The organism is Bradyrhizobium sp. USDA 336 (assembly GCF_044908355.1).
Taxonomy (GTDB): Bacteria; Pseudomonadota; Alphaproteobacteria; order Rhizobiales; family Xanthobacteraceae; genus Bradyrhizobium; species Bradyrhizobium yuanmingense.
This window is the reverse complement of sequence record NZ_JBIYDC010000002.1, coordinates 4,793,060-4,848,459: the sequence shown is the minus strand read 5'-3', so window position 1 is coordinate 4,848,459 and position 55,400 is coordinate 4,793,060. Positions and strand designations below refer to the sequence as shown.

The 55,400-nt window shown below is 65.6% G+C and carries 56 protein-coding genes and 1 pseudogene (1 of these 57 cut by a window edge); 32 read left to right on the top strand and 25 right to left on the bottom strand.

Annotation, left to right across the window (positions count from 1 at the left end):
- The first annotated feature begins 48 nt into the window (after positions 1-48).
- The 4 genes from ABIA45_RS23705 to ABIA45_RS23690 all read left to right on the top strand — a co-directional run bounded on the left by ABIA45_RS23705 (position 49) and on the right by ABIA45_RS23690 (position 3,160).
- Complete coding sequence (locus ABIA45_RS23705) at positions 49-297, top strand: hypothetical protein (protein WP_271539197.1); 249 nt, start codon at positions 49-51, stop codon at positions 295-297.
- A gap of 189 nt (positions 298-486) precedes the next feature.
- Positions 487-1,149, top strand: a complete 663-nt coding sequence (locus ABIA45_RS23700; RefSeq protein ID WP_271539195.1) for an FABP family protein — start codon at positions 487-489, stop codon at positions 1,147-1,149.
- Between the two features lie 19 nt (positions 1,150-1,168).
- Positions 1,169-1,876 carry a RibD family protein gene (locus tag ABIA45_RS23695; RefSeq protein WP_271539193.1) on the top strand — a complete coding sequence of 236 codons (708 nt, stop codon included), beginning with the start codon at positions 1,169-1,171 and terminating at the stop codon, positions 1,874-1,876.
- A gap of 9 nt (positions 1,877-1,885) precedes the next feature.
- On the top strand, positions 1,886-3,160 hold the full coding sequence (locus ABIA45_RS23690; RefSeq protein WP_404653871.1) for a flavin monoamine oxidase family protein: 1,275 nt from the start codon (positions 1,886-1,888) through the stop codon (positions 3,158-3,160).
- A gap of 51 nt (positions 3,161-3,211) precedes the next feature.
- Here the strand turns inward: ABIA45_RS23690 and ABIA45_RS23685 are convergent, their stop codons facing one another.
- From ABIA45_RS23685 to ABIA45_RS23665, 5 genes are all read right to left on the bottom strand, one after another.
- On the bottom strand, positions 3,212-3,514 hold the full coding sequence (locus tag ABIA45_RS23685) for a hypothetical protein (protein WP_193760572.1): 303 nt from the start codon (positions 3,512-3,514) through the stop codon (positions 3,212-3,214).
- Positions 3,515-3,930: 416 nt separating this feature from the next.
- Positions 3,931-4,509 (bottom strand): hypothetical protein, encoded by a 579-nt coding sequence (locus tag ABIA45_RS23680; protein WP_275507967.1) that lies wholly within the window; start codon positions 4,507-4,509, stop codon positions 3,931-3,933.
- Between the two features lie 255 nt (positions 4,510-4,764).
- Entirely contained in the window at positions 4,765-6,078 is a 1,314-nt protein-coding gene (locus tag ABIA45_RS23675; RefSeq protein WP_404653869.1) for a tetratricopeptide repeat protein, read from the bottom strand.
- 15 nt (positions 6,079-6,093) lie between these two features.
- Complete coding sequence (locus ABIA45_RS23670) at positions 6,094-7,104, bottom strand: aldo/keto reductase (protein WP_404653868.1); 1,011 nt, start codon at positions 7,102-7,104, stop codon at positions 6,094-6,096.
- A gap of 307 nt (positions 7,105-7,411) precedes the next feature.
- Positions 7,412-7,837: a PaaI family thioesterase gene (locus ABIA45_RS23665; protein WP_036014328.1), complete on the bottom strand. Its 426-nt coding sequence runs from the start codon at positions 7,835-7,837 to the stop codon at positions 7,412-7,414.
- Positions 7,838-7,907: 70 nt separating this feature from the next.
- On the opposite strand from ABIA45_RS23665, the gene ABIA45_RS23660 reads away from it, so the two are divergent.
- On the top strand, positions 7,908-8,534 hold the full coding sequence (locus tag ABIA45_RS23660) for an NUDIX hydrolase (protein WP_404653866.1): 627 nt from the start codon (positions 7,908-7,910) through the stop codon (positions 8,532-8,534).
- A gap of 56 nt (positions 8,535-8,590) precedes the next feature.
- Complete coding sequence (locus tag ABIA45_RS23655) at positions 8,591-9,808, top strand: hypothetical protein (protein WP_271539178.1); 1,218 nt, start codon at positions 8,591-8,593, stop codon at positions 9,806-9,808.
- A 202-nt stretch (positions 9,809-10,010) separates the two neighbouring features.
- Here ABIA45_RS23655 and ABIA45_RS23650 read toward each other — a convergent pair whose 3' ends face one another.
- A complete protein-coding gene (locus ABIA45_RS23650; protein ID WP_157283233.1) occupies positions 10,011-10,316 on the bottom strand; it encodes a hypothetical protein in 306 nt (101 codons plus the stop codon).
- Positions 10,317-10,509: 193 nt separating this feature from the next.
- Here ABIA45_RS23650 and ABIA45_RS23645 point away from each other — a divergent pair, with 193 nt between their 5' ends.
- The 5 genes from ABIA45_RS23645 (at position 10,510) to ABIA45_RS23625 (ending at position 15,731) form a co-directional block, all read left to right on the top strand.
- Positions 10,510-10,989, top strand: a complete 480-nt coding sequence (locus tag ABIA45_RS23645; protein ID WP_225147329.1) for a hypothetical protein — start codon at positions 10,510-10,512, stop codon at positions 10,987-10,989.
- A gap of 313 nt (positions 10,990-11,302) precedes the next feature.
- The gene (locus ABIA45_RS23640; RefSeq protein ID WP_404653865.1) at positions 11,303-12,250 is read left to right on the top strand and encodes a TAXI family TRAP transporter solute-binding subunit; all 948 of its coding nucleotides are present in this window, start codon (positions 11,303-11,305) and stop codon (positions 12,248-12,250) included.
- A gap of 162 nt (positions 12,251-12,412) precedes the next feature.
- Positions 12,413-14,533, top strand: a complete 2,121-nt coding sequence (locus ABIA45_RS23635; protein WP_404653864.1) for a TRAP transporter permease — start codon at positions 12,413-12,415, stop codon at positions 14,531-14,533.
- Entirely contained in the window at positions 14,494-14,913 is a 420-nt protein-coding gene (locus tag ABIA45_RS23630) for a DUF1850 domain-containing protein (protein WP_404544106.1), read from the top strand. The genes ABIA45_RS23635 and ABIA45_RS23630 overlap by 40 nt, the downstream gene beginning before the upstream one ends.
- Positions 14,914-14,924: 11 nt before the next feature.
- Positions 14,925-15,731: an SDR family NAD(P)-dependent oxidoreductase gene (locus tag ABIA45_RS23625; protein WP_271539168.1), complete on the top strand. Its 807-nt coding sequence runs from the start codon at positions 14,925-14,927 to the stop codon at positions 15,729-15,731.
- A 78-nt stretch (positions 15,732-15,809) separates the two neighbouring features.
- Here the strand turns inward: ABIA45_RS23625 and ABIA45_RS23620 are convergent, their stop codons facing one another.
- Complete coding sequence (locus ABIA45_RS23620; protein WP_157283228.1) at positions 15,810-16,145, bottom strand: putative quinol monooxygenase; 336 nt, start codon at positions 16,143-16,145, stop codon at positions 15,810-15,812.
- A gap of 151 nt (positions 16,146-16,296) precedes the next feature.
- On the opposite strand from ABIA45_RS23620, the gene ABIA45_RS23615 reads away from it, so the two are divergent.
- The 4 genes from ABIA45_RS23615 (at position 16,297) to ABIA45_RS23600 (ending at position 20,739) form a co-directional block, all read left to right on the top strand.
- The gene (locus ABIA45_RS23615) at positions 16,297-17,544 is read left to right on the top strand and encodes an FAD-binding protein (protein WP_404653862.1); all 1,248 of its coding nucleotides are present in this window, start codon (positions 16,297-16,299) and stop codon (positions 17,542-17,544) included.
- Positions 17,544-18,866, top strand: coding sequence for a glycolate oxidase subunit GlcF (gene glcF / locus ABIA45_RS23610; RefSeq protein WP_271539162.1), 1,323 nt, complete (start codon positions 17,544-17,546; stop codon positions 18,864-18,866). Before ABIA45_RS23615 ends, glcF begins: the two co-directional genes overlap by 1 nt.
- An 86-nt stretch (positions 18,867-18,952) precedes the next feature.
- Positions 18,953-19,300, top strand: a complete 348-nt coding sequence (locus ABIA45_RS23605; RefSeq protein ID WP_128264865.1) for a histone — start codon at positions 18,953-18,955, stop codon at positions 19,298-19,300.
- Positions 19,301-19,725: 425 nt separating this feature from the next.
- Positions 19,726-20,739: a TorF family putative porin gene (locus tag ABIA45_RS23600; protein WP_128264864.1), complete on the top strand. Its 1,014-nt coding sequence runs from the start codon at positions 19,726-19,728 to the stop codon at positions 20,737-20,739.
- 127 nt (positions 20,740-20,866) lie between these two features.
- Here ABIA45_RS23600 and ABIA45_RS23595 read toward each other — a convergent pair whose 3' ends face one another.
- Positions 20,867-22,618 carry an ABC transporter ATP-binding protein/permease gene (locus tag ABIA45_RS23595; protein WP_404653859.1) on the bottom strand — a complete coding sequence of 584 codons (1,752 nt, stop codon included), beginning with the start codon at positions 22,616-22,618 and terminating at the stop codon, positions 20,867-20,869.
- A gap of 363 nt (positions 22,619-22,981) precedes the next feature.
- Here ABIA45_RS23595 and ABIA45_RS23590 point away from each other — a divergent pair, with 363 nt between their 5' ends.
- The gene (locus tag ABIA45_RS23590) at positions 22,982-23,380 is read left to right on the top strand and encodes an META domain-containing protein (RefSeq protein WP_157283225.1); all 399 of its coding nucleotides are present in this window, start codon (positions 22,982-22,984) and stop codon (positions 23,378-23,380) included.
- 125 nt (positions 23,381-23,505) lie between these two features.
- Here the strand turns inward: ABIA45_RS23590 and ABIA45_RS23585 are convergent, their stop codons facing one another.
- The 3 genes from ABIA45_RS23585 to groES all read right to left on the bottom strand — a co-directional run bounded on the left by ABIA45_RS23585 (position 23,506) and on the right by groES (position 26,954).
- Positions 23,506-24,711, bottom strand: coding sequence for a hypothetical protein (locus tag ABIA45_RS23585; RefSeq protein ID WP_271539156.1), 1,206 nt, complete (start codon positions 24,709-24,711; stop codon positions 23,506-23,508).
- Between the two features lie 196 nt (positions 24,712-24,907).
- The gene (groL, locus tag ABIA45_RS23580) at positions 24,908-26,539 is read right to left on the bottom strand and encodes a chaperonin GroEL (protein WP_404653857.1); all 1,632 of its coding nucleotides are present in this window, start codon (positions 26,537-26,539) and stop codon (positions 24,908-24,910) included.
- Positions 26,540-26,657: 118 nt separating this feature from the next.
- The gene (gene groES / locus ABIA45_RS23575) at positions 26,658-26,954 is read right to left on the bottom strand and encodes a co-chaperone GroES (RefSeq protein WP_025033779.1); all 297 of its coding nucleotides are present in this window, start codon (positions 26,952-26,954) and stop codon (positions 26,658-26,660) included.
- A gap of 314 nt (positions 26,955-27,268) precedes the next feature.
- On the opposite strand from groES, the gene ABIA45_RS23570 reads away from it, so the two are divergent.
- The gene (locus ABIA45_RS23570; RefSeq protein WP_404653856.1) at positions 27,269-27,790 is read left to right on the top strand and encodes a hypothetical protein; all 522 of its coding nucleotides are present in this window, start codon (positions 27,269-27,271) and stop codon (positions 27,788-27,790) included.
- Between the two features lie 183 nt (positions 27,791-27,973).
- Here ABIA45_RS23570 and ABIA45_RS23565 read toward each other — a convergent pair whose 3' ends face one another.
- Positions 27,974-28,759, bottom strand: a complete 786-nt coding sequence (locus ABIA45_RS23565) for a protein phosphatase CheZ (protein WP_109145353.1) — start codon at positions 28,757-28,759, stop codon at positions 27,974-27,976.
- A gap of 316 nt (positions 28,760-29,075) precedes the next feature.
- On the opposite strand from ABIA45_RS23565, the gene ABIA45_RS23560 reads away from it, so the two are divergent.
- Complete coding sequence (locus tag ABIA45_RS23560; protein WP_404653855.1) at positions 29,076-29,906, top strand: L,D-transpeptidase; 831 nt, start codon at positions 29,076-29,078, stop codon at positions 29,904-29,906.
- A 649-nt stretch (positions 29,907-30,555) separates the two neighbouring features.
- On the opposite strand, the gene ABIA45_RS23555 is transcribed toward ABIA45_RS23560, so the two are convergent.
- The 6 genes from ABIA45_RS23555 to ABIA45_RS23530 form a co-directional block, all read right to left on the bottom strand.
- Positions 30,556-31,371 (bottom strand): DUF2076 domain-containing protein, encoded by an 816-nt coding sequence (locus ABIA45_RS23555; protein WP_036014279.1) that lies wholly within the window; start codon positions 31,369-31,371, stop codon positions 30,556-30,558.
- 124 nt (positions 31,372-31,495) lie between these two features.
- Positions 31,496-32,341, bottom strand: a complete 846-nt coding sequence (locus tag ABIA45_RS23550; RefSeq protein ID WP_404653853.1) for a ChbG/HpnK family deacetylase — start codon at positions 32,339-32,341, stop codon at positions 31,496-31,498.
- Positions 32,338-33,384, bottom strand: a complete 1,047-nt coding sequence (locus ABIA45_RS23545) for a glycosyltransferase family 2 protein (RefSeq protein ID WP_404653852.1) — start codon at positions 33,382-33,384, stop codon at positions 32,338-32,340. The genes ABIA45_RS23550 and ABIA45_RS23545 overlap by 4 nt, the downstream gene beginning before the upstream one ends.
- A gap of 86 nt (positions 33,385-33,470) precedes the next feature.
- Positions 33,471-34,448 (bottom strand): ATP phosphoribosyltransferase, encoded by a 978-nt coding sequence (hisG, locus tag ABIA45_RS23540; protein ID WP_404653850.1) that lies wholly within the window; start codon positions 34,446-34,448, stop codon positions 33,471-33,473.
- A gap of 4 nt (positions 34,449-34,452) precedes the next feature.
- Complete coding sequence (locus ABIA45_RS23535; protein ID WP_275498499.1) at positions 34,453-35,604, bottom strand: ATP phosphoribosyltransferase regulatory subunit; 1,152 nt, start codon at positions 35,602-35,604, stop codon at positions 34,453-34,455.
- Between the two features lie 236 nt (positions 35,605-35,840).
- A complete protein-coding gene (locus tag ABIA45_RS23530; protein WP_404653849.1) occupies positions 35,841-36,596 on the bottom strand; it encodes a 16S rRNA (uracil(1498)-N(3))-methyltransferase in 756 nt (251 codons plus the stop codon).
- A gap of 210 nt (positions 36,597-36,806) precedes the next feature.
- Between ABIA45_RS23530 and ABIA45_RS23525 the strand changes: the two are divergent.
- Both ABIA45_RS23525 and ubiA read left to right on the top strand, forming a co-directional pair.
- Positions 36,807-37,470: pseudogene (locus ABIA45_RS23525) on the top strand (hypothetical protein).
- A gap of 142 nt (positions 37,471-37,612) precedes the next feature.
- Complete coding sequence (gene ubiA / locus ABIA45_RS23520; RefSeq protein WP_404653848.1) at positions 37,613-38,569, top strand: 4-hydroxybenzoate octaprenyltransferase; 957 nt, start codon at positions 37,613-37,615, stop codon at positions 38,567-38,569.
- Positions 38,570-38,677: 108 nt separating this feature from the next.
- On the opposite strand, the gene ABIA45_RS23515 is transcribed toward ubiA, so the two are convergent.
- Positions 38,678-39,196, bottom strand: coding sequence for a DUF6101 family protein (locus ABIA45_RS23515; protein ID WP_271539135.1), 519 nt, complete (start codon positions 39,194-39,196; stop codon positions 38,678-38,680).
- A 264-nt stretch (positions 39,197-39,460) separates the two neighbouring features.
- Here ABIA45_RS23515 and ABIA45_RS23510 point away from each other — a divergent pair, with 264 nt between their 5' ends.
- The 6 genes from ABIA45_RS23510 to lpxK all read left to right on the top strand — a co-directional run bounded on the left by ABIA45_RS23510 (position 39,461) and on the right by lpxK (position 45,204).
- Positions 39,461-40,852, top strand: coding sequence for a TldD/PmbA family protein (locus ABIA45_RS23510; protein WP_404653847.1), 1,392 nt, complete (start codon positions 39,461-39,463; stop codon positions 40,850-40,852).
- Between the two features lie 207 nt (positions 40,853-41,059).
- Positions 41,060-41,866 (top strand): inositol monophosphatase family protein, encoded by an 807-nt coding sequence (locus ABIA45_RS23505; RefSeq protein WP_404544079.1) that lies wholly within the window; start codon positions 41,060-41,062, stop codon positions 41,864-41,866.
- Positions 41,867-41,927: 61 nt separating this feature from the next.
- Positions 41,928-42,170 (top strand): DUF4170 domain-containing protein, encoded by a 243-nt coding sequence (locus tag ABIA45_RS23500; RefSeq protein ID WP_036039955.1) that lies wholly within the window; start codon positions 41,928-41,930, stop codon positions 42,168-42,170.
- Positions 42,167-42,886: a lysophospholipid acyltransferase family protein gene (locus ABIA45_RS23495; protein WP_036039958.1), complete on the top strand. Its 720-nt coding sequence runs from the start codon at positions 42,167-42,169 to the stop codon at positions 42,884-42,886. The genes ABIA45_RS23500 and ABIA45_RS23495 overlap by 4 nt, the downstream gene beginning before the upstream one ends.
- The gene (locus tag ABIA45_RS23490) at positions 42,849-44,195 is read left to right on the top strand and encodes a 3-deoxy-D-manno-octulosonic acid transferase (RefSeq protein ID WP_404544076.1); all 1,347 of its coding nucleotides are present in this window, start codon (positions 42,849-42,851) and stop codon (positions 44,193-44,195) included. The genes ABIA45_RS23495 and ABIA45_RS23490 overlap by 38 nt, the downstream gene beginning before the upstream one ends.
- Positions 44,188-45,204, top strand: a complete 1,017-nt coding sequence (gene lpxK / locus ABIA45_RS23485) for a tetraacyldisaccharide 4'-kinase (protein ID WP_404653844.1) — start codon at positions 44,188-44,190, stop codon at positions 45,202-45,204. Before ABIA45_RS23490 ends, lpxK begins: the two co-directional genes overlap by 8 nt.
- 474 nt (positions 45,205-45,678) lie before the next feature.
- Here lpxK and ABIA45_RS23480 read toward each other — a convergent pair whose 3' ends face one another.
- The 5 genes from ABIA45_RS23480 to ABIA45_RS23460 all read right to left on the bottom strand — a co-directional run bounded on the left by ABIA45_RS23480 (position 45,679) and on the right by ABIA45_RS23460 (position 48,925).
- Positions 45,679-45,864 (bottom strand): hypothetical protein, encoded by a 186-nt coding sequence (locus ABIA45_RS23480; protein WP_271539123.1) that lies wholly within the window; start codon positions 45,862-45,864, stop codon positions 45,679-45,681.
- Between the two features lie 407 nt (positions 45,865-46,271).
- The gene (locus tag ABIA45_RS23475) at positions 46,272-46,649 is read right to left on the bottom strand and encodes a TadE/TadG family type IV pilus assembly protein (protein WP_271539121.1); all 378 of its coding nucleotides are present in this window, start codon (positions 46,647-46,649) and stop codon (positions 46,272-46,274) included.
- Positions 46,646-47,086: a TadE/TadG family type IV pilus assembly protein gene (locus ABIA45_RS23470; RefSeq protein ID WP_271539119.1), complete on the bottom strand. Its 441-nt coding sequence runs from the start codon at positions 47,084-47,086 to the stop codon at positions 46,646-46,648. Before ABIA45_RS23470 ends, ABIA45_RS23475 begins: the two co-directional genes overlap by 4 nt.
- Positions 47,087-47,160: 74 nt before the next feature.
- Entirely contained in the window at positions 47,161-48,456 is a 1,296-nt protein-coding gene (locus ABIA45_RS23465) for a TadE/TadG family type IV pilus assembly protein (protein ID WP_271539117.1), read from the bottom strand.
- A gap of 244 nt (positions 48,457-48,700) precedes the next feature.
- On the bottom strand, positions 48,701-48,925 hold the full coding sequence (locus ABIA45_RS23460; protein ID WP_271539116.1) for a DUF2093 domain-containing protein: 225 nt from the start codon (positions 48,923-48,925) through the stop codon (positions 48,701-48,703).
- Between the two features lie 194 nt (positions 48,926-49,119).
- On the opposite strand from ABIA45_RS23460, the gene ABIA45_RS23455 reads away from it, so the two are divergent.
- Complete coding sequence (locus ABIA45_RS23455; RefSeq protein WP_271539114.1) at positions 49,120-49,902, top strand: dienelactone hydrolase family protein; 783 nt, start codon at positions 49,120-49,122, stop codon at positions 49,900-49,902.
- A gap of 64 nt (positions 49,903-49,966) precedes the next feature.
- Positions 49,967-50,113, top strand: a complete 147-nt coding sequence (locus ABIA45_RS23450) for a hypothetical protein (protein ID WP_271539112.1) — start codon at positions 49,967-49,969, stop codon at positions 50,111-50,113.
- A gap of 175 nt (positions 50,114-50,288) precedes the next feature.
- On the opposite strand, the gene xseA is transcribed toward ABIA45_RS23450, so the two are convergent.
- Entirely contained in the window at positions 50,289-51,908 is a 1,620-nt protein-coding gene (xseA, locus tag ABIA45_RS23445) for an exodeoxyribonuclease VII large subunit (RefSeq protein WP_271539111.1), read from the bottom strand.
- A 171-nt stretch (positions 51,909-52,079) separates the two neighbouring features.
- Here xseA and ABIA45_RS23440 point away from each other — a divergent pair, with 171 nt between their 5' ends.
- From ABIA45_RS23440 to ABIA45_RS23425, 4 genes are all read left to right on the top strand, one after another.
- Positions 52,080-52,883 carry an acetoacetate decarboxylase family protein gene (locus ABIA45_RS23440; RefSeq protein ID WP_404653840.1) on the top strand — a complete coding sequence of 268 codons (804 nt, stop codon included), beginning with the start codon at positions 52,080-52,082 and terminating at the stop codon, positions 52,881-52,883.
- Between the two features lie 146 nt (positions 52,884-53,029).
- Positions 53,030-54,205, top strand: coding sequence for an ABC transporter substrate-binding protein (locus ABIA45_RS23435; RefSeq protein ID WP_271539817.1), 1,176 nt, complete (start codon positions 53,030-53,032; stop codon positions 54,203-54,205).
- Positions 54,202-54,960: an SDR family NAD(P)-dependent oxidoreductase gene (locus tag ABIA45_RS23430; RefSeq protein ID WP_404653838.1), complete on the top strand. Its 759-nt coding sequence runs from the start codon at positions 54,202-54,204 to the stop codon at positions 54,958-54,960. Before ABIA45_RS23435 ends, ABIA45_RS23430 begins: the two co-directional genes overlap by 4 nt.
- 188 nt (positions 54,961-55,148) lie before the next feature.
- Positions 55,149-55,400, top strand: the 5' portion of a protein-coding gene (locus ABIA45_RS23425) for a DUF1488 family protein (RefSeq protein WP_271539108.1). The gene runs 18 nt beyond the window's last position; 252 of the gene's 270 nt are visible here — the first part of the coding sequence; its start codon is at positions 55,149-55,151; its stop codon lies off the right edge, out of view.

Sequence of the window (55,400 nt, the reverse complement as noted above, 5' to 3'; positions counted from 1 at the left end):
CCCAAGCCCGGGCCTCGGCGGAGAGGCCGTTTCAGGTTGAGGCAAGTGATGCAGGAAGTGTCCCGTTCTGGTGCTGCTGACGAACTCCGGCTCGACGCGTTGATCGCCGATTTATGGTGGCGCGTTCGGCTGATTAATACCGACATTCTCGAGGAAGAGGCGCGCGCCGGGGTGTTCGACCCGGCTCAGCCGACCTATCCGCTTCTCGCCGCCAACCTTCGCGCCCGACGCGACAATCTGGTCGCGACGATCGGCGTGCTCGAGCAGCGTGCGAGATCGGTGTCGGAAGCGGCTTGAAGCGGTCGCGGGGGCGCGCCAGCCTCCACGTCTTCGCCAACCGGCCGGCTGCAGCGCCAGAGGCGGGCGCGGGATGCAACGCGCATCATCGCATGGCTCGAATGCCTCCGGCGCTGTGCCGCTAACAGTTGAATTCAGGCCGCCGCCTGCCCGTGTTATGGCTGGTCTCCGCACCCTCGCGAGGCCCCCATGCTCCCCATTCCCGCCGATATCTTCACCGAACCCGAGGACGTCTCGCCCGACGGCCTGGCCAATCTCGGCCCGCTTCGGCGTCTTGCCGGCACCTGGCAGGCGGACAAGGGCATCGACATCAATCCGAAGGCGGAAGGGCCGGAGCGGCGGACCTTCATCGAGCACATTCGCATGGATCCGATCGATCCGCAGGCCAACGGGCCGCAGCTGCTGTACGGGCTGCGCTACCACATCCACATCAACACGCCCGAGGAAGACATCACCTTCCACGACCAGGTCGGCTACTGGCTGTGGGAGCCGGCGACCGGGCTGATCATGCAGACCCTGGCGATCCCGCGCGGGCAGGTGCTGCTGGCCTCGGGCAAGGCCGGGCCTGACGACAAGACGATCTCGGTCACCGCCAAGCGCGGCGACACCGCCTACGGGATCTGCTCGACCGATTTTCTGGAACAGGCCTTCCGCACCGATGCTTACCGCTGCGACATCACCTTCAACGACGACGGCAGCTGGACCTATCTGATCCAGACCGAGTTGTTCGTGCGCGGCGCGCCGTTCAATCACCACGACACCAACACGCTCCAGCTCATTGCGCCACCCAGGCTCAATCCGCTGGCGGCGATCGTGAATGATCATGCCGCAGGCGGCGGACCCGCGGCCTGAGCGCTGCCCTGAGGATTGCATGAAACCGTATGTCATCTGCCTGATGCACTCCAGCCTCGACGGGCGCACGCATCCCAGCCGCTGGCGTCCGAAAGGCGCGGGCACGGACTGGTTCGAGAAGGTCCACGATGAGCTTGGCGGCGATGCCTGGGTGATCGGCCGCGTCACGGGTTCGGAGTTCGCCAAGGGCAGGCCCTATCCCCCGACAGACGCAAAATTTCCGCGCGAAAACTGGTTCGCCCGGCGCGATGCGAAGACCTACGGCGTCGTGCTCGATGCTGAGGGCAAGATCGGCTGGGGGCGCGCGGAGATCGGCGGCGATCCGATCGTCGTCGTGCTGACCGAGAATGTCCCGGATTCGCATCTCGCCGGTCTGCGCGGCGAGGGCGTGTCCTACATCTTTGCCGGCAAATCCGAGATCGACCTCGCACTGACGCTGGACATTCTCAGCCGCGAGCTCGGCGTGAAGCGCGTGCTGGTCGAAGGCGGCGGCGTCGCCAACGGCGCCTTCCTGCGCGCCGGCCTGATCGATGAATTCAATCTGATCCTCAGCCCTGCGATCGACGGCGCGAAGGGCGCTCCCTTCGTGTTCGATTCGACCGAGGCGGACAGCGACCGGCGCGCGCCGATCGCCGCGATGACACTGGAGAGCACGCGCGAGCTCGGCGGCGGCGTCCTGCTGCTGCGCTATCTGATCCAGAACGATCCGCAAGCCGTGAGCCGGTAAGGCGCGGCCATGTCCGATCCGTCCGAGCACATCGTCATCGTCGGCGCCGGCGCCGCCGGCCTGATGGCGGCGCGCGAGCTGGCGCGTGCCGGCCGCAAGGTGACGATCCTGGAGGCGCGCCAGCGCTGCGGCGGCCGCATTCATCCGCTGCCGGCCTCGCAGTTCGGCTATGCCGCCGACGGCGGCGCCGAGTTCGTCCATGGCGAGGCGCCGGTCACGCGCGCATTGCTGCGCGAGGCCGGCCTCTCGCTTCAGGAGATCGAAGGCGAGCAGTGGAGCTTTGACGGGACGAAGCTCACGCGCGAGGCGCGTGACGATACCCATGAAGCGGAGCTTCAGGCCAAGCTGGCGGACTTGAAGGACGATCTCACGGTCGCCGACTTCCTGCGCCGGCATTTTGCAGGCGACGACTACGCGCCGCTGCGCCATTCGATCGAGCGGATGGTCGAAGGCTATGACGCGGCCGATCCCGAACGCGCCTCCACGCTGGCGCTGCGCGCGGAATGGATGGACGGCGGGCACGCTCCGCAGGCGCGCATCGAAGGCGGCTATGGCGCGATGATCGAGGCGATGGCGGCCGACTGCCGCGGGCACGGCGTCACCATCCGCCTCGGCAGCGTCGTGTCGGCGATTGCGGAGGAGGGCGGCGCGGTGATCGTTCGCTGCGCCGGCGGCGACGTGCACGCCTGCGACCGCGTGATCCTCACCGTGCCGCTGCCGCTGCTGCGCGAGATCGCGCTGCCGGCAGGCGCGCGTGCCAAGCTGGCTGCTGTCGTCGACATCGGCTTCGGCAACGTCATCAAGATCCTGCTGCGCTTCGCGCGGCCATGGTGGCGCGAGCGCAAGGAAGACCTCGCCGACATGACCTTCCTGCTGTCGGATGAGGCGATCCCGGTCTGGTGGACGCGCTATCCGGACCAGCATCCCGTGCTGACGGGCTGGTTCGGCGGCCCCCGCACGGCGGAGCTGGAAAGCCTTGACGCGCGAGCATTGATCGATGCCGGGCTCGGCTCGCTCGCCGCAATCTTCGGCCTGCCGCGCGATCACATCGCGCGCGAGCTGGTGGCGTCCGCCGCGACCAACTGGGCGCATGATCCGTTCGCGCGCGGCGCCTATTCGTGGGCGACGCCGCGCACCCGAGCGGCACAGGCGATCCTCGCGCGCGGCGACGGCTTGGTGCTGTTTTCCGGTGAAGCGCTCTATCGCGGCCGCGACATGGGAACGGTCGAGGCGGCACTGGCGACTGGCCTGGAGACGGCGCTCACGATCCTGCGCGGACACTAAAAAAGAGGCCCGCATCTGATGCGGGCCTCTCGTCGCGTGTCTCTCCAGATCTTACCAGCGGCCGCCGCCGAAGCTGAACGTCACGCCGGGGCCTCCGCCGTAATAGCCGTACGGTCCGCCGCCGTAATAGCCGTGGTGCCGCGGGTAATAACCGTAGCTCCTGTAATACGGCCGGTAATAGCCGTGATGATGCCGCCAATGATGATGGTGGCGGTAATGCCTGCGGTGCGCGCTGATGTCGGTGGTCTGGCTTTCCTGCGCGGTCTGCTTGGCGCTTACGCTGCCGGCCGCGCTCGCCGATCCACCGGCCAACGCCGCAGCACCGAGGGCGATCGCGGCAATGAGATATTTCATGTCATCACTCCAGTTGAAGGTCGTGTGACAACACATGAGCATCCCGCGCGTTCCTGCCACTGCGGGCGTCGAAACGACGCAGATTTTAGTTCCCCGATGAACGTACGTTAACGTTCGTGAACGAGCGAAGGCCGCGCGTTCTATCGTCGCATGACGAGGCATGGCCTGCGACTCGCGCCCCGAACGCGGCGCAGCGTCTCTTCGACGATGCGGTGCGAGTCCGGGACACGAGAGTGGCGCATGTAGATTTTCGCAACCACTGTCACGGATGCGGATTAGGAAAGCGGTGTCCTTCGGAGAGCGCAGCGAGGATCGCGTCCTTGTCTGCGATGAATGTACGACCGTGATAGCTGAGCGCAGTGCCAGGGATCCATGGCATCATCGCGATCGTACACGTTACGCCAGCGGACACGGACCTACTTGAACGGATCCTGGATCGACGGGGCCGACTGGCGGATGCGGCGCACGCTGACCGGGGTGCCGTCGGAGACGAACAGCAGCTCGTACTTGCGGCCCTCGCTGTCGGTCGCCGAGCAGGTGACGTCGTTCACCTTTCTGGCGGCGAAGTTGCCGGTCTGCCGGCAGATGCCGGTCGAGGTCTGCTCGGCCGGCACGGGCAGGCCGTCGACCTTGGGGCGGTTCTTGGAGTTAAGCAGCACGCGGTCGATCCGCAGCTCGTAGGAATTGTCGTCGGCGCGCTTGCCGTTCTCGCCGGAGAACGACACCACGTGGCTGTCATCGGAGGGATCGTCGACCGCGACCGCGAAATTGACCCGGCCCGTGTCGCCATGGGCATAGGCCACAGTCTTGCACGGGAAGGTGCGGCCCGCGACCCTGAACGTCTTGCAGTGGCCGGACATCAGCGCCAGGAGATCGATGAAGGCGTTCGGCTGCGCGGGCGGATTGTTGACCGGAACGGGTTTGGAAGTCTCGGCAAAACAAGGACTTGCCGCGATCACGAGCAACGCGGCGAGGACCAATCGGCGAAGGCGCATCGTCGGGCTCATGAGCCAGGGGCCATGGCGGAAGAGTTCCGCACCGTAACCATCGAACCGCAAATTGGTTGCGATCCCGTTTGTGCTGCAAATCCCGTCTGGAATATCACCGCGTCAACCCCGAGGGCGATTCGTCCAAATCGCCCGATCCGTCCCGGCGGCCACATGCCATCAGGGCGGTGTTTTTTTCGTGGCGGAGCATGATCCGAAAAAGTGCGTAGCGGTTTTCCGAAAAAATCATGCTCAGACAATAACCTAACCCATCGCCGCCTGCCAGCGCCTGTCGCGTAAGGAGGGGCGGCGGTGGAGACGGGCGTCCAGCACGGCGCGCGCGCGAGGCAGCTCGCCGCTGCGCATGAGCGCGACGATATAGGTGTCCTCGATCAGCTCGCGCTGGGCGTGGCTGCCGCCGATGCGCACGACCTCGCCGAGCACGGGCGCGAGCATCTGCACGCAAGTCCGGTAATCCTCATCAGTGAAAGCCGCGAGTGCCCGGAAGATCGCCGGCACCACCGGGCCGGCCGGCAGCTTGCCGTCAGCCAGCCGCTGCTCGATCGCCGCAAGGCGCCCGGCCAGCGCTTCGCGGTCCTGCGTCGCGGCCGCGAACAGCGCCATGTGGACGTCCGCAAAGGACAGGCTCGATTTCGGAAACAGTTTTTGCGCGGTGGCGTCGGCCTCCAGCCACAGCGCCTTCGGCACCGTGTGGCCATACATCGCCAAACGCCACAGCAGCGAGGCGCTGTCGGTGATGATGTTGAGCGGCGGCGCCTGCGTGGCCGTGGGCCGCAGCACGTCGGCATAGATCGCGAGCGCCCGCGCCGCATCGCCGTGCTCGAGCGCGCCGAGCGCCTGATGCCAGCTTATATGGCCGTGGAGGATTCCGGAGCGGTCATAAGCCGGGAGCCATTCGTCCACGAGACGATCGGCGTCCTCGATCGATCCATCCTCGAACATCGCATGCAGCACCGCGTGCGCGGCATGGGCGTTTTCCCGGCGCAGATTGAAGCCGCGCTCGGTGACGGCGCGGCCGCGCGTGACGTCGCCATTCTCCGTCATCGCCCAGCCGGACATGGTCAGGAACCACCAGTCCTCGCCGTAATGCTGCGCGACGTTCTCGCAGAGCTCGTGCCGGGCGCGGTCGTGATCGGCCATGCCGGAGAAGGCGAACAGGCCGAACGCTCCGAGCGGCAGCGACAGCACGACAGCGTCGCGCGGCCATGCGTCGATATGCTTCAGCATCGATGCGATCGCCTCCGGCAGCCGGCCCTCGATCGCGAGCGCCAAGGTCTCGACATGCGAGCGCTCGCGCTCGCTGCCGCGCTTCATCACCAGCTCGCGCGCCAGCGCGGCCTTCTGCCGTGCGAGATCGCCCTGCTGGTAGAAGGCATGAACGCGGCCGCGGGCGATATGGGCCAGCGCGAAGTCAGGATCAGCCGCGATCGCGCGCTCCAGCATCTCCGCCGTGCCGGTCCAGCCCGCGAGCATGAGGTCGACGCCGTCGCGGTAGGCACTTGCCGCCTCGTGCGAAGAGGTCGAGAGCGCCAGGCCGTAGCGGTCTTCAAGCCCCATCGTCGTCTCCCGCCCTCAAGCCGTCCGCGCGCGGCGGCCTTCGATCGGATAGGCCGGATCGTTATAGCCCGGCGTCGAGGGATGGCCTGGTGTCACCAGGCGGTCGATCAGCGCCTCGTCCTCCGCGGTGAAACGATAATCGAGCGCACTGATGTAGCCGTCCCATTGCTCCTCGGTGCGGGGACCAGCGATCACCGACGAGACGAAGGCGGAGTTGAGCACCCAGCCGACCGCGAACTGGCCGGCGGTGATGCCTTTCTTCTCGGCGTGAACCTTGATCTCCTGCGCAAGCTGAAGCGATTCCGGCCGCCATTCGGTCTGCATCATGCGGGTGTCGTTACGTCCCGCGCGCGTCTCCTTGTCGGGCGCTGCATCCACCCTGTACTTGCCGGTGAGCACGCCGCGCGCAAGCGGGCTGTAGGGCACGATGCCGAGACCGTAATAGGCGCAGGCCGGGAAGTGCTCGACCTCCGGCATGCGGTTCATGGCGTTGTAATAGGGCTGGCTCACCGCGGGTCGGTCGATGCCGAGCCGGTCGCAGATGTTGCAGATCTCGGCGACGCGCCAGGCGCGGTAGTTGGAGACGCCGAAATAGCGCACCTTGCCGGCGTGGATCAGGTCGCTCATGGCGCGCACCGTCTCCTCCAGCGGCGTGGCATGGTCTTCCTTGTGCAGATAGTAGATGTCGATGTGATCGGTGCCGAGCCGCATCAAGCTCTCGTCCGCCGCCTGCAACACCCAGCGCCGCGACAGCCCGCCGCGATTGGGATCGTCCCCCATGGGATTTGCGAGCTTTGTGGCAAGCACCCACGCGCCACGATTGCGCGCGATCGCGCGGCCGACGACTTCCTCGGAGGCGCCTTTCGAATAAGCGTCCGCCGTGTCGATGAAATTGATCCCGGCGTCGCGTGCCTTGTCGATGATCCGTTTTGAGGTGGCTTCATCGGTCGGCCCGCCGAACATCATGGTGCCCAGGCAAATCGGCGAGACCTTGAGGCCGCTGCGGCCGAGCTGGCGGTATTGCATGGGCGAGTCCTCGATGTCTTGTGAAGGCCAGCATAACCGCCCGGTTCCGTCATTGCGAGCGCAGCGACTTGTCCGCCGAAGCCTTGGCGAAGGCGGAAGCAATCCAGAGCTCCCATTTCCTCTCGTCGTCCCGGACAAGCGCGCCCCCGAGGCGCGCGCTGATCCGGGACCCATAGCCACAGGGAGTTGTTTGACGAAGACTCGGAGTTACCAGCTTCGCGCTACAACTCCGTCCTGGGGTTATGGGTCCCCGCCTTCGCGGGGACGACGGCGGAGCGTATGGCTGCGACGGTGCTAGCCCGACTAGCTACCCCGGCCCCTTCAAGATCTTGAACACGCCGTTCGCCATCACAATGCAGCGGTCGTCCACCGTCACTTCGGTGCTCATGAAGATCAGGCTGCGGGTCGAGCGCACCACGCGCGGACGGGAGATCAGGGTGTCGCCGATCTGGCCGGCCTCGACGAAATGGGTGTCGAGCTGCACCGTCGCCAAGTACTCCTTGCCGGAGACGTAGCGGGCGGTCATGCCGCAGGTGCGGTCGGCGAACGTCATCATCACGCCGCCCTGGACCATGCCGCGGCGGTTGTGGTGCTTGTCCTCGGTCGCGAGCGCGAACTCGTAATGGCCGTCGACCTTGCGCTCCCACAACGGGCCGATCAGATGCAGGAAGCCCGTGGTCTCCAGGATGCTCCAGCCCTCTGATTTCAGCCTTGCGGCGGCCTTGCTGGTCATGTCGTCGTCTGTCCTTGCAACGCGATGTCTCCTCGTTTCATCAGATGCAGTCCTGGTGTAGTCAAGCATCATGAGAGCGTTCGACGATGCCACCAGACGGAATATCGCAGAGGTCTGCGCGGCCTTCGCGCGGCTGCCCGACACAGCCGAGCCGTCGGCGCTGAAGCGCGCCGCGGTGGTGCTGGCGCTGACCGAATCCGACGACGGTGGCGACACCGCCTTCCTGCTCACCAGGCGCGCCTCGCACCTGCGCGCCCATCGCGGCCAATGGGCGCTGCCCGGCGGACGCTGCGATGCCGGCGAGACGCCGGTCGAGGCGGCGCTGCGCGAGCTCGACGAGGAGCTCGCCCTCGCGCTGTCAGGCGATGCGGTGCTCGGCCTGCTCGACGATTATCCGACGCGCTCGGGCTATCTGATCACGCCGGTCGTGGTCTGGGCGGCCGACAGTGCTGCGATCCGCCCGAACCCGGACGAGGTCGCCTCCGTCCATCGCATCGCGCTGGCCACGATCGAGCGCGACGATGCCTTCGACTTCACGGAGATCCCCGAGAGCAGCCGCCGCGTGATCCGCTTCCATCACCAGATGAGCCTGATCCATGCCCCGACCGCGGCGCTGATCTACCAGTTCCGCGAGGTGCTGGCGGGGCGGCACACCCGCGTCACCGACCTGGAACAGCCGGTATTCGCCTGGACGTGACGATGGTAAACGGCGCGTTAACGCGACGGTTACCGGATGCCTGCTAAGAAGGCAGCATGCATCATTCGATTCGAAATAAATTGGCGCTGGTTCCGCTCGCGCTCGTCCTGATCTCGCCTGCGGCGCGCGGCGCCGAGGCCGACGCGCTGTCGCCCGCCGTCCGCAATGCAAACGCCCAGCTGCTGTCGCAGTTTTTCGCGCAAGGCGCGGCGGCTTCACCGGCCGTGCTCGAATATCGCCGCAAGCTCGCGGAATATCAGGCCGCGCGCGCCGCCTTCGATGCCGAGGCCGGCGCCTATTGGAGCCAGATCTCCGAGAAGCGGAAGGCCCGCAACGCCAAGCGGCGCAGCGGACAGCAGATCACGCTTGATGATTACGTGCTGGAGCATCCGCCGCTCTACAACGGACCGAAGAAGCCGGTGAACCCGGAGCCGGAGGAAACGCCTGACCGCCCCACAAGGAGGCCGATCCCGGTCGTCGCCGATTTCCTGCGTGCGGCGCAGGAACTCTACCAGTTCACGCCGCAACGCCCGTCCAGCGAGCTCGAGTTCAAGCGCGCCTATGCGCGCTACGCTCTGGCCCATGGCCTGACGCGCGAGCAGGCGGTGCGGGTCTATTCGTTCGAGACCGGCGGCACCGGCAGTTACGACGTGCAGGCGGGCATCGAGCATGGCGGCAAGCGCGCGATCTCGACCGCGATGGGCTACAACCAGCTGCTCACCACCAACAGCGTCGAACTGCTCGCCGAGCAGGGCCATGAACTGATCCGCGCCCTTTCCGAGAAGGTGGCGCGCACATCAGGACCGGCGCGGCATGCGCTCGAGCACAAGCTCGCTGTCCTGAAGAAGATGGTGGCGCACGCGAAGTCGGTGCCCGATACCTGGTCGGAGCACGAGAAGATGGGCGCTACCCCACAGGGCTGGGCCATGCATGCGATGGTGCTCGACGTCGATATCGGTCCGATGCTGCAGACCCACAAGCTGCTGACATCGGTGCATTTCGCCCGGGCCAAGGGCCACACGCGCCCGCTCTCTGCGGCCGAGCTCGAGATGATGAACCTCACCGGCGACGGCACCGGCCTCGACATGGTGACGATGCCGCAGGCGATGCGCGAGCGGGTGCCGACCTCGAACTTCTTCCAGCGCGGCGGCTATGAGCGCAACCCGGTCGCGATCCGACACAACACGGTGGCGAAGCTGCTGGCCGTGACGGACGAGCGCATGGACGTGAACAGCGGCAAAGCCGGCGCAAGGGAGCTGGCAGGGGCGTTTTAGGACGCTGGCGCTGTCTTCACCTCTCCCCGCTTGCGGGGAGAGGTCGGATTGCATCGTCAGATGCAATCCGGGTGAGGGGGTACAGGTCCCTCGACGATCTCATGCGTGGAGAGAGGCCCCTCACCCCAACCCTCTCAGCGCGAGCGAAGCTCGTCGCGGCCCCGTAAGAACGGGGCGAGGGAGCGCACCGTAATCGCGGCTCCTACTGATCCGGCCCGAACTTGAACTTGCCGTCGCCCTCCAGATACGGACCGGTGCGCATGTAGAGCTGGCCGTTCTGGCCGATGAAGAACAGTGTGCCCTTGGGCACCTTCTTGGCGCCCTTCAAGAGCTCGCCGGCGTTGCTGGTGCCCATCTTGTAGGAATAGGTCTTGCCCTCCCTGTCGTAGGCGTAGGCGGTGTCGGTCTTCAGCTCCCAGGGCGTCGCTGCGGTTTGCGCCAATGCGGGCCAAGCCAATGCGCCGAGCGCGGCTGCGATTGCAAATGTCTTGATTGAAAATGCCGTCATCCCATCCTCCCAAGATCGGGACATTCCAAGATTGAACAAATCACGAACGCTGCGTCCCGGTCAATTTGCGATAGCGCCGCAGCGCATCACGTCTTGCCCAGCAGTTTGTGATTTTCCCTCCGTCCCCTCGCGACTATGTTCCGCTTTCCGTCTAGAACGCAACTCGACAAAAATATTGGTGGGGATGATTCGAATGAACCTTGTCGTCAAAGCCTGCTCGGCTGCCGCGCTGTTGCTCACGGCGCTGGCGCCGGCCGCCCAAGCCGATGACTACCGGCTCAGCCACAACCAGCGGATTTCGTGCAGCCGCGGCCTTGCCCCGGGCAAGCTGAACACGGCGACCTGCAAGTCCTACACCTATCTCTTCAACACCAAGACCTCGGAATATTTCCGCTGCCAGGTTTCCCTGGCGCTGACCCGCGACAACAAGGAAGTCATCAACGTCCAGACCGACGGCGGCTGCACCAAGAAGCCGCGCATTTTCGAGACCGACGGCAAGTACGATTTCGACGCCACCGAGACCGAGCCGCCGAACACCAATTCGTTCTTCGGCCCCGGCGGCTATTCGGTCTGGGCGGCCGACGTCGGCGCGCAGAAGGTGCGCGGCTGCATCACCATCTCCTCCGGCCTCGGCTCCGACATCTCCAAATGCCTGGACATGACGTTCCAGTAGCATTTGCTGCTCGGGGGTGCGTTCGACCATCGCCTCATTGAAGGTGCGCTCCTCCCCCGCCTGCGGGGGGTTGGGGGAGAGGGTGTCTCCACAACGGGACTGTCCCCTAGAGGAAAGAGCCCTCACCCGGATCGCTGCGCGATCCGACTCTCCCGCGAGCGGGAGAGGTGAAGTGCCACCTCGCCGCACCGTCCGGTTCCCAAAAACCCAGCGGGAACGGCCCTTTGCCGCAGTCCTGTTGTGCCTTTTGGATGGGTTGACCCGCATCCCTCATCCGGCCAATTTCGCCGCCGGTTTGGGGAGAACAACAACCATGAAACGGACGATTTTCGGCGCGGCCGCGGCTCTGGCTCTGGCGGCGTCGGCACCTTGCGCGCAGGCGCAATCCTTCATCAACGTGCTGACCGGTGGAACCTCGGGCGTCTACTATCCGCTCGGGGTCGCGATCGGAAAGATCTACGGCGACAAGATTCCGAACGTGAAGACGCAGGTGCAGGCCACCAAGGCGTCGGTCGAGAACCTGATCCTGCTGCAGCAGGGCCGCGGCGAGCTGGCGTTCACGCTGGGCGACTCTCTGAAGGCCGCCTGGGACGGCGAGGAGGAGGCGGGCTTCAAGACCAAGCTCGACAAGCTGCGCACCATCGGCGCGATCTATCCGAACTACATCCAGATCGTCGCGACCGCGGACAGCGGCATCAAGACACTCGCCGACCTCAAGGGCAAGAGCCTGTCGGTCGGTGCGCCGAAGTCGGGCACGGAGCTGAACTCCCGCGCGATCCTGGCCGCTGCCGGCATGAGCTACAAGGAGCTCGGCAAGGTCGAATATCTGCCCTTTGCCGAATCCGTCGATCTCATGAAGAACCGGCAGCTCAACGCCACGCTGCAATCGGCCGGGCTCGGCGTCGCCTCGCTGAAGGACCTCTCGACCTCGAGCCCGATCACGGTGGTGTCGGTGCCGAATGAGACCGTCGACAAGATCGGCCCGCCCTTCGTCGCGGCGACCATTCCGGCCAACACCTATACCGGCCAGGACAAGGACGTGCCGACTGCGGCTGTGATCAATTATCTGGTCACCAGCTCCGCCGTCTCGGACGATCTCGCCTATCAGATGACCAAGCTGGTCTATGAATCGCTGCCCGAGCTCGTCACTGCGCACGCGGCCGGCAAGGAGATCAAGCTCGAGACCGCCGCCACCGGCAGCCCGGTCCCGCTGCACCCCGGCGCGATCCGCTATTACAAGGAAAAGGGGCTGATCAAGTAATCAGCTCCTGTCGTCGGACGTCATGGCCGGGCTTGTCCCGGCCATCCACGTTCTGCGGCGGTGCATGGAAGTTTCGTGGATGCCCGGGACAAGCCCGGGCATGACGGCTCGGGACATACCGTGCCAATGCTACAAGCGCTCGACGATTGGGGATGGGCTGAGATGCTGGAAAAGGCAGAGGGGACTGAGATCGCGCCCGACAAGGTCAAGGTCGAGTTCGACAATTTCGAGCATGGTTTTCCGGAAGGCTTCGGCCCGGGCTGGTGGGGCCGGCTCGCCTACTGGATCGGCATCGCGTTCGCGATCTTCCAGCTCTATGTCGCCGCCTTCAACTATCTGCCGAGCCAGGTGGTGCGCGGCGTCCATGTCGGATTCCTGCTGCTGCTGACCTTCGGCCTGATCGCCAACTTCACCGCGAAGAGCAATTTCGGCCGTGCGCTGGGCTGGGCGATCGGCGCCGCCGGCTTCTACTGCGGTCTCTACCAATGGATCTTCTATGCCGACCTGATCGCGCGAGACGGCGATCCGACCAGGCTCGATCTCGCCGTCGGCACCCTGCTCGCGGTGCTGATCTTCGAGGGCACGCGGCGGCTGATGGGCGCGGCGCTGCCGCTGATGTGCGGCGCGTGTCTCGTCTATTGGTTCTTCGGGCAGTACCTGCCGTCGCCGCTCAACCACCGCGGCTATGATTTCGACCAGATCGTCACGCATCTGTCGTTCGGCACCGAAGGCTTTTACGGCGTACCGGTCTACGTCTCGGCGACCTACATCTTCCTGTTCATCCTGTTCGGCTCGTTCCTGGAGCGCGCCGGCATGATCCAGCTGTTCACCGATGTCTCGCTCGGCCTGTTCGGCCGCACCCGCGGCGGTCCTGCCAAGGTCGCGGTGTTCGCCTCGGGCATGATGGGCACCATCTCCGGCTCGGGCGTCGCCAACGTCGTCACCGTCGGCCAGTTCACGATTCCCTTGATGATCAGGTTCGGCTACCGCCGCGCCTTCGCGGCGGGCGTCGAGGCGACGGCCTCGATGGGCGGCCAGATCATGCCGCCGGTGATGGGCGCGGTCGCCTTCATCATGGCCGAGACGCTCGGCGTGCAATATTCGGAGATCGTCAAGGCGGCCGCGATCCCCGCGATCCTCTATTTCGCCTCCGCGTTCTGGATGGTGCATCTGGAAGCCGGCAAGCACGGCCTCGTCGGCATGAAGCGTTCGGAGATCCCGAGCGCCTGGAAGGCGCTGGTGACGCGCTGGTACCTCGTGCTGCCGCTCGCAGCGCTGGTCTACATGCTGTTCGAGGGCTTCACGCCGCTCTATGCCGGCAGCATGGGCCTCGCGCTGACGGTGACGCTGATCCTCGGCACCGCCATCACGACGGGCGCCTCCTCGAACGTGGTCCGGACCATCTTCTGGGTCGGGCTCGCGCTCGTCGTCGCGGCATTGTCGCGCGACGGCCTCCAGATCGTGCCGGTCGCGACCGTCGTGGTCGGCCTGATCGTGATCACGGCGTTCGTGCGCGGCGGCTTCGCGGCGTTGCGGGCCTGCCGCGATGCACTGGCCGAGAGCGCGAAATCCGCCATCACCGTCGGCATGGCCTGCGCCATCGTCGGCGTCATCATCGGCATGATGTCGCAGACCGGCGTCGGCACCATCTTCGGCGGCTGGGTGATTGGGCTCGGCGAGAAGAGCCTGTTCCTGGCGCTGGTCATGACCATGCTGCTGTCGATCCTGCTCGGCACCGGCATCCCGACCATCCCGACCTACATCATCACCGCCGCCCTCGCGGCTCCCGCGCTGGCCAAGCTCGGCGTGCCCTTGATCGCGAGCCACATGTTCGCATTCTATTACGGCATCATGGCCGACCTCTCGCCGCCGGTGGCGCTCGCCGCGCTCGCGGCGGCGCCGATCGCCAAGGAGAATCCGGACAAGATCGGCTGGGAGGCGATGCGCATCGCGCTCGCGGGCTACGTCATTCCCTTCATCTTCGTCTATTCGCCGGCCTTGATGCTGCAGGCCGGCGATCCCATGGCGGCCAAGCTCGGCTTCTACGGCGCGGTGGCGCTGGCGAGCTTGAAGGCGCTGGTGGCGATCGGCCTGTTCGGCATGGCCGCGATCGGCTTCCTGTTCACGCGGCTGACGTTGATCGAGCGCCTGATCGCGCTCGGCGCCGCGTTCTGCCTGCTCGGCGAATTCCCCTTCAGCGACAGCGCGGGCTTCGTGCTCGCCGCCGCGCTCGCGCTTTGGCAATGGCGGCAGCGTCCGCCGGCGCCGGTCGAGGCGGTGTGAGTCTCTGTCTTGCGACAGCGGGCGGCGTGAAGGCGCTGGCGCTGTCCGCGTTCACGCTTGTCTGGACGCATTCGATCGCGAAGGTCGAATGGCAGGAAGACTGGCACCTCACACCCGCCGGCCTTGAGCTGGTGCAAGCCCGCGTCAAGGGCACCGGCCCCGGCATGGAGCCGCCGGCCGAAGCGCGGCTGGTCGACGGTTGGTTTCAATGGCGGCCGCAGCGTGGGCCGATGCCGGAATTGGTGCTCGGCAATTCCGGCGCAGCCGGAGAATGGCGACTGTGCCATGACGGGAGGTGCCGGACATTGTCGGAGATTGTCGGGCATTCCATTGGTGCTAACGTGACCAAGATGAGCATCTGCGAACAACAAGAGAAATAAGGAGACACGCGATGGATCGGCTCAAGGGCAAGGTTGCGATGGTGGTGGGGGCCGGCTCGATCGGTCCAGGCTGGGGCAACGGCAAGGCGACCGCGGTGACCTTTGCGCGCGAGGGCGCGCAGGTGTTCTGCGTCGATCGCAACGGTGCCGCGGCCGAGGAGACCGCCAGGATCATCACCGAAGAAGGCGGCAAGGCGACGGCATTCACGGCCGACGTGTCGCGGCCTGCCGAGATCGAGGCGATGGTCGCGGCGTGCCTGCAGGCCTATGGCCGCATCGACGTGCTCGACAACAATGTCGGCATCGCCGAGATGGGCAGTGTTGTCGAGGTGAGCGAAGACAGCTGGGACCGCGTCTTCAGCGTCAACCTCAAGAGCGCCTATCTCGCCATGAAGCACGTGATCCCGATCATGGTGAAGCAGGGCGGCGGCTCGATCATCAACATCTCCTCGATCGCCTCGATCCGCCACATGGGCATCTCCTACGTCACCTACGGCACCTCGAAAGCGGCGATGAACCAGATGACGCGCACCACAGCGATCGAGTTCGCGCGCCATCATGTCCGGGTCAACGCGATCCTGCCCGGCCTGATGAAGACGCCGATGGTCGAGCACTCCGCCGGCCTCGCCGCCAGCTACGCCAAGGGCGATGTCGAGGCGATGTGGCGCGCGCGCGACGCCCAGGTGCCGATGGGTCATATGGGCGATGCATGGGACGTCGCCAACGCCGCGCTGTTCCTGGCCTCGGACGAGTCGAAATACGTGACGGGCATCGAGCTCGTTGTCGACGGCGGGATCACGTGCAAGGCCGGGGCTTGATCCAGCCCCAGCTTGCACGCAGCCCGCCGCTGCGAGTCATAGGCGATAGCCCTGGCTCGCAAGAAGGAAGCAGATCATTCACAGCAAGGCGTATTGCGCGCGTTCGCGCCTGGCCAGCAGCGGCAGCGCCTGTTCCGCGATGTAGCTCTTGAAATGCGCGCTCTCCTGGTGCGCCCTAAAGGCGGCTTCGTCGCGGAACAACTCGTAGAACAGGAACTGGGCCGGATTGTCCTTGGCGCGCGAGATCAGGAACAGCTTGACGCCTGGCTCGCGCTGCGCCTGAGGGAGGAAGCCGCGCAGGATTTCAGCAACGCGGTCGACCTCTTCGGCCTTTGCTTCCCATTGCGCCACGACGAGAAGTCCGCCGCCGATGGCCGGGTGGCCGGTCTGTTGATTCATTGCCTGTTCGATCATGATGGAGCTCCCTGAGAATTCTCCATTCGATAGCGCAGCTCTGGGCAACAATGGTTCGATGAACATCGTAGTGCGAATGTCGCCGAACGGCCCAGCGTTCCGTCGCGGGTCGAATTGATTTCCTGCGCGAATTTCGCTACCGCCTTTTCCCGTGGATACGCTCAAGGTCAGAGACGCCAAAGACGTCGAAGAGGTCGTGCGCGCGGCGATCGCGAGCGAGCAGCCGCTCGAGATCATCGGCCATGGCGGCAAGCGCGGCATCGGTCACGCCATGGCGACCAACGCCGTGCTCGACGTCTCCGCGCTCAATGCCGTCACCGCCTACGAGCCGAACGAGCTCATCATCACGCTCCAGGCCGGCGCGCCGCTGGCCGACGTGCTGGCGCTGATCGACGCCAAGAACCAGCAATTCGCCTTCGAGCCTGTAAACACCGCCCCGCTGCTCGGCACGCCGGCAACAGGCACCATCGGCGGCATGATCGCGGCCGGGCTCGCCGGACCCCGGCGGATCCGGGCGGGCGGAGCGCGCGACCACCTGCTCGGCGCGCATGCCGTCTCGGGCTTCGGCGACAGCTTCAAGACCGGCGGCAAGGTGGTGAAGAACGTCACCGGCTATGACCTCTGCAAGCTGCTGGCGGGGTCCTGGGGCACGCTGTCGGTGATGACCGAGGTCACGCTCAAGGTGATGCCCAAGCCCGAGGCCGAGCGGACGCTGCTGCTGCGCGGATTAGATGATGCCACGGCCAACAAGGCCATGACCGCGGCGCTGGGCTCGCCGTTCGACGTCTCCGCCGCCGCGCATCTGCCGAAATCCGCGTTCCGGACCGGCGCCGAGGGGCTGAGCGACATTGCGGGCCAGGGCGAGGGCGAGGCCGAGGCGCTGACCGTGCTGCGGCTCGAGGGCATCACCGCGTCCGCTGCGCACCGCGCCGGCTCGCTGCGCCAATTGCTGGCGCCGTTTGGAACCGCGACGCTGATCGAGGACGTGGCATCCGCGGCCCTGTGGAGCGCGATCCGCGACGTGCTGCCGTTCGCGGCGAGCGGCGCGCTCGGCGCCTGGCCGGTCTGGCGGATCGTCTGCCCGCCGGCCTCGGGCGCGGCGCTGGGCACGCAGCTGGCACGCGAGACGGGCGGCGATGTGATCTACGATTGGGGAGGCGGCCTGATCTGGGTGGCGCTCCCGCCGAAGCCGGACGCGCATGCCCCAGCAGTGCGTGCGCGCGCGAACGCGGCCGGCGGGCATGCCACGCTGATCCGGGCGACTGATGATGTCAGGCGCGAGGTCGACGTGTTCCATCCGCAGGCGCCGGGGATTGCCGCGCTGAGCGAGCGGGTGCGCGCCAGCTTCGATCCGAAGATCATTCTCAACCGGGGGCGGCTCACGCGGAGCGCTGGCTGATGAAGACCGAATTCTCACTCGCGCAGCTCGCCGACCCCGATATCGCGGAAGCCGACAAGATCCTGCGCGCCTGCGTCCATTGCGGCTTCTGCACCGCAACCTGCCCGACCTATGTGCTGCTCGGCGACGAGCTCGATAGCCCGCGCGGCCGCATCTATCTGATCAAGGAGATGCTGGAGAAGGACCAGGCGCCGACCGCCGAGGTGGTCAAGCATATCGACCGTTGCCTGTCGTGCCTTGCCTGCATGACGACCTGCCCCTCGGGCGTGAACTACATGCACCTGGTCGACCAGGCCCGGGTGCGGATCGAGCAGCGCTATCGGCGGCCGCTGACCGAGCGGCTGTTGCGCCAGGTCCTGGCCTTCGTCCTGCCGGACCCGCAGCGCTTTCGCGTAAGTATGTGGCTGGCGCGGCTCGCCCGTCCGCTCGGCGTCTTGCTGCCGACACCCCGGCCTGCGGCGACGCCGGGCTTGATCCAGCGCATCAAGGCGATGCTGGCGCTGGCGCCGGACCGGCTGCCGCCGGCAGGGCCCGCCGCCGGCAGCGTGTTCGCGGCGCTGGGCAAGAAGCGCGGGCGTGTGGCGCTGCTCCAGGGCTGCGCCCAGCAGGTGCTGGCGCCCCGCATCAACCAGGCCGCCATCAATCTTCTGACCCGCCACGGCATCGAGGTCGTCCTTGTCAGGGACGAGCAGTGCTGTGGCGCGCTGACCCACCACCTCGGCAACGACGAGGATGCGCTGGCGCGGGCTCGCGCCAACGTCGCGGCGTGGGGTAAGGAAATAGCCGGCGAGGGGCTCGATGCGATCCTGGTGACGACCTCCGGCTGCGGCACGGTGATCAAGGATTACGGCTATCTCCTGCGCGAGGACACAGCGTTCGCGGCCGATGCTGCGAGGATCTCGGCGCTCGCCAAGGACATCACCGAATACGTCGCCGGCCTCGAGCTTGCGACGGCGGCGCGAGCGGACGACATCGTCGTCGCCTATCACTCCGCGTGTTCGTTGCAGCATGGACAGAAAATCACAGGGCTTCCGAAAGAATTGCTTTCCAAGAATGGATTCGTGGTGAAAGATGTGCCCGAGAGCCATTTGTGTTGCGGTTCGGCGGGGACCTACAACATTCTCCAGCCCGAGCTTGCGGGTCGGTTGCGTGATCGCAAGGTCGCCAACATCGCGAGCGTCAAGCCGGACATGATTGCCGCGGGCAATATCGGCTGCATGGTGCAGATTGCCAGTGGCACGTCAGTTCCGGTCGTACACACGATTGAGCTTCTCGATTGGGCGACGGGCGGGGCGCGGCCGGCACTGAACGCGCAGGTTTGAGCTTTCAGGAGCCCGAACTGTCCTCCCGAGGTGACGACTGAAGACGCCCGATCAAGCATTGTTCGGCGGGCAACAGGAGGACCACGATGGCGAAAGCGAAGAAGAAGAAAAGCAAGAAGGCCAAAAAGGCCAAGAAGGCCGTAGCGGCGAAGAAATCCGCGAAGAAGGCGACGAAGAAGAAGGCGGCCAAGAAGGCCACCAAGAAATCTGCCAAGAAGGCCGCCTCGAAGAAGGCTGCCAAGACGACCGCAAAGAAGTCGGCGGCCAAGAAGGCTGCTCCGAAGAAGGCCGCGAAGAAGGCGGCACCGAAGAAGGCGAAGGCAGCGCCTGCTCCGAAGCCGTCGGCACCGGCGGAGACTCCCGCGCCCGCCGAGACAAGCTGGGCGATGCCTTCGTCTTCTGCGGAAGCGGCGCCGGCCGAGGGGCAGGGGTAGGAAGGCGGTCTCTCATCGCCTTCGGACTGTCACTCGGGACTGTTACTTGGGATTGTAACGAGAAGGCCGCGGCACCCCGGTGCTGCGGCCTTTTTGCATCGCGGGGAGCGGCCCCATCGGCCGCCGTGCGGGGCCCAGCCTGATTCGTAGCGAAGGTGTCACGCCGCCTGGCGATCCCCGGGTTTACACGGGTCTGCACTGCACCCTGGAATGCAAATAATGTGATCGAGATGCCACACAGCCTGACAACCTTTCGTGAATTCGTCAAAACGCCTAAAAAGTCGGCAGATGCTCGCGCTTTTTGCTTCACGGTTCCTGTCCATCGATCCAAATTGCCGCAGTGACGCAATTTTGCAGGTAGGCCGCATGCCCCGGGGGGCTTCCGGGGGCGACTGCTAAGTAAGAACGGGTAGATGGGGACCGAAATGAAAAAAGTGGCTTTGTTGGCAACGGCGCTGGCAATGGTGACGACGGGTTCGGCGTTCGCGGCAGATCTGCGCGTGAAGGCATTGAAGGCCCCGCCGCCCCCGGCGTTCGATCCTTGGGATATCGCCTTCGGCGGCGGCATCATGAGCGATTACGTCTTCCGCGGCATCACCCAGTCGAACCATAAGCCGGCCGTCACGGCCTATTTCGAGCCTCGCTACAACGTCACCAAGGACTTGCAGCTCTACGTCGGTACGTCCGCCTCGAGCATCTCCTTCCCGAACCGCGCTGCGGCGGAAGTCGACTTCTACGGCGGTATCCGCCCGACCTTCGGCATGTTCGCCTTCGACTTCGGTCTCTGGGGCTACCTCTATCCGGGCGGACAATGCTTCGGCTCGCAGGGCACCTTGGCTCAGGGCAATTGTGGCGGCGACATCGACTACTCGCAGGGCGCGATCGGCCTTCCCATCAACGGCAACTTCGCCAAGAAGGACGCCAGCTTCTTCGAAGCGTATGCCAAGCTGAACGTCGTCATCAACGATCAGTGGACGGTCGGCTTCAACGAGTATTACTCGCCGAACTTCCTGAACCTCGGCGCCTGGGGCAATTACGCCTCGATCACCGCCAAGTGGACCGCCCCGAGCACGATCTTCGGTGCCAGCGGCGTCGGCATGTATGTGTCGGGTGAGTTCGGCCGGCAGTGGTTCGGCACTTCCGACATCTTCTACGGCATCGCGGGCGATCCGGTTTATGCGAACGGCATCAAGGAGCCGAGCTATAACACCTGGAACGTCGGCGTTGGCTTCACCTACAAGGTGTTCACGCTCGATCTGCGCTATCACGACACCGACCTGAACAAGGGCGACTGCAACGCCTTGACCAGCGATCACACCGCGAAGTTCACCGGAAGCTTCACCCCCATCAACCCGGGCGGCTTCGGCTCCAACTGGTGCAGCGCGGCCGGCGTGGCCAAGCTCTCGTTCGACCTGACGGCGATGAGCAATCTGAAGTAAGCTTCTTCCCGAAACGACTTCGCGAGGGCGGCAGGGCAACCTGCCGCCCTTTTGCTTTTCTCCACGCCGTCATGGCCGGGCTTGACCCGACTCGAACTTGATGACCAGCGGCCACACAGCGCTCGCCTCAGCGTGCGGCGCTCGGCTCCACCGCACTCCGCTCGCCGCCGACGACGTGGATCGCACCGTCCTTCACCAGGGCCACCTTGCGGGTGTGGAAGGCATCGAGCGTCGAGCGGTGGCCGATCGAGACGATGGTGGCCTGCGGCAGTCTCTCCGTCAGCAGCCGGTAGAGCCGGGCTTCCGACGGCTCGTCGAGCGAGGCGGTGGCTTCGTCCAGGAACAGATAGTCCGGCGCATGCAGCAGCGCGCGCGCAAGCCCGAGACGCTGCTGCTCGCCGAGCGAGAGCATCCTGTTCCAATGGCCGTCCTCGTCCAGCCGCTCGGCGAGATCGGGCAGCCCGACCGCGATCAGGGCCTCGCGGACCTGCGCGGCGTCGAACGCGCCCGGCGCTGCCGGATAGACCACGGCATCGCGCAACACGCCGACCGAGAAATAGGGCCGCTGCGGCAGCATCATCAGCTTTGCCTTTTCCGGGACCACAACCGTGCCGGTGCCGAACGGCCAGATGCCGGCGATGGCCCGGAACAGCGTGGATTTGCCGGAGCCGGACGGTCCGGTCACCAGCACGCGCTCCGAGGCCTGAATGGTGAAGGCCTTGGCGGCGACCAGCGGCGTGCCGTTGGGCAGGTTCACGCAGAGCTGCTCGAGGTCGATATGGCGGCCGGCGACCTCCAGCGCGATGGCAGGCTCATGTGCCGGCAGATTGACCGCCGAGGCGACCGACATTTCGAAGCCATCGAGGCGGGCAACCACCGCACGCCATTCGGCCAGGGATCGGTAGGCGGTCACGAAGAAGGACAGGGCCTTCTGCACGCTGCCGAACGCGGACCCGGTCTGCACCATCCCCCCAAGTTGAATCTTACCGGCGAAATAGGCAGGCGCAGTGAGGATGAAGGGGAAGATCACGGCGGCTTGGGAATAGCTCGCCGTGAAGGCAGTCAGACGCTTGGTCCGGCTCATGATCGCGTACCAATTGCCGACGACATAGCCGTAGCGGAGCAGCAGTCGTTCGCGTTCGGCGCCTTCGCCCTTGAGCAGCGCAATCTGTTCGGAGTTCTCGCGCACGCGGACGAGGTTGAAGCGGAAGTCGGCCTCGTAGCGCTGCTGCTCGAAATTGAGATTGACCAGAGGCGAACCGATCCAGTGCGTGAGCGCGGTGCCGAAGATCGCGTAGACGAGCGCCGCCCATACCAAATAGCCGGGGATGGGAAAGTCGATGCCGGAGATATGCAGCGGTGCCGCGTTCGACAGCCCCCACAGAATAACCACGAACGAGAGCAGCGTGACGATCGAGGAGAGCAGTCCGATGCCGATATTGAGAGTCTGCTCGACGAAACTCCGGACGTCGTCGGTGATGCGCTGGTCCGGGTTGTCGGCCGCATCGCCCTTGAGCTGCATCCGATAGTGGGTCGCGCTATTCAGCCATTCGGCCAGATAGTGACGCGTCAGCCATTGCCGCCAGCGAATCTGGAGCCACTGATTGAGATAGAGCTGGTAGACGGAAAGCGCGACGCTGGCGCTCGCGAGCAGTGTGAAGACGCCCAGCTCCCAGACGAAGCCGTTCCAGTCGCGCTCCTGGAGATAGTTGTAGAAGCGGCTGTACCATTGGTTCACGAGCACATCGATGGCGACCAGCAGCAGTTCGATCACGATCACCGCGGCGAGCAGGCCGCGGCCGGCCCATTTGTCCTCTGATCGGAAATAAGGGATGGCGATTCGCCAGACGATCGCGAGCGTGGCGCGGATGTTGTTCACAGAGCTGGATCTCCTCAGGGGATGTGCACGATGCCGAGAGCCAAATAGCTGAGGCGATGGCGGAAATGGGCGCGCTTAGACGAAAGTCGCAAGTTCTGCAATTTGCGTTGGATTGTCGCAGCCAGCAACCCTAGCATGGTGCCCGCCGGTGCGGGGCAGGGTGCTCCGGGATTTCGCGACCTTGTGAGCGGCCGGGAACCGCCGCATGCGCGAATTTTGCGGCGCGGCTCGCTTTCTCGTTCGGCGTTCGAGGCGCCCCAGGCTTCGCCATGCCGGTGTGCCCGGATTGACCATGCGCGAACCTTCTCAACGCCCCCGCCGTCTCATAGAAGGTGCGGCAAGTCAGGTCGGTCGAGAGGTCTCATGGTTTCGTTCCAGCGATTGGTGTGTGCGGCGGTTGCAATGTTCGCGATGTCCACACTCGCGCGTGCCCAGGAGGGGTTTCCGTTCGGCACCGAGATGACGCTGGAGGCGTTGCCGCAGGCAGGCTCGAAGCGGATTCCCAACATCGAGATCGGCGACAATGGCGAGGTCGTGCTGGAGCTCTGGTGCAAGGGCGGCAAGGGCCAGTTCTCGGTCGCCGGCAACACCGTGATCTTCGTGCCCGGCCAGATCGAGAACCGCAACTGTCCGCCGGCGAGAGCGCAGGCCGACGACGAGCTCGTCGCAGCCCTCGGCAGCGTCGAGACCTGGAAGCGCCAGGGTGACGTGCTGACGCTGATCGGCCCGAAGCCGCTGCGCTTCAGGACGACGGGGAATTAGGCCTCTGTCATTCCCCGCGAAGGCGGGGAATCCAGTACGCCGCAGCCTATCGATTCCATCGCTGCTGTCTCGGAATACTGGATCGCCCGGTCAAGCCGGGCGATGACAGCGCTGACTGTCTCAGCCTACTTCCACACCGACTTGTCGGCGTCCCAGCGCTGGCCCTTCAGCTCCTTGACGAGCGCCTCGATCGAGCCGTTGTCGTCGGGCAGATCGCCTTCTTCGTCGAGGCTCGCATCGTCGGACAGATTGAGCCTGGCCCCGCTGCCCTCGTCGGCCGTCGTGGTCGCCGGGCTGCCGATCCAGAGCATGAGCTTGTCCGTGGTGCCTGGCTTGTCGGGCGAGACCAGGCCTGCGACCTCGATCGTGTCGGTGAGCTCGAGCGCCGGGAAGTCCTGGTTCGGCCGCTTGAACACCAGCTTGAGCCTGCCGGTGGCCGGGTTGAAGTTTTGCGTGACCGCCTTTGCGGCGAGCGTCCTGCTCAGCACGCTCGCCACCGCCGTTGCAAGCTTGCCCTTGTTGATCTTGTCGCCCTCGCGCCAGTCGGCCGCAGGGAAGCGGATGGTGCGGTCCATCTCGGTCATGCCTGCGGTCCAGCCTGCGGCCGTGACGCCCGGCATCGCCTTGAATTTCGCCAGCAGCGCGCCGGCGCGCTCGGGATCGACCGACATGGTGATGGTCTGCTCGCCCGCGCGCAGCGCATCGCAGCCGACATTGAGGCTCGCCAGCGTCACCTCGACCTCCTGGCCCTTCAGGCTCTTCAGGAAGTCGGTCGCGGCGTCGAGCTTGACCTTGACCGCGATCGCCTCCGGCGAGACGTCGGTGAAATCCTTTGGCTGCGCCGTGATGCCGTCGTCGGAGCTCTGACTGTCCAGGAATTCCTTTTCGCTGAGATCGGAATTGTCCGGCGAGGTCACTTCGGTCACCGCCTGGCCGATCGCGATCTGGCCGCGGAACTCGAACATGTCGCCGGACTGCTTGCGCGTCAGCTTGACACTGACCGGCGACTTCTCACTGATGCTCTGCGTCGTTCCGGTCAGCGTCTGGCCGGCGACCTGGAGGTTGACGACAAAGCGGTCCTTGCGGTCGGAGTTCTTGGCGATGGGGTAGCAGACGTCGAGCACCGCCGCGGTCAGCGTCTTGCCTTGGCGCGTCTCCTTCAGGATCACGTCGGCATTGCCGTCCATCAGCCCGTCCATCGCGGTGAAATAGCGCGTCTCGGCTCCGCCCGGCGCGGTCGCCTTCGGCGACAGCTTCATCTGGGCGGAGGCCTGCGGCGGAACGGCGAGCAGGGCCAGAACGGCCGTGGAGCAAACCAGAAGCGCACGCATCGATGACATCCTCGCGCAACGGCCATGATCCGGAAAGCGTGAAGCGGTCTGAGGATCATGCCCAAACAATCAGAATCGGCGCGCCACCGTAGTGGGTTTTGGCCGCTGGTTGAATCGGAAAGCGAAACGGGCAGGGTCGGCAAAAAAGAAGGCCGCCCGGAGGCGGCCTTCGCAACTCTGTCACGGAACGGGAGGCTTAGAAGCCGCCCATGCCGCCGCCGGGGGGCATGGCGGGCGGAGCTTCCTTCTTCGGCATCTCGGCGACCATGGCCTCGGTGGTGACCAAAAGGCCGGCCACGGAGGAGGCGTCCTGCAGCGCGGTGCGCACCACCTTGGCGGGATCGATGATGCCCTTCTCGACCATGTCGACATAGTCCTCATTCTGGGCGTCGAAGCCGAAGGTCTCGGACTTGTTCTCCAGGATCCTGCCGACCACGATCGAGCCTTCCACGCCGGCATTCTCGGAGATCTGGCGAATCGGGGCTTCCAGCGCCTTCAGCACGATGTTGATGCCGGCCTGGACGTCGTCATTGGCGTTGGTGAGACGGCCGACCGCCTTCTTGGCGCGGAGCAGCGCGACGCCGCCGCCGGGGACGATGCCTTCCTGAACCGCGGCGCGGGTGGCGTTGAGCGCATCCTCGACCCGGTCCTTCTTCTCCTTGACCTCGATCTCGGTGGCGCCGCCGACGCGGATCACCGCGACGCCGCCGGCGAGCTTGGCGAGGCGCTCCTGCAGCTTCTCGCGGTCGTAGTCCGAGGTGGTCTCCTCGATCTGGGCCTTGATCTGGCCGACGCGGGCCTCGATGTCAGGCTTCTTGCCGGCGCCGTTGACGATCGTGGTGTTCTCCTTGTCGATCACCACCTTCTTGGCGCGGCCGAGCATCTTCACCGTGACGTTCTCGAGCTTGATGCCGAGCTCCTCGGAGATCAGCTGGCCGCCGGTCAGGATCGCGATGTCCTCCAGCATGGCCTTGCGGCGGTCACCGAAGCCCGGCGCCTTCACCGCGGCCACCTTCAGGCCGCCACGGAGCCGGTTGACGACCAGGGTAGCCAGCGCCTCGCCCTCGACGTCCTCGGCGATGATGACGAGCGGCTTGCCCGACTGCACCACGGCCTCCAGCACCGGCAGCATGGCCTGCAGGCCCGAGAGCTTCTTCTCGTGCAGGAGGATGTAGGCGTCCTCGAGCTCGGCGGTCATCTTCTCGGCGTTGGTGACGAAGTAGGGGCTGAGATAACCGCGGTCGAACTTCATGCCCTCGACGATATCAACCTCGGTCTCGAGCGACTTGTTCTCCTCGACGGTGATGACGCCCTCGTTGCCGACCTTCTGCATCGCCTGGGCGATCATCTTGCCGATGGCGGCATCGCCGTTGGCCGAGATGGTGCCGACCTGGGCGACCTCGGAGGAGGCGGCGACCGGCTTGGCGCGCTTCTCGATGTCCTTGATGACGGCGGCAACCGCGGTGTCGATGCCGCGCTTGAGGTCCATCGGGTTCATGCCGGCGGCGACTGCCTTGGCGCCTTCGCGCACGATGGCCTGGGCCAGCACGGTCGCGGTGGTGGTGCCGTCGCCGGCGAGGTCGTTGGTCTTGGAGGCGACCTCACGCACCATCTGGGCGCCCATGTTCTCGAACTTGTCCTCGAGCTCGATCTCCTTGGCGACCGTGACGCCGTCCTTGGTGATGCGGGGGGCGCCGAAGCTCTTCTCGATGACGACGTTGCGGCCCTTGGGGCCGAGCGTCACCTTGACGGCGTTGGCGAGAACGTCGACGCCGCGCAGCATGCGATCGCGCGCGTCTCCGGAAAACTTGACGTCTTTGGCAGCCATGGTCTGCAATCCCTCGTGTTATGTGATGTGTGTTGTCTTGTGCCGTGCGGCGGAACGATGGATGCCCGGATCGCCTGGATCCGGGCATGACATTCAGCGTCTGTTCAGGCGGACGGCCTTAGGCCAGCACGCCCATGATGTCCGACTCCTTCATGATCAGGAGCTCTTCGTTGTCGATCTTGACCTCGGTGCCCGACCACTTGCCGAACAGCACGCGGTCGCCGACCTTGAGGTCGATCGGGATCAGCTTGCCGGTCTCGTCGCGGCCGCCGGGGCCGACGGCGACAACCTCGCCCTGGGACGGCTTTTCCTTGGCCGTGTCCGGAATGATGATGCCGCCCTTGGTCTTTTCCTCGGCGTCGATACGTTTGACCACGACACGGTCATGCAGCGGACGAAATTTGGATTTAGCCATGACGTTTCCCTTTGGAGGCTCGCTTCGGAAGTAGTGGGGTCTGTGGGGCGGCGCTTCCGTCCGCCCTCGCGTCGAGGATCGAACGGCGCGCTTAGCAATCGGGCTTTCCGAGTGCTAATAGTGGGTCCGGAAATATGGCTTGGCCGCGATCCTGTCAAGCAAAGGTGGTTAAGCGATTGTTGAGGCGGATATAGGATGGTGGCATTGGAAACTCGCTCGGGGCGTCGCCGTAAAGAACGACGTCATTGCTCCGGCAGCGGTTTTGCGCTTGGCTGCGGGAGGGGTGCGGCCATGGTCTTGTTCGGGGGAATGCCATGATCAGTTCGGCTCACGCGCGCACGGTTGCCAATCTGGCGGCCGCCTCTTGTCTGACGCTGCTGCTGGGCGCCTGCGGCGGCGGCTTCAACCTGCCGTCCCTCACGTCGTCCCCGCCGCCGCCCGAAGCCGAACCTGGCGTCGCTCCGGAAATGCCCGCCAGCATCCGCGCCGACGAGATCGTCGGCCGCTGGGGCCTCGCCTCGTTCCAGAACCCGGCCGATCGCGCCCGCACCGAGAAGATGGCGCGCGAGCAATGCAGAAACCCCTACGTGATCACCGCCGGTTCCTCCGGTGGCGTGATCATGCATCTCGCCGACCAGGCGACGCCGCAGGAGCTGCGGCTGAAGGGCTCGCCGAGCGGCAAGAACTACATCGGGCCGGCCGGCCCGACCCCCGGCGACCAGGACCGCGAAATCGTCTCCTTCGACGGTCGCGTCATGATCACCCGCTTCATCGACAAGGACGCCGGCACCCGCTACGGCAACATGGTCTACGTCCGCTGCGCGCCGAGGGCGTAATATCTTTCCTTCGTCATGCCCCGCGAAGGCGGGGCATCCAGTATGCCGCGGCTTCCCAGCTCAATCACTGATGCCTCTGGAATACTGGATCGTCCGGTCAAGCCGGACGATGACAGCGGAGGGGTCCCAAACAAAAAACGCCGGCCCAAGGCCGGCGTTTTGTTATTCCGATATCGCCCCCGCTCAGTCGAACAGCGCGTCGATGTCGTCCTGCGAGGCGTGGCCGACGTCGCCGGCGAGCTTGGGACCGTTGAGGAGCTTCTCCTCCTCGCTGCGGTTGTCGACCTGCGCCGGCACATGGGACTTGATCGCGTCGACGCCGCCCCAGATCTCCATCATCGCGTTGATGTGCTGCTCGATGAACTTCATCGTGCCCATGACCTTGCTGATGCGCTGGCCGGTCAGGTCCTGGAAGTTGCAGGCTTCGAAGATCGAGATGACGCGTTCCTGGATGTCGTCGGCAAGGCGCTTCTGCTGATCGATCGAGTCCACCTTGGACATCGCGCTGGCGGCCTGGTCGATCGATTCCGCGGCTTCGAGGATCTGCTGGGTCGCCTGCTCGGTGCCGCCGACCACCGCGCCGAGCTCGCCGTTGACCTTGGCCATCTCGCCGCCGTCGAAGCTCTTGCCGTGCAGCGTCGCGATCTCGCGCTTGGTGCGGTCGATGGCGTCGTGGATGAGGTCGAGCTCGACCTTCAGCTTCTCGCACTGCTCGATCTGCGCCCGGTAGGTCTCGAGCATGGTGCGCGCTTCGGCAAGCTCGTGCGCGGTCGAGGCGTCGATCGCCGCCATGGCAGCGCTTCCGGACAGCGGGGCCGCGACGATGCCCTTCGCCATCTGGGCGCGGATCGCGCGCAGCTCGGCCATGATCTCGCTATGCATCGGGAGTGCCTCTTCAGTTACGTCTACAATGGGCATCTCGCCACCGACGATATCTTCGACGCGAAAACGCTTGCGGTGAACAGCCATCAGGATACTCCCCCCACCTCACTCACGCGTCTTTGTAGACAGAAGCGATTTAACACGAAGTTCACAGCAGGAACTGCTGATCGGCCGCGCGCGACGCGGCGCAAAGAAGCGATTAACCATCGCCGCGCGGCGTTCATCGAAAATAAACGCTGATCGCCAAATTGCAGGCGCGCTCGCGACGTGGTGAATCCAAACGCGCTGTCCGTTTACCAAACAAAACGGCTTTTGCTTTCTATTGACCACGTCGAAGAGCGCGGATCAGCCACCGGCTCTCCACGACGCATGTGATCTAGACGAAACAGTACAGAGTACGTCGATGTTCAAGAAAATGTCTGTCGCGCTGCTCGGCAGCGCTTGCACCGTCATGGCCGGCGCGAACGACGCAGGCGCCTTCGACAACAGCGTGCCGAACGATCCGCCCGCGGTGCTGTACCAGCCGCGCGTGCCGCCGGCGCCGGTGCGCGTGGCGTCCCATTCCAACATGGGCGGCGGCTTCATCGAATTCCTGTTCGGCGATGGCCCCGGCCGCGGCCCGGCCTACGCGCCGGAGCGGCCGGTGTATCAGCAGCAGCCGGGCTATTACGACCAGCGGCGCCTGCCCCCGATGGGCGAGCCGCAGATGCAAGGTGGGTATCAACAAGGCGGATATCAGCAGGGCGCGTCTCCGCAGCAGGAGGCGGTCGATCCGCGGCAGCGTCCGTTCGATCCGAAATTCGAGAAACAACTCGTTGACTATAGCGGCAAGGAAAGTCCCGGCACGATCGTAGTCGATACGCCGAACAAGTTCCTCTATCTCGTCGAGGGCAACGGCCGGGCATTGCGCTACGGCATCGGCGTCGGTCGTCCCGGCTTCACCTGGTCCGGCGTGAAATCGATCACCGCCAAGCGCGAATGGCCGGACTGGACGCCGCCGGCGGAAATGCTCGCGCGCCGGCCCGATCTGCCCAGGCACATGGAAGGCGGCCCGGAAAATCCGCTCGGTGCCCGTGCGATGTACCTGGGATCGACGCTCTATCGCATCCACGGCTCCAACGAGCCCTGGACCATCGGTACCAACGTCTCCTCCGGCTGCATCCGCATGCGCAACGAGGACGTCATCGACCTCTATGGCCGCGTCAATGTCGGCACCAAGGTCGTGGTGTTGTGAAGCGTCATGCGCTCGATGGAGCGATCAAGTCCGGGTGCCGCGCCGGCTCGAAACGCGCGGCGTCGAAGGGACGCTGCCGCCGCCAAACGTCTGCCTGAATAGTCCTACGTCCGCTGACGGTGCCTCGACCCGGGACGAGGGACAGCGGAGCGGCGAGGACGAGTTGATGAAGCCGAATGCGGTGCGCGAGCCGAGCGGTTCAGCCGCCGCACCGACAGCTCTGCCTTCCTGAGGCGCTCGTGCAGCCCCTCCAACTCGTACAATTCGGTGATGAGATGGGTCGTGACGTCGCTCAGGGTCGCGATGCGCTGTTGAAGTGAACTCATTCTTAAAACCCCCGACTGTAGCCAAGAGAGGCAGCCACGATGTGTGGCATAAGCAATGTGTTCTTCCAATTGAACACCCATGTCCAAATTTGGAAATCCGGGAGTCTACGGCGGCGTGTGTCGGAGGACGATTTCGCTCGGTATGGTGAAGTCAGGCGCACCTCGTGACGTTTTGCACGGTGCTGTCCGACAACGCACGCACTAGTCATATTATATCGAATGGCATCATGGCGTGTGGTGGCAGAGCAGAAGTGCGTCGAGCTCTGCTCGAACAGAAATCGGCCGCCCGGAGGCGGCCGTTCCACATCTGTCGGTCGAATGGCCTACGCGTAATCGCTGCCGCCGTCGTCGTCGCCGCCGAAATCGCTGTTGTCGGCCGTGTCGAAGCTGTCGTCGTGATCGTTGCCGTAGTTCTGGTCGTAGTTGTCGCGCTCGTTCGACGCCTGGTCGAAGAAGCCCTGGCGGGATTCCCGGTTCGAGCCGATGTCATCGAGGCCGGCCTCGCGCGCCAGCGAGCCGCCGGACTGATCGCCGCCGCCCCAAGGACTTCCACCAGCGCTGCGGTCGCCGAGCGCGTTGCTGTCGCCAAAACCCTGCTGGTGCGATCCGCCCATCATGCCGCGGATGCTCGAGAGCAGCAGCGAGCCGCCGACGACGCCGGCTGCGGCCGCCGCCGCCGTGCCGAGGAACGAGCCGCCGCCACCGCCGATCGGCGGAGCGCCCTGACCCGGACCTTGGCCGTAAGCCTGTCCGTAAGGCGGCGCGCCGTAACCCGGCTGGCCTTGCGGCATCGCCTGTCCGGTATTCCAAGCCGGACGCTGCTCACGCTGCGGCACATTCGGCACCGAGCCGCGGGACGGGCCGCCGCCAAACAATGTGTCGCGCATGGTGTCGAGGAAGCCGCCGGACTGCGCCTGCTCGGGCGCGTGGGCCGCTTCCAGCTCCTGGATGCGGGCATTGGCGCGCTTCAGCGCTTCGTCCTGGACCAGCGTGGTCTGCACCAGCGCGTAGATGGCGCCGGGCGCCTTGCGCAGGCCGTCGGAGATCGCGGCGATCGCATCGGGATCGCGCTGTGCATTCTCCAGCTTAGAAAGCCGGTCAAAAAGGTCGTCGACGAGCTGGCGTTCCTGCGGCGTCATGATCTGTCTCCTTCGCGCCAAACCAAGCGCGAGAGGAGATGTAGGGTTCCATTGTGGCCCCAACAGTGCCGGCCGGATTAAATTTCGGTATGCGACAAGCTGCCTCTGGGCCGCGCTTCGCCGTTCATTCCAGTGTCACCTTGCTGTCGGCCAGCAGGCGCGCGAAGGCATCACCCGCGAGATAGGCGTGCTCGCGCTCACGGACGTCGGTCATCGGATCAAGGCCGATGAGGACATCATCGACGAAGCCGGGATGGCACATCACGAGGCCGCCATCTGGGAGGCCGTCCAGGAATTGCCGCATCAACGCGCCGAAATCGGCGGCGCGCGTGAAATCATAGGCGCCGGCGAAGCCGGGATTGAAGCTGAGGCCGGCGCTGGCGGCGCGGCGGCGGAATTGCGCGCTGAGGATATCGAGCACCATGGCCTTTGGGGAGGCCAGCCGTTGCTTCAGCGGCAGGTCGCGGCCGCCCTGGCGCACCCAGGCGTTCGGCGCGACTTCGCTGACCGCATCGACAAAACCGTCGCGCACCTGCGGGAAGAGCTGCACATGCTGGTGACCGTCGACGAAGTCGGGGGCGCGTCCGAACGCGTCCATGAAGGCGGCCAGCTGCGCCTTCACCTCGTTGCGGATGAATTCACGGTCGAGCCGGCGCATCAGTCCGGCGCGCAGCAGCTTGGGAAAGGCGAAGAACATGTCGCCGTCCAAGGGGCGGAAATGCATGGTAAGCGGCCGGAACGGCGCCGACAGCGTCACGTGCAATCCGATCGCGCAACGCGGGCTTTGCGTTGCCGAAGCCTGCAGCGCCTCGACGTCGCCGCGCGCGATCGCGGGCCCCACCATCATCACCGACGTCGCATTGAGGCGGCCGCGTTCGATCAGGTCGCGGATGGCGCGGTTGACGCCGGGGCTGATGCCGTAATCGTCGGCGCAGAGCCAGATCCGCCGCACCCTCGCGGCCACGTTCATTCGGCGGCCGTCCTGCTCGCGGCCTCATCGGCCTTGGCGGCTTCGAAATGCTTTTCGCTGTGCTCGGCCACGAAGTAGATCGGCCGCGCCTTCAGCTCCGACAGGATCTTGCCGATATATTCGCCGACGATGCCGATCATGATGAGCTGCACGCCGCCGATCGTCATCAGGCCAATCACGAGCGAGGGATAGCCGGGCACCTGCTTGCCGGTCGTGAACACCTCCCAGAGGATCGACAGGCCGAACAGGAAGGCGCCGCCGGCGAGAATGACACCGAACAGGCTGGCGAAGCGCAGAGGTGCCACCGAAAAGGACGTCAGGCCTTCGATCGAGAGGCCGAGCAGGCTTGCGGCGTTGAAGGTGGTGACACCATGGGCACGCGCGGCGGGCTCGTAGTCGACGCGGATCTGGCGGAAGCCGATCCAGCTGGCGAGGCCCTTGAAGAAGCGGTTGCGTTCCGGCAGCTGCCTCAGCGCGGCGACCGCGCGGGGCGACAGCAGGCGGAAATCGCCGGCGTCCTCCGGAATCTTCTGGCGGGCGCCCCAATTGATCAGCGCGTAGAAGCCGTGCACCGCGACCCGGCGCAGGAAGGACTCGTTGTCGCGATGCGCCTTGGCGGTGTAGACGACGTCATAGCCGTCATCGATCCAGTGCCGCACCAGCTGTTCAACCAGCGCCGGCGGATGCTGGCCGTCGCCGTCCATGAACATGACGGCGCCGAGGCGGGCATGGTCGAGGCCCGCCATCAGCGCGGCCTCCTTGCCGAAATTGCGCGACAGCGACACCACCTGAACGTCGATGGCGTCGGCCGGCAATGACCGCGCGATCGACAGCGTCGCATCCTTGCTGCCGTCGTCGACATAGACCACCTCGCAAGACAGGCGATAGCGCTGCCGCAGCGTCTTGGCGAGCTCGCAGATGCGCTGGTGCAGAGCGGCGAGGCCCGCCGCCTCGTTGTAGACGGGGATGACGATCGACAGCCCCTTCGCGGCTGCGCTGGCTGCGGTGGTCGTCATGCCGGAAACGTCAGAGCCCAGCGTCATCGATCAAGGTTCCAGAGGTGTTTAGGTCTTCTCAACCGCATATGGTAGCTGCCCTTTGCTGTCGCAAAGCTGAACAAACCTTGGGCTCACCGATCCAGGAACGCCTCGAGCTTGGCGAACAGCGGGTTCTCCCGGTCGAATACGTAGTCGAGCGACACCACCGAGACGGTCTCGGCGCCATGCTCGCGCAGGAAGCTCGCCAGCGCGTAGAGCTGCCCCGGTGGGCAGTGCAGGGTCAGCATGCCTGACGAGGTCGGACCGCCGAACGGGCCCTCCACGCCGAACCGGCTGTGGGCTTCCCCGAGCAGGGCGGCATCGCATTGGCGGAAGCGGGTGCGGACTTCGCGGTACTTGTTGGCCCGCGCCCGTGCTGCGATGTGATCGAGGATGACACGCGCCGTCTCGCGCGCCTGCGGCGACCAGTCGGCCTCCTTGGCGGCCACCAGATTGGCCTGGCTGCGCAGGATCACGCCGTCGTCGAGCACCCGCAGGCCGTTGGCGGCGAGCGTCGCGCCGGTCGTGGTGATATCGACGATCAGCTCGGCGCTGCCGGCCGCCGGCGCGCCTTCGGTGGCGCCCGCGCTTTCGACGATGCGGTAATCGGTGATGCCGTGAGCCTGGAAGAAGCCGCGGGTGAGGTTGACGAACTTGGTCGCGACCCGCATCCGCATGTGATGCTGCTCGCGGAAGCCGGTGGTGACGTCGTCGAGGTCGGCCATGGTGCGGACGTCGATCCAGGCCTGCGGCACCGCGACGACGACGTCGGCATAGCCGAAGCCGAGCCCGTCGATCAGCGACACGCGCTTGTCGGCATCGGCGATGTTCTCGCGCACGAGATCTTCGCCGGTGACGCCGAGATGCGCGAAGCCGCGCGACAGCTGCGCGGCGATCTCGCTCGCCGAGAGATAGGCGACCTCGACATTGTCGAGGCCTGCGATGGTGCCGCGGTAGTCGCGGGCGCCACCGGCCTTCGACAGTTTGAGGCCGGCACGGGCAAAGAAGGCCTCGGTGTTTTCCTGCAGGCGGCCCTTGGAGGGAACGGCCAGAACGAATGGCGCGCTCATGATTTTACGCTCCCACCTTGCGGCCGATCCGGTTCAGCGCCTCCACCCAGACTGAGAAGCCGACCGCAGGGATCGGCTCGCTTGATCCGAGCTGGGTCATCAGCCCGTCGTAGCGGCCGCCGGCGACCAGCGGCTCAGTGCCGTTGCCGCTGTGATGCAGCTCGAACTCAAAGCCGGTGTAGTAGTCGAGCCCGCGCCCGAACGCGGTCGAGAAACGGGTCTGCTTCACGTCGATGCCGCGGGCGGCCATGAAGCCGACGCGGCTCTCGAACTGATCGATCGCAGACGCGAGATCGAGCTTCGCGTCCGTCGTGAGCGCGCGTAGCTCGGCGATGGCGTCGTCCGGATTGCCCGATATCGACAGGAAGCGCTTGAGCACGGCAATGGCCTCGCGCGGCAGCGCGCCGCCCTTCAGCGTCGATTGCTCGAGGAAGCGATCGGCGATCTCGGCCGTGGTGCGGCCGCCGACATTGGTGGTGCCGGCGATCGACATCAGATCGGTGACGAAGGCGAGCGCCGCCTTGCGGTCCGAGCCGGCAAGGGCCGCCAGCACGCCCTCATATTCGCTGCGCGTCGCGGTGGTCGCGGCCGCCAGCCGCTCCAGATCCTGCTCCAGGCTGATCTTGCGGTTGAAATCCTTGACCAGGCGGCGGCGCCAGACCGGATAGAGGTTGAGGGCGTCGAGCAGCGCATTGAACAAGGCGACGTCGCCGGTGCGGATCTCGACGTCGCGGACGCCGAAAGCGGCCGTCGCCTCTAGTCCCAGCGCCAGCATCTCGGCATCAGCCGCGGCGCGGTCCTGACGGGCGAACGATTCGATGCCGGCCTGGAGGAATTCACGGGCCTGGCCGCTACGGTAGCGGAACACCGGACCGAGATAGCTGAACCCCGCCGGCTGGCCGGCGCGCCCCGAGGCCAGATAGTCGCGCGCGACAGGAATGGTCAGGTCCGGGCGCAGGCAGAGCTCCTCGCCGGAGAGGTCGGTGGTCAGGTACAGGCTCTTGCGGATGTCCTCGCCGGATAGGTCCAGGAACGGCTCGGCCGGCTGCAGGATGGCGGGCTCGGCCCTGACGTAGCCGGCCTGCGCAAACGACAAGAGCAGCGTATCCGCCCAGGCGGCGGAGCCGGCAGCATTTGAGGTGGCAGTCGCGGTCATCTCAGCGGTCCATCGTCCCGGCGGAACCGGGCAGGCAAGGGGAGGCGAATTGGCGCAGCCCTTAGCATGGCCCGACAGCGGTTTCGACCTCCAAAGGATCAATCGCTTAACGGGTGGCTCATTCGTCATGGCCGGGCTTGTCCCGGCCATCCACGCCTTGCCCTCCGGCGCAAAGGACGTGGATGCCCGGGACAAGCCCGGGCATGACGACGCCATGCGTTTGCACGCTGACGAAGCTAGCTGGCCTTGCCGCCCCAATCCCCCAGCACCGCCTGCACCAGCGCCAAGGCGGCGACGGCGGCTGTGTCCGCCCGCATGATGCGGGGGCCGAGCGCCAGCCGCAGGATTTTGGGCTGGCGCAACAACAGCGCCCGCTCTTCTTCGGCAAAACCGCCCTCGGGGCCGATCAGCACGTCGATACCGCGTCCGACCTCGCGCGCGCCTTGCAGGCTCTGAATGGGATCTTGAACCTCCGCCGCCTCGTCGCAGAAGATCAGCAACCGGTCGGCGGGACGCTGGCTCAGGAAGCGCTCCAGCGGCACCGGCTCGGCCACGCTGGCAATGCTGAGGATGCCGCATTGCTCGGCCGCCTCGACCACATTGGCGCGCATCCGCTCGGTGTTGACCCGGGATGCCTGGGTGAACCGGGTCAACACCGGCTGCAGCGCGGCGGCGCCCATCTCGATGGCCTTCTGCACCATGTAGTCCAGCCGGGCATGCTTGAGCGGGGCAAAGACGTAAGTGAGGTCCGCGAGCCGGTCCTGGCGCCGGGTCTGCTGCAGGATCACGAGGCCGTCCGGCCGCTTGCGGCCATCGATGGCGGCCTGCCACTCGCCATCCCTGCCGTTGAAGGCCAGGACCTCGGCCCCGGCCGCCAGCCGCAGCACATTGCCGAGATAATTGCTCTGGTCGCGGTCGAGCGGCACCCTGGCGTCCTGGGCCAGGGGGGCATCGACGAACAGGCGGGGGGCGCGAAAATCGTGAGAAGGCATCGCTTGGGGTCCGATTACCGGCCGTTCTTAACCGAAAGGCGCCATTTCGGGGGTAAATATTGCCGAATCGGTGCGTCCCAGCGCCGCGCTCTCGCCCTATTCCACGGGTTGTTAAGCGCCGGCGGGAATCGTAAAAACGCGAACACGCTGGTCGCGCTTTAATTGGGAAGCCCTGAACCCCGTTAGCTCCTGCCGGAGAGACTTATCTTGATGATCCGCCATTTGATGGTTCCGATCACTGCCGCCACGGTCGCCATGAGTGCTGCGGGCGCTCATGCGCAAAGCGCGTTCCCCGCGCCGCTGCCCAACCAGGCTGCCGCCAGTTCTCCATTTCCTCCCGGTCAACGGTGCGGCGCCGAGCGCGTCGGTCGGCACCGCGCCGCAATCCTCCTTTCCCGTGAACGGTGCTGCCCCGATCGGTGGCCCCGGCGCCTTCAGCGCGGCTCCGCCGACGCAGGCCGGTCCCGGCGAGGACTGCATGAAGGCCTTCATTCCGCTGCGCGAGGAAGCCGAGAAGCGCGGGAAGCTGATCAAGGCCGCGAGCGATCGTCGCGCGCAGCCGGACGAGGCCTGCAAGCTGATCCGCAATTTCAGCCAGGCTGAAGTCAAGATGATCAAGTACATCGAGACCAACGCCGCCAAATGTGGAATCCCGCCGCAGATCGGTGCGCAGCTGAAGGAAGGTCACAAGAACACCGAGGCCATGGCGACGAAGGTCTGCAACGTCGCGCAGCAGATGCAGAACCAGCCGCGCGGTCCGGCCGGTCCGTCGCTGAGCGAGGTGCTGGGCTCTGGCTCGGCGCCCGAGGCCAATGCCGGCAAGAAGGGCGGCAGCACCTTCGATACGCTCAACGGCAACGTCCTGACCCGATGATACACGTGCCGCCGATTTGAACTTCCTACGGTGCTTGCCGCGAGATCCTCATAGGAATTTCAACTCGATAAGCGGCACGTGAATTATAGTTTTCTTGCAGGTGGCCTTGTAGTTTTCGAAGTTCGTACCGGAATGCGCCGCGATGGAATACGAACTTCGAAAACTGGGCACTAGCACATCCGCCCGCGTTGCCGATTCCACCGGCAACTGGGTCGATACGCTCGCGCCGCATTGGGCGCGGCCTTACCTGCGCCTGTCCCGCTTCGATCGCCCGATCGGCTCCTGGCTTCTCCTGATGCCATGCTGGTGGTCGGCGGCGCTGGCCGCCGGCATGGCGCATGACATTCGCGGCTTGCCGCTCACCATCGTGCTGTTCTTCATCGGCGCTTTCGTCATGCGCGGGGCCGGCTGCACCTGGAACGACATCACCGATCGCGACCTCGACGGCAAGGTCGAGCGCACGCGCTCGCGGCCGCTGCCGTCGGGGCAGGTGACCACCAGGCAGGCGCTGGTCTTCATGCTCGCGCAGGCGCTGGTCGGTCTTGCGGTGCTGCTGCAGTTCAACCGCTTCGCGATTGCAACGGGCATCGCCTCACTCCTGATCGTCGCGATCTATCCCTTCATGAAGCGCATCACCTGGTGGCCGCAGATCGTGCTCGGGCTCGCCTTCTCCTGGGGCGCGTTGATGGGGTTTGCCGTCACCTTCGGCCGCATCGACGCTACCGCGCTCGTGCTCTATGCCGGCGCAATCTCCTGGGTGATCGGCTATGACACGATCTACGCGCACCAGGACGCCGAGGACGACGCGCTGATCGGCATCAAGTCGACCGCGCGCCTGTTCGGCGCGCATACGCGCCAGGCGCTTGTCCTGTTCTACGGGCTCGCGGTGATGCTGATCGGCGTCGCGCTGGCGTCCGGCGAAGCGCGCTGGCCGGCCTGGCTCGGGCTTGCCGCCTTCGCCGCGCATCTGGCCTGGCAGATCACGCGGCTAAATATCGCCGATGGCGCGCTCTGCCTGCGCCTGTTCAAGTCGAACCGCGATGCCGGCTTGCTGTTGTTTGCGGGATTGCTCGCCGACGCGGTGCTGCGGGCGGCGTGACGCAAAATGCGTAGGGTGGATTAGCGAAGCGTAATCCACCAACTCCTATCTGCGCGGAAAGCAAAGAGGTGGGTTACGCCCTTCGGGCTAACCCACCCTACGGCATCATTAATTCCTCGCGATGATCTCGCGCTCGCCCTGATGAACCGGCAGCTCGCGCGCCATTGCGGTGCGCCGGCGCATCAAGAATTTCGGGCGGCGGGCGCGGATCGCGTTGGCGCGGCGGCGGCGCGGTGCGGGCTTGCGTGCGCCCTCGTCGAGCTGCGGCAGCGCGAAGATCTCGCTCCAGATCGTCCAGGCCTGTGCGATCTCGTCCGTGTCAGTGCTGATCAGCAGCGGGATGGAGAGCGAGGGATCGCGGTGCACGAGGACGAGCGTCTGCGTCTCGTCATTGCCGCGGAGCGCAACGCCGGTGAAGTCGGCGACGCGCACGTTGATCGCCATCTGCATGCCGCGCACGGCACGGCGCAGCACGACACGCTCGCGATGAAGCTCGATCTGCCTGACATGTCCGTCGGCGCGCGGATCATGCGCATCGAAGCGGACCGGAAGGGAAAGAGGGTCGAGCCGCAAGGAGCGGCTCGACCCGGCGGGGTGGACCCCGCATGTTGCTGTTTGACGCCTCACGGCTTCGTTCTCCCCGCCAGGATTATGTTCCCGGTCGATGCGAGGACCTTAGCGCCGGGCGGTCCGAAACCGCTTAAAAAGGCTGGTTAACCCACCGTCACTCGCTCCTCATGATTGACAAGACCTTGGCGCGCATGATTGACGAGACGTTGCGCCGACGTCGCGAATCTGAGCTTTTGGCGGGCTGAAAATGCTTGAAGTCCGCGCTATCAGGGCACATCTGTGGGTTCCGGTCCCGAACCCCGCCCCAACAGGATTTCGTTCGTGAACTCTTCACCAAGCCCGACGCTTTCGCCTACCGCCAATCGCGACCTGTTCGATCAGTCCGCGCTCTCCGATCTCGCGCAGCGTCTGGTCGAGGCGGCCAAACGCGCCGGCGCGGATGCGGCCGACGCGGTCGCGGTGCGCGGCGTCTCGCAGGGCGTCGAGGTCCGCGACGGACGCGTCGAGGAATCCGAGCGGTCCGAGGGCGACGATGTCGGTCTGCGCGTGCTGGTCGGTCAGCGTCAGGCGGTGGTCTCCACCAACGACGTCAGCGGCGATGCCGTCACCAAGCTCGCCGAGCGCGCGGTTGCGATGGCGCGCGTCGCGCCCGACGACAAATATGTCGGCCTCGCCGATCCCGCGCTGCTCGCGCGCGACTTTCCCGATCTCGACCTGCTCGATCCGGCCGTGCCCACGACGACCGAGCTCGAGCGCCGCGCGCTCGCGGCCGAAGCTGCCGCGCTCGGCGTCAAGGGCGTGACCAAGTCCGGCGGCGCCTCGGCCTCATCCGGCATCGGCGGCATGGTGCTCGTCACCTCGACCGGCTTCCACGGCTCCTATCTGCGCTCCAGCCAGGGCATCTCTGCCACAGCCATATCGGGCGAAGGCACCGGCATGGAGCGCGACTACGACTTCACCTCGGCGCCGCATGGCGCCGATCTGCTGTCGCCGGAGGTCGTCGGCCGCTCCGCCGGTGAGCGCACCGTGGCGCGCTACAATCCGCGCAAGGTCGAGACCTGCAAGGTCCCGGTGGTGTTCGATCCGCGCGTCGCCGGCTCCCTGGTCGGGCATCTCGTCGGCGCCATCAACGGCGCCTCGATCGCGCGCAAGACCAGCTTCCTGAAGGACAAGCTCGGCCAGCAGCTGTTCGCCAGGAATATCCGCATCATCGACGATCCCTTGCGCAAGCGCGGCCTGCGCTCGCAGACCTTCGACGCCGAAGGCGTCGCGGTGAAGCGGACCGCGCTGGTCGATGACGGCGTGCTGACGACCTGGCTGCTCGATTGCGCCACCGCGCGCGAGCTCGGCCTCACCACCACCGGTCACGCCCATCGCGGCGTGTCCTCCTCGCCCTCGCCGGGGCCGTACAATTTGCATCTCGAGCCCGGCACGGCAACGCCGGCCGAGCTGATCGCCGACATCAAGCAGGGTTTCTACGTCACCGACCTGATCGGCTCCGGCGTCAACGGCGTCACCGGCGATTACAGTCGCGGCGCCTCCGGCTTCTGGATCGAGAACGGCGAGATCACCTATCCCGTCAGCGAGGTGACGATCGCCGGGCACCTGTTCGAGATCTTCAAGTCGATGCAGCCCGCGAACAATCTCGAATTCCGCTACGGCATCAATGCGCCGACGGTGCGCATCGAGGGTTTGACGCTTGGCGGACGCTGATCGAGCAGAAGCGAGTTGGCTCACCTCTCCCATAGGGAGAGGTCGAATCGCATCGCAAGATGCGATCCGGGTGAGGGGTTACTCTCTCTCGTGGGATCTGCCCCCCCTCACCCGATTTGCACTCGACGATGCTTCGCATCGCGAGGCGCAAATCGACCTCTCCCCGATGGGGAGAGGTGGTCTCGGCGTGCCGCGCGATTGACCCCGATGGCCGCTGCTCTCGACGACACTATCCTGACCCGCGACGCGGCGCTGCTGAAGGACACGGTGCGGGAGGCGGGCGCGCTGGCGCAGTCGATGTTCCGCACCGAGCTGCGAAAGTGGACCAAGGGCGCGTCCTCGCCGGTGTCGGAGGCGGACATCGCCGTCAATGATCTGCTCGAATCGCGCCTGCGCGCCGCTAGGCCCGATTATGGCTGGCTGTCCGAGGAGAGCGCCGACGATGCGGCGCGGCTGTCGCGGCGGCTGACCTGGATCGTCGATCCCATCGACGGCACGCGCAATTATCTCGGCGGTCACGACGAATGGTGCGTCAGCGTCGCGCTGGTGGCGGACGCTTCGCCGGTGCTTGCCGCCGTGTTCGCCCCGGCCACCGACGAGTTCTTCTTCGCAACGCGCGGTAAGGGCACGACGCTCAACGACAAGCCGGTGCGCGCGACAAGCGGATCCGAGCTCGACTTTGCCCGCGTCGCCGGCCCGAAGCCGCTGGTCGAGCGGCTGAAGCCGTCCCTCGGCGAGATCAAGCTGCACCGGCGGATCGGCTCGCTGGCGCTGCGGCTTTGCCGGGTCGCCCATGGCGCGCTGGATGCGGCTTTTGCCGGCGGCAACAGCCATGATTGGGATCTTGCGGCGGCCGATTTGATCGTGCAGGAAGCGGATGGTAGGATGAGCGACCTCTCCGGAGAACCCATCCTCTATAACCGCCGGGAAGTGGCGCACGGGGTGCTGGTGGCAGCGGGACGCGAACGTCATGCGGGCATTGTCGCGCATTTTCGCAACCGTCCCTTAGCCTAAGGCGCATTCGTCGTGCTTCTCGAACACTGCTTTGCCGGGCAGCCCCTTAGGAACAGAACTCATGCCAGATAGCGCCCCGCAACAACTGCTCCACCTCGTCATCGGCGGCGAGCTCGTCGATCTCGAGCACAACACTTTCAAGAATCTGGACGAGGTCGACATCGTCGGCCTCTATCCGAACTATGCCAGCGCCCACGCCGCCTGGCGGGCCAAGGCGCAGAGCACGGTCGACAACGCGCAGATGCGCTACTTCATCGTCCACCTGCATCGGCTGCTCGATCCGAATCAAGAACCGGCGCGTTGAAGAAACTGCTTCGCAATACGCTGCGAAGCAGCTGGTTTCAGCGTGCCGTCGGGGTCCTGGCGGCCGAATATCTGCGTCTGGTCTGGCGGACCAACACCTTCACCTTCGATCCGCCCGACGTCTACGAGCGCGTCGAGCCGCAGCTCCCTGCGATCTTCGCGTTCTGGCACGGCCAGCATTTCCTGACGCCCTTCATCAAGAACCAGAACAAGGCGTCCTATCGGGCCAAGGTGCTGATCTCCCGGCACCGCGACGGCGAGTTCAATGCCATCGCCGCCGAGCGGCTCGGCATCGGCACGATCCGCGGTTCCGGCGACCATGGCGGCGCGTTCCACCGCAAGGGTGGCGTCGGCGCCTTCAAGGAAATGGTGCGGACGCTCCAGGCCGGTTGTAATGTCGCGCTGACCGCCGATGTCCCCAAGCGCTCGCGCGTGGTCGGGCTCGGCATTATCATGCTGGCACGGGAATCGGGACGGCCGATCATGCCTTTCGCGATGGCGACCAGCCGCTTCGTCCGGCTCAAGAACTGGGATCGCACCACCATCAATTTGCCATTCGGGCGGGGCGCTTTGGTCGGCATCAAGGAAATCCACGTTCCCGCAGATGCCGACGCCGCCATGATGGAGACGTTGCGGCAGGAGCTGGAAGACACGTTGAACGAGGCGACCCGTCGCGCCTATGCGCAGCTCGGCCGCCCGGGACCGGAAGATGCCTAAGTCGCTGCCCATTGCGCTGCCGATCACGCTGCGGATGTATCGGCGCCTGGCCGCCGGCCTGGTGCCGCTCGCGCCTGCGCTGATCAAGCGGCGGCTGAAGCAGGGCAAGGAGGATCCCGCCCGCGTCGGCGAGCGGCGCGGCCTGTCCGCCGACGTGCGGCCGCACGGCCCGCTGGTCTGGATTCATGGTGCCAGCGTCGGCGAGGTGCTGGCGGCGGCCGCGCTGATCGAGCGCCTGCGCGATCTCAATCTGCGCATCCTGCTCACCTCGGGCACGGTCACCTCGGCCGCGGTCGTCGCAAAACGCTTTCCGCCCGACGTCATCCATCAATACGTGCCGTATGACTCGCCGCGCTATGTTGCGCGCTTCCTCGACCATTGGAAGCCGTCGCTGGCGCTGTTCATCGAATCCGATCTGTGGCCGAACCTGATCCTCGCCGGCGCGGCGCGCCGGGTGCCGATGGTGCTGATCAACGGGCGGATGTCGCCGCGTTCCTTCCCGCGCTGGCGGCGCATGCACGGCACCATCTCGGCGCTGCTATCGCGGTTCGACATCTGTCTCGCGCAGTCGAAGACCGATGCCGAGCGCTTTGCCGCCCTCGGCGGCCGCGACGTCGTCACCACGGGCAATCTCAAGCTCGACGTGCCGGCGCCGCCGGCCGATCCCGCCAAGCTCGAACGGCTGATGGCGATGACGCGGGGGCGGCCGATCATTGTCGCGGCGTCGACCCATCCGGGCGAGGACGAGATGCTGGTCGCGGCGCATCGCAGCCTGGTCGGCTTCTTCCCGCAGCTTCTCACCGTGATCGTGCCGCGGCACCCGGATCGCGGCTCCGCGATCGCGGGCCTCGTCACGGCGTCCGGCCTGAAACCGGCCCTGCGCTCGCGCGAGGAGCTGCCGACGGCGACGACCGACGTCTATGTCGCCGACACGATGGGCGAACTCGGCCTGTTCTATCGGCTCTCGGAAATTGTGTTCATGGGTGGATCGCTGATCCACCATGGCGGGCAGAATCCGATCGAGGCGATCAAGCTGGGCGCCGCCATCGTCCACGGCCCGCACGTTTTCAACTTTGCCGACGTCTATGAGGCGCTCGATGGGAGCGGCGGGGCGCGGCAGGCCGACACGCAGGAGGCGCTGGTCAAGCAGCTCGGCCAATTGCTGGCCGATCCGGTCATGCGCGACAAGATGCAGCGCGCGGCCTCCGGCGTGGTCGAGCAGCTTGGCGGTGCGCTCGATCGCACCATGACCGCGCTCGAGCCATATCTCTTGCAGTTGCGGATCGAGATGGGGGCCGCGAATGCGTGAGCCGGCCTTTTGGTACCGGCCACGCTCCCTCCAATCCTACGCGCTATGGCCGCTCGGCGCGCTCTACGGCGCGATCACCGCACGGCGCATGTCGCGCCAGGGCGTGGACGCCGGCATCCCCGTGATCTGCGTCGGCAACTACCATGTTGGCGGCGCCGGCAAGACCCCGACCGTGCTGGCATTGACCAAGCTCTTGCGCGAGCTCGGCGAGACGCCGGTCGTGCTCAGCCGCGGCTATGGCGGGTGCCTGAAGGGGCCGGTGATGGTCGACCGCAAGCGTCACAGCGCGGCCGATGTCGGCGACGAGCCCATGATGATGGCGCGCGACGTCCCGGTCGTGGTCGCGCGCGACCGCCTCGACGGCGTCGCGCTGGCGAAGTCGCAAGGCGCCACCGTGATCCTGATGGATGACGGCTTCCAGAATCCTGCTCTGCTCAAGGACGCTTCGCTGATCGTGATCGACGGCGAGCGCGGCCTCGGCAACGGCAAGGTGTTTCCCGCGGGGCCCCTGCGAGCGCCGCTCGAGGCACAGCTCGCGCGCACCGACGCGCTGGTGATGATCGGCGACGGCAATGCCGCCAACGACGTCGCGGCGGAGATCGCCAAGCGGAACAAGCCCGAGCTGCGTGCGCGCCTGAAGCCGGATGCGGCCTCGCTCGCGCAGCTCTCCGGCAAGCGGGTGTTCGCCTTCGCCGGCATCGGCGATCCCGAGCGTTTCTTCCGCACCTTAAGTGCGAGCGGCATCGACGTCGCGCGCACGCGCGCCTTCGCCGACCACCACATGTTTTCGGACGGCGAGATCTCGGCGCTCGCAGCGGACGCCCAGCGCGAGCAGCTCATGCTGGTGACCACGGAAAAGGATCTTGCACGCTTGCGCGGCCGCGCAGGCGTGCCTAGCGGCATCGTGCCGTTCGCCGTTCAGCTCGAATTCGATGACCCGGCAAAGCTGCGGCAATTGATCAGCGATCATCTCTACAGAGCGCGCGAGCGAAGGTTCAGCGCGCGCTGATCACGCAACGTGAGACAACGTCTCTGCCCCAGTCGCGAAACGCGAAATGTCGCTGCTGGCGAATCTTCTTCCGCGCGTTCGGGAGTTGAAGTAGCCTTGCATGAGAGCCGTCACCGGGACGTGCCGAACTCCCCGAAATCATCGACGGCGTTGATGCCCAGGGCGGGCAATGAATCTTCATCATGTGAGGTGCAGGGGCCGTAACGACCTGAAGCTGATCGCCGGACCCAGAGTACAGCCACCGCCGTCGGACGACGCGGCGGCTGTACTCATGTCGAAGCAGGAAGCAGGTCTGCGACGAGCCGAGGGGCATGCTCACCACGCGCCCGTGGCCATCAATCCGATGATGGTCAGGCACGACATGCAGGCGACGACGACGGTGTAGCATTCGGGTGTATTCATTGCTGTCTCCCAAATGTTGCCAATTGCTTGGTCATTGCTGCGCGGGAGTGATCGTTCGGTCTGGGAGCCGCTTCAATTCGGCGTGGCGTGACCGGTCTTGCTGTGCGTGTCCGTTCTCTCGTCGTCACCCTGGTCCGCAGGACGACAAAGCGCTTCGAGAGCCTCGGATCGTTCGGCTGCGATCAGAAGCTGCTTGCGCATTTCAGCGAGGCGGGCGCGGCAATATTCACGGTAGAGCAGTTCGAATATGGCGGGCATGATCCACCCCCACCGCTTGATTTGATTTACAGATATTCCACCGCTGATTTTCGAGGTGATCGTAGCCCGCTAGAATGGCTCTTCGTATGAGCCCGTTCACAGATCGTCCAGTTCCAGAGCTCAGTGGCTGATTGGTTGGTCGATTGCCTGTGCGGTAAAAAAGAACGGGGGCCGGTTACCTGGCGTGCGATATAGCAGCTCATTGTTTCAGCAAGACTTCGTCAAACAACTTAAAGACGCGGAACTGCAAAAAAAATCCAACCCAAGCGCGAAACGACTCACCCACGGCTGCAAGGAATGTAGAACGCAAGCGTCCGTCCCGACAGAGACCATTTTGCTGAGTTGCCGGCAATGCGGCGCGGGCACATCGCCCTTTACCTTCGCGGCAAAACCGGCTGTCGGCGACCTCAACTCGGAAAACATGCCCGCGCGGTCAGCGTGATCGGAGACAGGTTGATGATCTGCGGAAACTCGAATGAATAGCTCGCGCTGACCTGGTTGCCGCACGCGGCCGTGGCAAAGGTGAATGTCCCCGGCGGCAGCGTGAGGCCGTAGGCCTGCTGGGCGGCGTAGGTCGTGATCGCGCTGCTGTTCGGGCAGAGCGTGTTGTTGACCGTCGCGCAGCGCGCCGCCATTTCGCTCCCATGCTGGATTCCCAGCTGAGTCCAGAACAGCAATCCGCATTCGATGATCCCGAATATGAACAGGAAGAACACGGGAGCGGTCAGCGCGAATTCCAGCGCTGTGGTGCCCCGCGTGTCTCGCCATGCTGCGGTGAGCTTCACTGCAGCCTCGTGGTGGACTGCGCGGTGTACGTGTATGTGGCCGCCACGATCTGATAATCGATGATCGTATAATACGTCGCTTTCGCCGAGACTGTCGTATATGTTCCGGCCGGCGCACCGCCGGTGCAGACCGTTCCGCAGCTGGTGGCGCTCACGCCCGCACTCGTTGGACATCCGCAGAATTGGACCGGCGGAGGTGACGCGGTGATGTTCGTCGCGCTGGTGGCACTTGCGACGGCGTTCGCGATGCCGTTCGTGTCGAAGCCGCGCGCAATCGCGTACTGGGCTCCGGCTTGCGCGGCATTTTCGACCTGCATCTTGCGATAGAGCGCCAGCCCGATGTCCGTGACCGAGACGACCATCAGGGACAGCAGGGGAATTAGAATCGCGAATTCGGCTGCCGCGACGCCCCGTTGATCGCCGGCCGCATTGCTCACGTGGCGCGCCAGAGAACCAAGCAATCGACGGCCAAGCCTGGATGAGTAATTCCGGATCTGCATCGCCCCAAACCTCATTCGACGAGCTGCGCGGTTTGCGAACCGATCGTCGCGGTGCCGAGCGCGGTGCAATTGACCTGCAGGTTCGACGTGCCGCTGAACGTCAGCGTATCCGCGATGATCTTGGTGCAGGATGTGCTGGTGCCGTTGCCGCCGCTGAAGCTGAGATTGGCCTTCGGCAGGTAGATGGCACCGCCGAAATTCTGCGTGCTGCCGCCGGTGAGATTGAAATTGGTCCCGGCAGGCATGTTGCGGTCGCCGTACATGACGATGCCCTTCGTCGGGCCGCTGGTCGGCCCGGTCAGGTCGACGGTCGCGTTGCTGCCGATTGAGGCGGTGCCCCAGTCGCTGCCGGAGCCGGTGAACACCAGGGTGACGCCGCTGCCGGTGATGGTGGCATTTCCGGCGACGCTCAGGCTGGCGCCATCCAGATAGTAGATGCCCGGATTGAGGTTCAGGACTGCGCCGGCGTTGACCGTGATGCTGCCCATGTAGCAGCCGGGGTCGAGCGAGTTTGTCTTTCCGTTGGCGTTGACCGTGATCTTGGCATTGCTGCAGCTCGGCCGCGTAGGCGGAGAGACGTCGGCATAGGGATCGGGGACAGGCGTGATGTGCGTCTTGACCCCGTTGGTCGCCGTGATGCTGCTTGCGCCCGAGACGTCGCCGACCACGCCGACCTGGTTTGCTGCCACCGAGGCGCTGCCGGCGACGTTGAGCGAGGGGCTTGCGCTCGAATTGCTATAGAGATTGCACTTGATCAGGTTGAGCTGGTTGCCGCCGCTGACATTGACGGCGGGGCTTGCGCTCGTGTTGAGCGCAAGTACGCAGCCCGTCCCGGAATTGGGCAGGGCGACCGAGCGCGCGGTGATTGGTACGCGATCCGAGCCGAACAAGGCCGACAGCAGCCGACGCTGCGGCTGACTGACGATGACTTCGATGGCCTGCGCGTTCGACGCTTGACTGCCTGTTTTCGGTGGCTGGTTCACCGTGACAGTGACGTCGTTCGCCCCGTCGGTGTAGCCATAATTTGCCGCGACCGCCTTGGCTTCGGACGAGGGGTCGCCGCCGACACTGGCAGCCGTCGCAGCGCTGACCGCGCCGGAATCTGCAACGCTCTGCATGTTCTTGTGCTTGTAGTACCACCAGCCCACTTCCGTTCCGAGGCCGGCGGTGCCGACCAGGACCGGCATGAGCAGCGCAGAAATGAGCACGTAGCTGCCCTGCTCGTCGCGGATGAACCGTTCGAGCAAATGATTCTTTGCGCTCGAAGGTGCACCGAACGAACGGCTGAAAATTCTCCGGAGGTCCATGCTTTCCTGCCCGATTGCCACTTTATCCCGAGGCAATGTGGTGCAGGCCGGCTTAAATGGGCCCCAATGGGAGCCGGACAATTTTAGATATCGGCGAACATTCAGCCGGCATTCATGGCCGCAGGCCTATCGATGAAGCCGCGTCCAGGAGAAGTCAGATGAAATTGCACCCTGCAATTGTTACCGCCAACCTCGTGTGTCTGCCGGTTTTGCCCGCACTGCGAGAGTTACGAGAGCCGAGGGATCACGACTGCTTCGGTGCGCCGGGAAAATGCCGCTGCAGCACCGCGGTGGGCGTGGCATAGGCCTCCTGCAGATCGACGCTCCAATACTTCAGTTCGTCGAGCGGGATGCGGACGTCGGTGATCGCGCAGCGCACGAAGGTCCCCGGCGAGATCACGCGGAAATCGCCGTCGAGATATTGCACCTGCGCTTCGCCATGGCCCGAGGGGCCGAACTTGTTCAGCACGGTCGAAAGTCTCCGCGGAAGGCCTCTCCATGGAAGGCCGTGGAAGGCACGATGTGTTGGACGGGATGTAGCATAGATGGGGTGGCTTGTCCGCCCGTTAAACCCACCGGTTCGTGATGATTTGCCGCCGTTTTCGCGCGATGAGGCTTCAGTCGAAGGGGCGCTGGTTCCGGCAGCTCCTGCGGCAGACTCCGATGACCGCCCTGTTCCTGACGCTGCTGATGTCGGCCGCGCACGCCGCCCCGGCGCCGCAGCCGGTCGAGATTCCGCTGGCGTCCGGCGTGCTCCATGCGCAGCTCTACAAGCCCGCGGGCAAGGGGCCATTCCCGGCCGTGATTGCGCTGCACGGCTGCGGTGGGCTGGGTAGCCATTCCGATCCCGTGCTGCCGCCCTATCGCGACTGGGCCGAGCGCCTGCTCAAGGCCGGCAATGCCGTGCTGCTGCCCGACAGCTACGGCTCGCGCGAGCTCGGCCCGCAATGCCGCGTCAAGGAGATGCACGTCAAGGCGCGGCGCGAACGCGTCGCCGATATCGCGGCCGCGCGCGCCTGGCTGATGCAGCAGCCATTCGTGGCGCGGGACCGCATCAGCCTGATCGGCTGGGCCAATGGTGCGAGCGCGCTGCTCTGGGCCGTGCGTCCGCAGAACGCAGGCCGCGATTCCGGTCCGGATTTCCGCGCCGCCATCGCGTTCTATCCGGATTGCCGGATCTCGGCGGGCCTCGGCTGGAGCACGCGGGTGCCGACGCTGGTCTTGATCGGCGCCGATGACGAGGTGTCGTCGCCGCCGGCCTGCCGCCAGATGGTGGATGGTGCGCGCGGCCGCAGCGCGCTGGCGCGCATCGTGGTCTATCCCGGCGCGGGTCACGATTTCGACCGTGCCGGCACGCCGCTGCACGCCGCCGGCGCGCCCGAGCACGCCGATGCCGAAGCCCGCGCCGCCTCGCAGAAGGACGTCGCGCAATGGCTGGCGCGGTGATGGCGGTGCCGTAGCACGTGCCCGCGCCATCATTCGACCACGATGTCGATTAAACGCATCTCATATGCGCAACCGCATCACGCTCTTCGCGTCCGCCCTGATCGTCTTCACCGTCGCGATCCTGCTGTTCGAAGCCCACGCCGGCCCCCACCGCGCGCCGGACCATTGCGGCTTCTGGACCACGATCGAGGCGGGATTGTCGTGTCGGTAGGCGAGCTGTCTCCACCTATTTGTGGCGACGCGCGTTCCACACACGCGCTGTCATCGCCCGGCTTGACCGGGCGATCCAGTACTCCGCGGCGTTGCGATTCAATCGAGAAGCCGCGGCGTACTGGATTCCCCGCTTTCGCGGGGAATGACACCGTGGCCTGAGCCCGTCCTCCCCCTCAGAACAAGCTGCCCTGATCCACCGGCTTGGCCAGGCGCCTCGGTGCCGGCTTCGTCTCCGCCGCCGGCTTGGCCTGCGCCGGCGCGCGCCTCTCCGCGGGCGCCGGACGGTCCGCATCCGCCGTCGCGCCGACGCGGCCGTCCGCGAACTCGATCTCGACCCGCGCGCCGGGGCCGATCGTATCAGCCGCATGCACGGGATGCCCGGCCTCGTCGCGCACCAGCGCAAAGCCGCGCGCGAGCACGCTGCGATAGGACAGCGCCGAGAGCAGCTTGCCGCTGTTCTCGACCCGCGCCTCCAGCCGGTGCAGCAGCGTGACGAGCGCGCGCTGCGCCCGCTCAGTCAGACGATGGGTACGCTCGCGCTGGCGGGCAATCGCGTTGCGCTGCGCCTGCGCATTCGCAAGCTTTGAGGCGCGCAGGCGCACCTGCAAGCCCGCAAAGCGGTCGCGCCGCTGCCGCAACAGCGAGCGCGCGGACAGGCCGAGCCGCTCGCCGCAAACCGTGAGCCGATGATCGGCCTGCGAGATCTGGCCGTGCAGCACGCGCAGCGTCAGCTTCGCGCTCGCCGCGGTGAACCTGCGGAAATGCGCATGCGTGTTGGCCTTGAGGCAGCGGGGCAGGGACGCGCCCGCCGAATCCAGGCGCTGCCGCGGGATCGCGAGCAGATCGCCCGCCGCCGGCAACGCGCGCGCAGCAGCGCGCAGCTCGCTGCGGCGGCTCTCCTGGGCGCGTTGCCAATAGGCGCGGGTGCGGCGTCCGAGATCGCCCACCTCGACGAACAAGTCGCTGCGCACCGGCACCGCCATCTCGGCCGCCGCCGTCGGCGTCGGCGCGCGCTTGTCGGCGACGAAGTCGATCAGCGTGATGTCGGTCTCGTGCCCCACCGCCGAGATCAGCGGGATCATGCTCTCGGCTGCGGCGCGCACCACGATCTCCTCGTTGAACGACCAGAGGTCCTCCAGCGAGCCGCCGCCGCGCGCGACGATGAGCACATCGGGCCGCGGAATCCTGCCGCCTTCGGGCAGCGCGTTGAACCCGCGGATCGCGGCCGCGACCTGCTCGGCCGAGCCGTCGCCCTGCACCTTGACCGGCCACACCAGCACGCGGCGGGGAAAGCGGTCCTCCAGCCGATGCAGGATGTCGCGGATGACGGCGCCGGTCGGCGAGGTGACGACGCCGATCACCTCCGGCAGCCACGGCAGCAGCTGCTTGCGCGCCTCGTCGAACAGGCCCTCGGCGGCGAGCTTCTTCTTGCGCTCCTCCATCAGCGCCATCAGCGCGCCGATGCCGGCCGGCTCCAGCGCCTCGATCACGATCTGGTATTTCGAGGAGCCCGGATAGGTCGTCAGCTTGCCGGTGGCGATCACCTCGAGCCCCTCCCGGGGCTTGAACCGCATCCGGCTATGCACGCCCTTCCAGATCACCGCCTCGATCTTGGCGCTCTCGTCCTTGAGCGCGAAATAGCAATGGCCGGACGAATGCGCCCCGCGGAAGCCGGAGATCTCGCCGCGGACGCGGACATGGCCGAAGGCGTCCTCGACCGTCCGCTTCAGGGACAGGGACAGTTCGGAGACGGTGAATTCAGGCGCGTTGAGCAGTTGTTCCGCAGGCGGCATCTCGAAAACGATTCGGCATTTTGGGGTCGAGGGCGACGTTAGGGATTTTCGCAGGCCAGCGCCAATCGATTCCGGTGGCCTGGGGACTGCCCGACGGCCGTTGCTTGACATACATTTGCTTTCAGATATGAAATTCACAAATCATAAATAAAAACGAGGAAACGGCTCCTGATGACCGTCGTCACAGATCCCGACGACCCGGGCGGACGCATGTTCGGGCAGTACCAGCTCAAGCCGAATAGCGGGGTCAATCCGCCCTATTCGCCGGCATACCCGGTGGAGTGGGGCTGCACCTTGCGGACGGTCGAGATCATGACCCGTGTCGCGCCCGGCAAGGTCGCGACATTGCTCGCCGAGACGCCGTTCGAGATCGCCAGCGACCGCGTCGCCTTCCGCTTCATGCGTTCGCCCGGCCATTCCCTTGCCGTGCACGCGGGCGAGATGTTCGACCTGATGATCTCGGTGCCCGTGCGCTACAAGGGGCTGTTCACCGAAACGCATATCTTCATGTATTGCAGCGATCCGATGGGGATCTGTGCCGGGCGCGAGGTGTTCGGCTACACCAAGAAGGATGCGCATTACGCCTTCGACGAGCATCCTGACGGATCGATCACCGGATGGGTCCGGCGCCGCGGCATACCGCTCGCCGATTTCACCTTCACGCCGGATGCGTCCGCGCCGGTCGTCCGCATCGTCGACGGCGACGAGCTGCCGGCCGGCGAGATCCATGTGCGCCGTTTGCCGCATCCCGAGCGGCTCGGCACGGCCTATGCGGACATCGCCTATCGCCGCACGCCGCTGAAATACTCCAAGCCGGTGCCGGGTCGCGCCGCGATGACGCTGCACGCCAGCGCGTACGATCCGATTGCCGAGCTCGAGCCGGAAATCCTCGGCGCGCATTTCATGGTGTCTGACGTCTATGGCGGCGGATTCGAGGTCGAGGACCGCAGGCTCATCGAGCGCCTGACGCCCTGAACGACAAGGTCAGCCTGCATGCGATGTACGTGCGGGCGGCAAACATTGGGAAGAACGCACAACGCAAGGAGGGTCTGCACATGGCTGGACGATATCGGGTGAGCCGCCGCCGGCTGCTGGCCGGCGCCGGCGGATTGGCGTTGGGCATGACGGGGCTCGGCGCGCGAGCGCAGGAGACAAAGCCGCTCCGCATCGGCGTGCTGACGGACATGTCCAGCCTTTATGCCGATGTCACAGGTCCGGGCTCGGTGCTGGGGGCCAAAATGGCGGTCGAGGATTTCCAGGCTTCAGGACCCAAGATGACGCGGCCGATCGAGATCATCAGCGGCGATCACATGAACAAGGCAGATGTGGGCGCCAACATCGCGCGCGAATGGATCGATCGGCAAGGCGTCGATGTCATCGTCGACGCACCGAACTCGGCCGTCGCCCTCGCGGTGCGCAACATCGTGCAGCAGAACAACAAGACGCTGCTGGTGTCCGGCGCGTCCTCGTCGGACCTGACCGGCAAGGCGTGCTCGCCGAACCTCGTGCACTGGACCTACGACACCTATGCGCTGTCGTCGGGTGTCGCGCGCGCCGTCGTCGAGAGCGGCGGCAAGAGCTGGTTCCTGCTCACCGCGGACTATGCCTTCGGCCATGCCATGGAAGGCGACATCAAGAACGTCGTGCAGAAAGCCGGCGGCAAGGTTCTCGGCGGCGTGCGCACGCCGATCAACACGCAGGACTTCTCGTCCTTCCTGTTGCAGGCCCAGTCGTCGAAGGCGGAGATCATCGCGCTGATCAATGCCGGCGGCGACACCATCAATTCCATCAAGCAGGCGGTCGAGTTCGGCATTCCGCAAGGAGGCCAGCGCGTGGTCGCGACGGTGCTGTACCTCAGCGACGTGCATTCGCTCGGCTTGAAGATCGCGCAGGGGCTGCAGTTCACCGAAGCCTTCTACTGGGATCTGAATGACGACACGCGCGCCTGGACCAAGCGGTTCGCGCCGCGCAACAACGGCCGCTATCCGACCGCGCTGCATGCGGGCGCCTACGCCACGACGCTGCACTACCTCAAGGCCGTCGATGCGCTCGGCGCCTCCAGCGACGGCAAGGCCGTGGTCGAGCAGATGAAGAAGCTGCCGACCGATGATCCCCTGTTCGGCAAGGGCATCGTCCGTGCCGATGGCCGCAAGCTGCACAACATGTATCTGTTCGAGGTGAAGGCCCCCGCGGATTCCAGATATCCCTGGGACTATTACAAGCTGGTCAAGACCATCGCGCCGTCGGAGGCCTGGCGGCCGCTGGCGGATGGCGGCTGCGAATTCCTGAAGTCGTGAGCGGCACTGACCGGCCGCCGGTCGCGCTGGTCACCGGCGGCGGCGGCGATATCGGGCGCGCCATTGCGCTAAAGTTGGCGCGGATGAGCGCTGCGGTCGCGATCGTCGATCGCGACGAAGCGGCGGCGCGCGGCACGGCCCAACTGGTCGAGCAGGCCGGGGCGAGGGCGCTCGCCATTCGCGCGGATGTCTCGCTCGCGCAGGACACCATCGCCTTCGTCGAGGCGACCGAAGCACGCCTGGGGCCGATCGGCATCTTCGCCAACAACGCCGGCATCGAGGGCGTCGTCGCGCCTCTTCACGAGTACCCCGACGAAACCTTCGACCAGTTGCTGCAGGTGAACGTCAAGGGCGTGTTTCTCGGCCTCAAGCACGTCATCGCGAGAATGATGCAGCGCGGGACGGGCGCAATCATCAACACCGCATCGACCTCCGCGATCCGGGGGCGTGCAGGGCTCGCCGGCTATGTCGCCTCCAAGCACGCCGTGCTCGGGCTGACACGCACGGCGGCGCTCGATGTCGCCGGCACCAGGATCAGGGTCAACGCCGTTCTGCCGGGCCCGGTCGAGTCGCGCATGATCCGGGAATTGGAAGGCCAGGCGCGTGACGGCGCCATTGCGCTGCGCCGGAACGTTGCGACTGCGCATGGGCGGCCGCAGGATGTCGCCAACGTAGTTGCTTTTTTCGCCTCCGACGAGGCTGCACATGTGAATGGTGCCGCCTGGGTCGTGGACGGCGGGATGACGCTGGCGTAAGGCGAGTACGCATCAGAGCATGTCTGCCTCCGGAGGAACGAAGCGGAAATCTCGTGATCGGCCAAGCATTACCGCTTGTGACCCTGGCTGACCTTAAGCTCCGTTCACTGCCTTGAAGGGAGTGGACGGCACCAGGAACGAACCAGAGCGACACAGCGTTCTTCGGCGTTAAGCGCAGGAGAACCGAGATGCCGCTTTCGCCTGATCCATCGGGTCATTTCGAGGAGAAGCAGCCCGAAGCGGTCCTGTTCTCGATGTTCGATGGCGACGATCGTGTTGTCTGCAAAGTTGAGTGGTCCGCCTTGCCCGACCGCGCGATTGCCGATGGAGCCGAGCCGAACGACATCGCAGCCACCTTTAGGAAGCATCGACTAGTCATCGAGAAGATCGCAAGCGAACGGTACGATGCTGGCGAGGAGATGCCCGTTGTTTGGGGCTGT

Bases quoted from the DNA above. Each gene is read 5' to 3' on its own strand.
- ABIA45_RS23645 (WP_225147329.1), top strand. From the start codon at position 10,510: ATGAACCTTGTCGTCAAAGCCTGCTCGGCTGCCGCGCTGTTGCTCACG.
- ABIA45_RS23550 (WP_404653853.1), bottom strand. From the start codon at position 32,341: ATGAACGTGGCCGCGAGGGTGCGGCGGATCTGGCTCTGCGCCGACGAT.
- ABIA45_RS23705 (WP_271539197.1), top strand. From the start codon at position 49: ATGCAGGAAGTGTCCCGTTCTGGTGCTGCTGACGAACTCCGGCTCGAC.
- ABIA45_RS23435 (WP_271539817.1), top strand. From the start codon at position 53,030: ATGACGGGGCTCGGCGCGCGAGCGCAGGAGACAAAGCCGCTCCGCATC.
- ABIA45_RS23665 (WP_036014328.1), bottom strand. From the start codon at position 7,837: ATGACCAGCAAGGCCGCCGCAAGGCTGAAATCAGAGGGCTGGAGCATC.
- ABIA45_RS23555 (WP_036014279.1), bottom strand. From the start codon at position 31,371: ATGACGCCGCAGGAACGCCAGCTCGTCGACGACCTTTTTGACCGGCTT.
- ABIA45_RS23585 (WP_271539156.1), bottom strand. From the start codon at position 24,711: ATGCGTGCGCTTCTGGTTTGCTCCACGGCCGTTCTGGCCCTGCTCGCC.
- ubiA (WP_404653848.1), top strand. From the start codon at position 37,613: ATGGAATACGAACTTCGAAAACTGGGCACTAGCACATCCGCCCGCGTT.
- ABIA45_RS23630 (WP_404544106.1), top strand. From the start codon at position 14,494: ATGGCGGCAGCGTCCGCCGGCGCCGGTCGAGGCGGTGTGAGTCTCTGT.
- ABIA45_RS23660 (WP_404653866.1), top strand. From the start codon at position 7,908: ATGAGAGCGTTCGACGATGCCACCAGACGGAATATCGCAGAGGTCTGC.
- ABIA45_RS23695 (WP_271539193.1), top strand. From the start codon at position 1,169: ATGAAACCGTATGTCATCTGCCTGATGCACTCCAGCCTCGACGGGCGC.
- groL (WP_404653857.1), bottom strand. From the start codon at position 26,539: ATGGCTGCCAAAGACGTCAAGTTTTCCGGAGACGCGCGCGATCGCATG.
- ABIA45_RS23590 (WP_157283225.1), top strand. From the start codon at position 22,982: ATGGTTTCGTTCCAGCGATTGGTGTGTGCGGCGGTTGCAATGTTCGCG.
- ABIA45_RS23565 (WP_109145353.1), bottom strand. From the start codon at position 28,759: ATGGCTGTTCACCGCAAGCGTTTTCGCGTCGAAGATATCGTCGGTGGC.
- ABIA45_RS23700 (WP_271539195.1), top strand. From the start codon at position 487: ATGCTCCCCATTCCCGCCGATATCTTCACCGAACCCGAGGACGTCTCG.
- glcF (WP_271539162.1), top strand. From the start codon at position 17,544: ATGAAGACCGAATTCTCACTCGCGCAGCTCGCCGACCCCGATATCGCG.
- ABIA45_RS23490 (WP_404544076.1), top strand. From the start codon at position 42,849: ATGCGCAGCTCGGCCGCCCGGGACCGGAAGATGCCTAAGTCGCTGCCC.
- ABIA45_RS23450 (WP_271539112.1), top strand. From the start codon at position 49,967: ATGCGCAACCGCATCACGCTCTTCGCGTCCGCCCTGATCGTCTTCACC.
- ABIA45_RS23530 (WP_404653849.1), bottom strand. From the start codon at position 36,596: ATGCCTTCTCACGATTTTCGCGCCCCCCGCCTGTTCGTCGATGCCCCC.
- ABIA45_RS23605 (WP_128264865.1), top strand. From the start codon at position 18,953: ATGGCGAAAGCGAAGAAGAAGAAAAGCAAGAAGGCCAAAAAGGCCAAG.
- ABIA45_RS23440 (WP_404653840.1), top strand. From the start codon at position 52,080: ATGACCGTCGTCACAGATCCCGACGACCCGGGCGGACGCATGTTCGGG.
- ABIA45_RS23480 (WP_271539123.1), bottom strand. From the start codon at position 45,864: ATGCCCGCCATATTCGAACTGCTCTACCGTGAATATTGCCGCGCCCGC.
- ABIA45_RS23675 (WP_404653869.1), bottom strand. From the start codon at position 6,078: ATGGGGCTTGAAGACCGCTACGGCCTGGCGCTCTCGACCTCTTCGCAC.
- ABIA45_RS23455 (WP_271539114.1), top strand. From the start codon at position 49,120: ATGACCGCCCTGTTCCTGACGCTGCTGATGTCGGCCGCGCACGCCGCC.
- ABIA45_RS23690 (WP_404653871.1), top strand. From the start codon at position 1,886: ATGTCCGATCCGTCCGAGCACATCGTCATCGTCGGCGCCGGCGCCGCC.
- ABIA45_RS23680 (WP_275507967.1), bottom strand. From the start codon at position 4,509: ATGCGCCTTCGCCGATTGGTCCTCGCCGCGTTGCTCGTGATCGCGGCA.
- ABIA45_RS23465 (WP_271539117.1), bottom strand. From the start codon at position 48,456: ATGGACCTCCGGAGAATTTTCAGCCGTTCGTTCGGTGCACCTTCGAGC.
- hisG (WP_404653850.1), bottom strand. From the start codon at position 34,448: ATGAGCGCGCCATTCGTTCTGGCCGTTCCCTCCAAGGGCCGCCTGCAG.
- lpxK (WP_404653844.1), top strand. From the start codon at position 44,188: ATGCGTGAGCCGGCCTTTTGGTACCGGCCACGCTCCCTCCAATCCTAC.
- ABIA45_RS23600 (WP_128264864.1), top strand. From the start codon at position 19,726: ATGAAAAAAGTGGCTTTGTTGGCAACGGCGCTGGCAATGGTGACGACG.
- ABIA45_RS23505 (WP_404544079.1), top strand. From the start codon at position 41,060: ATGGCCGCTGCTCTCGACGACACTATCCTGACCCGCGACGCGGCGCTG.
- ABIA45_RS23560 (WP_404653855.1), top strand. From the start codon at position 29,076: ATGTTCAAGAAAATGTCTGTCGCGCTGCTCGGCAGCGCTTGCACCGTC.
- ABIA45_RS23570 (WP_404653856.1), top strand. From the start codon at position 27,269: ATGATCAGTTCGGCTCACGCGCGCACGGTTGCCAATCTGGCGGCCGCC.
- xseA (WP_271539111.1), bottom strand. From the start codon at position 51,908: ATGCCGCCTGCGGAACAACTGCTCAACGCGCCTGAATTCACCGTCTCC.
- ABIA45_RS23655 (WP_271539178.1), top strand. From the start codon at position 8,591: ATGCATCATTCGATTCGAAATAAATTGGCGCTGGTTCCGCTCGCGCTC.
- ABIA45_RS23535 (WP_275498499.1), bottom strand. From the start codon at position 35,604: ATGACCGCGACTGCCACCTCAAATGCTGCCGGCTCCGCCGCCTGGGCG.
- ABIA45_RS23650 (WP_157283233.1), bottom strand. From the start codon at position 10,316: ATGACGGCATTTTCAATCAAGACATTTGCAATCGCAGCCGCGCTCGGC.
- ABIA45_RS23685 (WP_193760572.1), bottom strand. From the start codon at position 3,514: ATGAAATATCTCATTGCCGCGATCGCCCTCGGTGCTGCGGCGTTGGCC.
- ABIA45_RS23640 (WP_404653865.1), top strand. From the start codon at position 11,303: ATGAAACGGACGATTTTCGGCGCGGCCGCGGCTCTGGCTCTGGCGGCG.
- ABIA45_RS23635 (WP_404653864.1), top strand. From the start codon at position 12,413: ATGCTGGAAAAGGCAGAGGGGACTGAGATCGCGCCCGACAAGGTCAAG.
- groES (WP_025033779.1), bottom strand. From the start codon at position 26,954: ATGGCTAAATCCAAATTTCGTCCGCTGCATGACCGTGTCGTGGTCAAA.
- ABIA45_RS23500 (WP_036039955.1), top strand. From the start codon at position 41,928: ATGCCAGATAGCGCCCCGCAACAACTGCTCCACCTCGTCATCGGCGGC.
- ABIA45_RS23545 (WP_404653852.1), bottom strand. From the start codon at position 33,384: ATGACGCTGGGCTCTGACGTTTCCGGCATGACGACCACCGCAGCCAGC.
- ABIA45_RS23620 (WP_157283228.1), bottom strand. From the start codon at position 16,145: ATGATCGAACAGGCAATGAATCAACAGACCGGCCACCCGGCCATCGGC.
- ABIA45_RS23625 (WP_271539168.1), top strand. From the start codon at position 14,925: ATGGATCGGCTCAAGGGCAAGGTTGCGATGGTGGTGGGGGCCGGCTCG.
- ABIA45_RS23670 (WP_404653868.1), bottom strand. From the start codon at position 7,104: ATGCAATACCGCCAGCTCGGCCGCAGCGGCCTCAAGGTCTCGCCGATT.